This window comes from Pseudomonas sp. MYb118, from assembly GCF_040947875.1.
Lineage (GTDB): Bacteria > Pseudomonadota > Gammaproteobacteria > Pseudomonadales > Pseudomonadaceae > Aquipseudomonas.
The window spans coordinates 2,621,099-2,678,181 of record NZ_JBFRXN010000002.1 but is presented as its reverse complement, the minus strand read 5'-3'; the positions used below and the strand labels follow the sequence as shown (position 1 = coordinate 2,678,181).

Genomic DNA, 57,083 nt, shown 5'->3' with positions numbered 1-57,083 from the left:
GGTGACCGGCAACAAGGTGACCATGACCCGTGCTCCGAACGGCGACATCGACGTGGTGACCTCGGTGGGCAACCTCGCCTACTTCGAACAACTGCAGACGGCGGGCGACACCAAGCCGGTGCAGGGCTACGGCGTCACCATCCAGTACCACGCCCAGCAGGACCGCGTCGTCCTGATCGACCGCGCCAAAGTGATCGACAAGGACGGCAACGTGACCCAGGGCGAGAAAATCGTCTATGACACCAACAAGAAGCTTGCTACCGCCGGCCGCGCCACAGGCGCCAACGTGACCGAATCGCGTCCGCGTATCGACATGGTGATCCAGCCGAAAAAGAAAACCGATGAGCAAAAGGCCCCGTAAATGGCAACTCTGAAAGCTCAGCATCTGGCCAAGAGCTACAAGAGCCGCCAGGTCGTGCGCGACGTCAGCCTGTCCATCGACAGCGGTCAGATCGTCGGCCTGCTCGGCCCCAACGGCGCCGGCAAGACCACCTGCTTCTACATGATCGTCGGCCTGGTGCAGGCCGATCAGGGCCGCGTGCTGATCGACGACCTGGACGTCAGCCACCAGCCGATGCACGGTCGCGCCAAGGCCGGTATCGGCTACCTGCCGCAGGAAGCCTCGATTTTCCGCAAGCTCTCGGTCGCCGACAACATCATGGCGATCCTCGAGACCCGCAAGGAACTCGACAAGGCCGGTCGTCGCAAGGAACTGGAAAGCCTGCTGCAGGAATTCCACATCAGCCACATCCGCGACAACCTCGGCATGAGCCTGTCCGGTGGTGAACGCCGCCGCGTGGAAATCGCCCGCGCCCTGGCCACCAGCCCGAAATTCATCCTCCTCGACGAACCTTTCGCCGGCGTGGACCCGATTTCCGTCGGCGACATCAAGCAGATCATCCATCACCTCAAGGCCAAGGGCATTGGCGTGCTGATCACTGACCACAACGTCCGTGAGACCCTGGACATCTGCGAAACCGCCTATATCGTCAACGATGGCCAACTGATCGCCGAGGGCGACTCTGCCACCATCCTGGCCAACGATCTGGTCAAGGAAGTGTATCTGGGCCACGAGTTCCGCCTGTAAGCGTCGAGGTATCCGACAGGTCGGTCGAGCGCTGGTAACGATGAAAAATCAAGACTTTTTTATTGTTACAGCGCTCTAGGCAAACGCTGCTGTTTCGGGCATATAATTTGCTTATGTTTGGCGCTCCGGCGCCCTGTAGTGGATGGCGCATGTGCGCCGGAAAAAGGTGTTAAGCCCCTGCCATGAAACCATCGCTAGTCTTGAGAATGGGCCAGCAGCTGACGATGACACCGCAGCTGCAACAGGCCATCCGCCTGCTCCAATTGTCGACCCTGGACCTGCAACAGGAAATCCAGGAGGCCCTGGAGTCCAATCCGATGCTCGAACGCCAGGAGGAAGGCGACGACTTCGACAACTCCGACCCGATGGCCGACAACGTCGAACAAAAGCCGAACAGCGAGATTCAGGAACCCTCCTACCAGGAAAGCACACCGACGGTCGACAACCTCGAGGAAGGCGACTGGAACGAGCGCATTCCCAACGAACTGCCCGTCGACACCGCCTGGGAAGACGTTTACCAGACCAGCGCCAGCAGCCTGCCGAGCAACGATGACGACGAGTGGGACTTCACCACCCGCACATCGGCCGGCGAAAGCCTGCAAAGCCACCTGCTGTGGCAACTCAACCTGGCGCCGATGTCCGACACCGATCGCCTGATCGCCGTGACCCTGATCGACTGCATCAACAATCAGGGCTACCTGGACGAAACCCTCGAAGAAATCCTCGAAGCCTTCGATCCGGAACTGGATATCGAACTGGACGAAATCGAAGCCGTCCTGCACCGCATCCAGCAATTCGAACCGGCTGGCATCGCCGCCCGCAACCTTGGCGAATGCCTGCTGCTGCAATTGCGCCAGCTGCCCGCCAAGACGCCCTGGCTGGCCGAGGCCAAGCGCCTGGTCACCGACTACATCGACCTGCTCGGCAGCCGCGACTACAGCCAACTGATGCGCCGCATGAAGCTCAAGGAAGATGAACTGCGCCAGGTCATCGAGCTGGTCCAGAGCCTCAACCCGCGTCCGGGCTCGCAGATCGAGTCCACCGAAGCCGAGTACGTCGTGCCCGACGTGATCGTGCGCAAGGACAACGAGCGCTGGCTGGTGGAGCTCAACCAGGAGTCCGTGCCACGGCTGCGGGTCAACGCCCAGTACGCCGGTTTTGTCCGCCGCGCCGATACCAGCGCCGACAACACCTTCATGCGCAATCAGTTGCAGGAAGCCCGCTGGTTCATCAAGAGCCTGCAGAGCCGCAACGAAACCCTGATGAAAGTTGCCACCCAGATCGTCGAGCATCAGCGCGGTTTTCTGGAGTACGGCGACGAAGCGATGAAACCGCTGGTCCTGCACGACATCGCCGAGGCGGTGGGCATGCACGAATCGACGATTTCCCGGGTGACCACCCAGAAGTTCATGCACACCCCACGGGGCATTTATGAACTGAAATACTTTTTCTCCAGCCACGTCAGCACCTCCGAAGGCGGCGAATGCTCGTCCACGGCGATCCGCGCGATCATCAAAAAACTGGTTGCCGCGGAAAATCAGAAAAAGCCGTTGAGTGACAGCAAGATCGCTGGTTTACTGGAGGCACAAGGCATTCAGGTGGCTCGCCGCACCGTCGCCAAGTACCGCGAATCCCTCGGGATCGCGCCTTCGAGCGAACGCAAGCGGTTGATGTAGAGCCACGCCACAGCGTTCCAGTGGCAGGTAATCAGTGCCTGCCGCTTTATGCACTGGCAACGAAGGAGAAGCTGTATGCAAGTCAACATCAGTGGACACCAACTGGAAGTGACCGAACCTCTTCGCACCTACATCGGCGAAAAACTCGATCGGCTGGAGCGACACTTCGACAAGATCACCAATGTCCAGGTCACGATGACCGTCGAAAAGCTCAAACAGAAAATCGAAGCCACCCTGCATATTCCTGGCGGTGAAGTGGTCGCCAACGCGGAACATACCGACATGTACGCGGCCATCGACGCACTGACCGACAAGCTGGATAAACAACTCAAAAAGCATAAGGAAAAGACCCAGAGCCTCCTCCAGGGCGCAACCGGTCGTTAACACTCCCTACCCATGATCCGACTTGAAAGCATCCTGACCCCCGGCCGTTCCCTGGTGAACGTGCCGGGTGGCAGCAAAAAGAAAGCCCTCGAACAAATTGCCAACCTGATCGCCCGGGAAGTCCCCGATCTGGAGATGCAAGATGTCTTCGAGGCGCTGATCGCCCGTGAAAAACTCGGCTCGACCGGTTTTGGCAACGGTATCGCCATCCCGCACTGCCGACTCAAGGGTTGCACCTCGCCCATCAGTGCCCTGATGCACCTGGATGCTCCCATCGACTTCGACGCCATCGACGGCGCTCCGGTGGACCTGCTGTTCGTCCTGCTGGTCCCGGAAGCCGCTACCGATGCGCACCTTGAATTGCTCCGTCAGATCGCCAGCATGCTCGATCGCAAGGAAGTCCGTGATCGCCTGCGCAGCGCCGCGAGCAATGAAGCCTTGTATCAGGTTGTCCTGGACGAGCAAAACGGGCACTAATCATGCGCTTGATCATCGTCAGTGGTCGCTCCGGCTCAGGTAAAAGTACCGCGCTCGACGTGCTCGAGGACAACGGTTACTACTGCATCGACAACCTGCCCGCCGGGTTGCTGCCGGAACTGGCCGAACGCGCGCTGATCCATACCGAACTGTCGCAACCGCTGGTGGCCGTGTCCATCGACGCGCGCAACCTGCCAAGCCACCTGACCCGTTTTCCCGAACTGCTCGAGGAAGTCCGCAGCCGGCACATCCAGTGCGATGTCCTGTACCTGGATGCCGACGAAGAGACCTTGCTCAAGCGTTTTTCGGAAACCCGTCGCCGCCACCCGCTGAGCAGCGCCAATCGCTCGCTGGCCGAGGCGATCAACGACGAGACCAATCTGCTGGGGCCGATCGCCGACCTCGCCGACCTCAAGGTCAACACCACCAGTCTGAACCTGTACCAGTTGCGCGACACCATCAAGCTGCGCCTGCTGAACCAGCCGGAGCCCGGTACGGCGTTCCTGGTGGAGTCGTTCGGGTTCAAGCGTGGCATGCCGGTGGACGCCGACCTGGTGTTCGACGTGCGGTGCCTGCCCAACCCTTACTGGAAGCCGGAGCTACGCGAGCAATCCGGCCTCGATCAACCCGTTGCCGAATACCTGGCCGCCCAGCCGGATGTCGAGGAGATGTTCCAGGACATTTCCTCCTACCTGCTCAAATGGCTGCCCCGCTTCGCCGCCAGCAACCGCGCCTATGTCACCATTGCCATTGGCTGCACGGGCGGGCACCACCGCTCCGTCTACCTGACCGAGCGCCTGGGTCAGGTCCTGCAAAAATCCCTGAAGAATGTCCAGGTCCGCCACCGCGACCTCACCTAAAGGATTCACATCGCGATGCCTGCTCTGGAAATCGAAATCATCAACAAGCTGGGCCTGCATGCCCGTGCTTCCGCCAAATTCGTCGGCGTGGCCGGTCAGTTTCCTTGCCAGATCAGGGCCGGGCGCACCCCGGCGTCCATGGTCGACGGCAAAAGCATCATGGCCATGATGATGCTCGCCGCCGGCAAGGGCACCAAAATCCATCTGAGCACTGAAGGCGAACAGGAACAGGAAGCGCTCGATGCGCTGGTGGCGTTGATCAACAACTATTTTGACGAAGGCGAATAAGTCAGCAGCCTGCGGCAGCGGGCTTGCCCCACTGCCGCCCCTCCCCGGCTAAGCCAACGCGGTATCCATCACCATCATCAGACAGAACCCGATCAGCAGCCCGAGGCTGGCCAGCTTGTCGTGACCATGGCGGCGCGACTCCGGGATGACTTCATGGGTGACCACCAACAGCATCGCCCCGGCAGCCAACGCCAGGCCCAACGGCAGGATCAGTTCAGCCAGGCTGACCAGCCAGGCGCACAACAGGGCAAACACCGGCTCGACCAACCCGGACGCCGCACCGATCAGGAATGCCTTGATCCTCGACATGCCCGCGCCCGCCAGGACCAGCGCAATCACCAGCCCTTCCGGCACATCCTGCAAGGCAATGCCCATGGCCAGGCTATCGGCGTCGGGCATGCCGCCGCCTGCCGAAACGCCCACGGCCATGCCTTCCGGAATGTTGTGGGCAATGATGGCAAACACGAACAACCAGATCCGCGGCGGGATGACCGGGCGCTCCGGTGTGCCAACGAGCATTTCCGGTGAGGCACCGGAGACTTTCCGATCCACCAGGAACAGGCCGAACGCACCCAGCAGGATGCCGAAACTGATCAGCCCGCTGGCCGCCCACGGGGTCAGCCCGAGGTTTTCCGCCGCAGAGATGCCCGGGACGATCAGCGAAAACGCTGTCGCCGCGAGCATCACTCCGGCGCCGAAGCCGAGCAGGGTGTCACTGAGCGCCTGGGGCATGCGCCGGATCACCAGCACCGGCACGGCACCCAATGCCGTGCCCAGGGCGCAGATCGCACCGCCCTGTAACGCGCGCAACAGTTTCGGCTCGAGCCCCAACCACGTCAGGCCCTGGGCGACCAGCAGGCTCATGCCCGCCAGCAATAACAGCGATCCCAACGCGTAGCGAAACATCCGCCCACTTCCGATCGCCAGTGTTTCAGTGCCCATAGTCAGCCCTGGATTATTTTTATAGAAGCTTCAAACCAGTGCAGCCTGATAGCGTGCAGCGACTTCGGGCCAATTGATCACGTTGTAAAAAGCGTTGATGTATTCAGGGCGACGGTTCTGGTATTGCAGGTAATAGGCATGCTCCCAGACATCCAGACCGAGGATCGGCGTATTGCCGCTCATCAATGGGCTGTCCTGGTTGCCGCTGCTTTCAACCACCAGGGTCTTCTGCGGGGTCACGCTGAGCCAGGCCCAGCCACTGCCGAAACGGGTCAGCGCGGCCTTGGTGAAGGCTTCCTTGAAGCGCTCGAGACCGCCCAATTGTTCGTCGATGGCCTTGGCCAGCTCGCCGTCCGGCTGGCCACCGCCGTTGGGCACCATGACTTCCCAGAACAACGAATGGTTGGCATGACCGCCGCCCTGGTTGATCACGGCGGCGCGCAGGTTTTCCGGCAGTTGCTTCACGGCAGCTACCAGCTTTTCCACTGGCCACTCGGCAAACTCGGTGCCCTCGACCGCCGCATTGAGGTTGTTGATGTAGGTCTGGTGATGCTTGGTGTAATGGATTTCCATGGTCTTGGCATCAATGTGCGGTTCCAGGGCATCGTAGGCATACGGCAAGGCAGGCAAGGTAAAAGCCATTTCAATGGACTCCGTGATGGTGTGGCGCGGGCGGCGACGCGGCATCGGTGTGCAGCAGGCGATGGGTGCGCGGGTATTCGCCGTGTTCGCTGATGAAATTCAACAGTTCGACGTAGGTCTTGCTGCTCTGACGCAGCGCCGCTTCCCGCAGCGCGGGCGACAGGCGCACGTCCTGTATGGTCTTGAGCAACCGCTGGTGGATGGCGCACAGATACTCGGCGCTCTCCTCCGGCTGGTTCAGGCGCAGGTGCAGGTCCGCCAGGTTGTGATGGGAGATCACGCAGGCGGCTACCGCTTCGTCGGCGTCGGGCCAGCGCTCGAACAGCACCTGGGCCAGGGCCAGGGCTTGCAGGTAGGCCTCACGGGCATCCACCAGTTCGCCCTGCATGAAACAGCGGTTTGCCCGTTCGATTGTGCGTTTCCAGTGTTCCATGGTGAGCCTCCAAAGCGGTTGCGCTGGTTACACGCCGCCAGCGGTGAGTTTTTCCGGATTGAGCAGTTCTTCCAGCTGGCTGCGGGTCAGGTCGGTGTGCTCCAGTGCCACATCAATCACCGGCCGGCCCTGCTGGTAAGCCTTCTTGGCAATCTCGGCGGCCTTCTGGTAACCGATGATCGGGTTGAGCGCCGTCACCAGGATCGGGTTGCGCGACAGCGCTTCCTTGAGCCGTGCGTCATTGACCTTGAAGCTGGCGATGGCCTTTTCACCCAGCAGGTGACTGGCATTGGCCAGCAGCTCGATGCTGCTCAACAGGTTCTGGGCGATGATCGGCAGCATCACGTTCAGTTCGAAATTGCCCGACTGGCCGGCAATGGCGATCACCGTGTCATTGCCGATCACCTGGGCGGCGACCATGGCGGTCGCCTCGGGGATGACCGGGTTGACCTTGCCCGGCATGATCGACGAGCCCGGCTGCAGGGCTTCGAGTTCGATTTCACCGAGACCGGCCAGGGGGCCCGAGTTCATCCAGCGCAGGTCGTTGGCGATTTTCATCAACGACACCGCAGTGGTTTTCAACTGCCCGGAGACCGCGACGGCGGTGTCCTGCGAGCCAATCAGGGCAAACAGGTTGGTGCCCGGCTGGAACGACACCTGGGTCAACGTGCTCAGCTCCTGGCTGAAACGCGCGGCGAATTGCGGATGCGCATTGATCCCGGTGCCCACTGCCGTGCCGCCCTGGGCCAGGGATTGCAGGCTCGGCAACAGATCTTCAAGGTGCGCGATGTTGGCCTTCAATTGCTGGGCCCAGCCGTTGAGTACCTGGCTCATGCGCACCGGCATCGCATCCATCAGGTGGGTGCGGCCGGTTTTGACATGGTGATGAACGTCTTCAGCCTTGCGCTCGATCACCTGCACCAGGCGCGTCAGTGCCGGCAGCAGTTGCTCGTGCAGCGCCAGCGCCGCGCTGACATGGATGGTGGTCGGGATGATGTCGTTGCTGCTCTGCCCGCAGTTGACGTGATCGTTGGGGTTCACCGGCTCGCCGAGTTGGCGGCTGGCAAGGGTCGCGATCACTTCGTTGGCGTTCATGTTGGAACTGGTGCCAGAACCGGTCTGGAAAATATCCACCGGGAAGTGCTGCATGAAATCGCCCTTGAGCAACTCCAGCGCGACTTCGACGATGGCATTGCCCTGGGCGGCGGTGATCTGCTCGAGATCAATGTTGGCGCGGGCGGCAGCAGCCTTGGCCAGGATCAGCGCACGAATGAACTGCACCGGCATCGGCTTGCCGCTGATCGGGAAGTTGTCCACCGCACGTTGGGTCTGTGCGCCGTAGAGCGCATCCACCGGGACCTGCAGCTCGCCCATGCTGTCGCGCTCAATACGAGTCTTGTTCATCAGAAAATCCTTGCACCAGTTCAATGAGGGGAATCGAGGGTTGCAACTCGCAGGTCGCCAGTTGCCAGGTGTAGCTCTGCCAGCGTTTGAGACGGCATTTGCACAGGGACAGGCGTTCGAGATCACGCAGCGGGCGCCACGCCTGATCCAGGCAGAAGGTCCGCCAGTGCCAGGGCAGCGCGACATCGGCGGCGGTGTCGAGCAGCAGACGGAAAGTGGTTTCGGCGATGGTCCAGGGTGAGGTCGCCGTGCAACACGCCAGATAGCGGCCTTCGGCCAGATAGTGTTCGATCAGGCGAGGCTCGTCGGGGTCCAGCGCGCAGCGGATCTGGCGACTCATCCAGCGCCAGCTATCGAGGTACGGCTGATCGTGCAAGGCAGAACTCATGATCCGGGCTCATTCGGTAATGAGATTTATTATTAGATGATAATGAGAACCAAAACAAGCCTACCAAGGTTTATGCTTTCTACTGTAGGAGCGAGCTTGCTCGCGATAGCGGTGTATCAGGCACTCGTGTGTTGACTGTCTTGCCGCCATCGCGAGCAAGCTCGCTCCTACAGGGGGAGGTTGTAAGGATAAAAAAAGGCGCGCCACCCGATGGGTGGCGCGCCTTTGTCATGCAGCGAACGGTTTAGCTACCCGCCACCGTCATGCGCTCGATCAGCACCGACCCCGTGCGGATGTTGCTGCGCACTTCCAGGTCGTTACCCACCGCGACGATCTGCTTGAACATGTCGCGCATGTTGCCGGCAATGGTCACTTCCTGGACGGCGAACTGGATTTCACCGTTTTCCACCCAGTAGCCCGCCGCACCGCGCGAGTAGTCGCCGGTAACCATGTTCAGGCCCTGCCCCATCAGCTCGGTGACCAGCAGGCCACGGCCCATGCGGCGCAGCAACGCGGCCTGGTCTTCGTCGCCATGGGTGACGAACAGGTTGTGCACGCCACCGGCGTTGGCGGTGCTCGGCATGCCCAGTTTGCGCCCGGAATAGGTGCCGAGGATGTAGGACACCAACTCGCCCTTTTCGACGAACGGCTTGGCATAAGTGGCCAGGCCGTCGCCGTCGAACGCCGCGCTGCCCAAGGCACGGGCCAGGTGTGGACGTTCATCAATCGTCAGCCATTCGGGAAACAGCTTCTGCCCGAGGGTGCCTTCCAGGAACGAGGATTTGCGATACAGGCTGCCGCCGGAAATCGCCGAAAGGAAACTGCCGAACAGACCACCGGCCAGCTCGGCGGAAAACAGCACTGGCACTTCACAGGTTGGCACCGGACGCGCACCCAGGCGGCTCGCGGCCCGCTGTGCGGCACGCTGGCCGATGCTCACCGGGTCGGCGAGCAAGGTGCCAATGCGATTGACGTCATACCAGTAATCGCGCTGCATCTGGCCATCGGCCTCGGCGATCATCACGCAGCTCAAGCTATGGCGCGTCGAGGCATAGCCACCAATGAAGCCATGACTGTTGCCGTAGACCCGGCAACCCTGATGGGTGCTCAAGGTGGTGCCGTCGGCGTTCTTGATCCGCGCGTCGGCGTCGAAAGCCGCGGCTTCGCAGAGCAGGGCTTTCTCGATGGCCTGCTCGGGGGTGATGTCCCACTGGTGGAACAGGTCGAAATCCTGCAGGTCCCTGGCCATCAGCGCGGCATCCGCCAGGCCGGCGGCTTCGTCCTCAGACGTATGTTTGGCAATCGCCAGTGCCGCGGCGACGGTTTCGCGAATCGCGTCCGGGCCACTGGCCGAGGTGCTGGCCGAGCCCTTGCGCTGGCCCACGTACAAGGTGATGCCAAAACCCTGGTCGCGATTGAACTCGACCGTTTCGACTTCGCGCTGGCGCACCGAGGTCGACAGGCCCTGCTCCAGCGACACCGCCACCTCACAGGCACTGGCGCCCTGACGCTTGGCTTCAGCAATGATCTGCTCGACTTGTTCCTGCAGTGCCGGCAATGCTTGTGGGCCGACGCTTTCAACTGCACTCATGCTGTTCTCCACTCAAATTCTGCTATCGGGATAGGCCTTCGAGCGACCGGGCCGGACAAGCGGCCCCCGACTGGTTATCATGGCGGCGTTTTCTTGCGGACGGCCACCATGGTTGATTCTTACGACGACTCCCTCGATACGGGAGAAAAAAGCAAATCCCAGGTCAAACGCGAGCTGCATGCTCTGGTTGACCTCGGCGAGCGCCTCACGACGCTCAAGCCTGACCTGCTGGCAAAACTGCCGCTGACCGACGCCCTGCGCCGGGCCCTGGCGGATGCGCCCAAGCACGTTGCGCACATCGCGCGTAAACGGCATTTGCAGTTCATCGGCAAACTGATGCGCGATCAGGACACTGACGCGATTCTGGTTCTGCTCGATCAACTCGATGCCTCCACTCGCCAATACAACGAACGTTTCCATAACCTGGAACGCTGGCGCGATCGCCTGATTGGCGGTGACGACGCCGTGCTGGAGAAATTCGTCTCCGAGTACCCGGAGGCTGATCGCCAGCAGTTACGCTCCCTGGTCCGTCAGGCCCAGCACGAGGTGGCGCACAACAAGCCTCCTGCCTCGAGCCGTAAAATCTTCAAATACATCCGTGAGCTGGACGAAACCCAACGCGGCCTGCGCTGAGTTTCCAAACGGGTGGGTCGCCAGGCGCCCCACCCGCAGCTTCACAGCTTACGCGCCCGTGCCACCCACGGTGATCGCGTCGATCTTCAGCGTTGGCTGGCCGACACCCACCGGCACCGACTGCCCATCCTTGCCGCACGTACCCACGCCGCTGTCCAGCGACAGGTCGTTGCCGACCATCGACACCTTGCTCATGGCTTCCGGACCGTTACCGATCAGCGTTGCGCCCTTGACCGGCGCGGTGATCTTGCCGTCCTCGATCAGGTACGCCTCGCTGGTGGAGAACACGAACTTGCCGCTGGTGATATCGACCTGGCCGCCGCCGAGGTTGGCGCAGTAGATACCGCGTTTCACCGAAGCGATGATTTCCGCCGGATCGCTCTCGCCCGCCAGCATGTAGGTGTTGGTCATGCGCGGCATCGGCAGGTGCGCATAGGACTCGCGACGGCCGTTGCCGGTACGGGCCACGCCCATCAGGCGAGCGTTGAGCTTGTCCTGCATGTAGCCCTTGAGGACGCCGTTCTCGATCAGCGTGGTGCACTCGGTTGGAGTGCCTTCGTCATCGACACTCAGCGAGCCGCGACGACCGGCCAGCGTGCCGTCATCGACGATGGTGCACAGCTTGGACGCAACCATTTCGCCCATGCGGCCGCTGTAGGCCGAACTGCCCTTGCGGTTGAAGTCGCCTTCCAGGCCATGACCGACCGCTTCGTGCAGCAGCACACCGGACCAACCCGAACCCAATACCACCGGCAGCGTACCGGCCGGCGCCGGGATGGCTTCGAGGTTGACCAGCGCCTGACGCAGCGCCTCACGGGCATAGCCCATGGCGCGGTCTTCGGCGAGGAAATAACGGTAGTCGGTACGCCCGCCACCACCATGGCCACCGCGCTCGCGGCGGCCGTTCTGTTCAACGATCACGCTGACGTTGAAGCGCACCAGCGGACGCACATCCGCCGCCAGGCTGCCGTCGGTCGCGGCGACCAGGATGCGCTCCCAGACCCCGGCCATGCTCACAGTCACTTGCTGGATACGCGGGTCGAGGGCGCGAGTGGCAACGTCGATACGCTTGAGCAGGTCGACCTTTTCCGCACGGGTCAGCACTTCCAGGGGGTTATCCGGCGCGTACAGTTGCGCGACGTCCTGGGCGGTGAAGGCCTGCACCGTGCCATTCTGCCCGGCACGGGAGATCGAGCGGGCGGCACGGGCCGCGGCACCGAGGGCTTCGAGGGTGATGGCATTGCTGTAGGCAAAACCGGTCTTTTCACCCGATTGCGCCCGCACGCCAACGCCCTGGTCGAGGTTGAAACTGCCTTCCTTGACGATCCCGTCTTCCAGCGCCCACGACTCGGAAATCTGTCCCTGGAAATACAGGTCGGCGGCATCAATGCCCGGGCCGGCCAGATCGCCGAGCACACCTTGCAGGCTTTCGAGGGTGACGCCGCCAGGCGCCAGGAGGTGTTCACTGACTGAGGACAACAACTCGCTCATATGCTTTACGCCTTAATTCAACGTTCTGAGGCAGGTCGCCGGGCGCCCTGCGAGAAAAAGCGCCGGTGACTGGACACCGGCATCCGCGCCCGGATGGACGCCTGTTCGCTGCTATCGCGTTCGGCCAGCAGCACGGCCTCGCCTTGATCCTGTTGCGCCAGGACCCGGCCCCAGGGGTCGACAATCGCCGCATGCCCCCAGGTTTCCCTCGGCCCCGGATGCGTTCCACCCTGGGCAGCCGCGAGCACGTAACACTGTGTCTCGATGGCCCGTGCGCGAATCAGCACCTCCCAGTGCGCAGCGCCGGTCACCGCCGTGAACGCCGATGGCGCGGTGATCAACTCGGCGCCCGCAGCGCGCAATTCACTGTACAGCTCGGGGAAGCGCAGGTCATAACACACCGTCAGGCCCAATCGGCCCACCGGCGTGTCGGCTACCACCACTCCACTTCCGAAAGCATAGTCATCGGATTCACGATAGCGCCCACGGCTGTCAGCCACATCCACATCGAACAGGTGCAACTTGTCGTAGCGCGCCACCGTTTCGCCCTGATCGTTGACCAGCAACGAACAGGCGTGAGACTTGGCCATCGGCTGATCCACCGGCGGCAACGGCAACGTGCCCGCCACTATCCATAACTTGAGGTCACGGGCGGTCTGTTTCAACCATGGCAGGATCGGCCCTTCACCCAGCGCCTCGGCGCGACCGATGTCGACGACATCGCGACGACCCATGGCGGCGAAGTTTTCCGGCAGCACCGCCAGCTTCGCGCCTTGCGCAGCGGCCTGTTCGAGCAGGCGACGGGCCTGGGCCAGATTGGCCAGCACATCGCTCTGGCTGACCATTTGAATCACCGCTAGGGACATGGGCTATTCCTTGGGACCTGTAGGAGCGAGCTTGCTCGCGATGGAATCACAGTCACCGCAGTGTGTCAGGTGGCCAGCGTTATCGTTGACGACCAATCGCGAGCAAGCTCGCTCCTACAGAGGGCGGGGTGGATCAAAACGGCTTGTCGAAGGTGATTTTCGGCTCTTTGTAGGGGCCTTTGACCGTGTATTTTACACTGGCGAAACGCGCCACGCGGTCACCGATCAATTTGTCGATCAGGAACAGCGCGCCACCGACCGCCGGCGCGCCGACGATCAACGCGGCAATCGGCAGGTTGTTGGTCACCGGCAGAGTCACCAGCAGCTTGGCGTCGATCTGCTCGTCCACCAGGCTGAGTGTGCCATCCAGCTCCACGTTACTCGACGGCCCCGTCATCACGATCGGCTTGCTGGTTACATAGACGCCGTTCGTCGCGGTCAGCAGGCCCTTGACCCGGTCATAGCTCAAGCCCTTGCCGAACAGGTCGGAGAAGTCCAGGCGCAAGCGCCGGCCGATGGAGTTGAAGTTGAGCAGACCGAATACCCGCAGCGCCTGGGCACCGCCCTCGACCTCGACGAACTGACCTTTGTTCAGCGAAGCATCCAGCGTACCGGAGAAACGCTTGGTGGCCAGCCACGCCGGCGAGCCGGGCCAGCGCCCGTCGATATCCATGTGGAACTCTTCACTGGTCACGGTTGGGGCAAAGCCCCAGCCCTTGAGCACATCGGCCAGATTCTTGCCGCTGGCGCGCCCCTTGAACCAACTGGCAGAAGCCACTGGCGTGCCTTCCCAGCCGCCATCACCCTGCAACAGGATGCCCTTGAGCCCCATGTCCATGGTGTTGAGGGCAATGCCCTTGCCGGTCGGGCGTATTTTCAGCGACCAGCCCCCGACCAGATCCTGGCCCTGGAACAACTGGTTGATGGTGATATCCAGCGCCGGGATCTTCGTCGGGTCGACGCTGGCCAGCGGGTCCGGCGCGTTCTCGTCAGCCTGCACGGTCGGGTCCGGTGCGGGCAAGCGCACGTATTGCAGGTTGACCGCGATGGGCGCACCTTTCGTATCGGGGATGTTGGCGTTGCCCTTGACCTGCTGACTGTCGAGCTGCAAGGCCCACGCGCTCGGCTTGCGGTTGAGCTGCACCGCCGCCTGATCCAGTGTGGTGCCGACACCGCTGAGCTTGCCGACCTTGACGTCGACGCTGCTGAGCAACTGCTTGGCGCTGCCGCCCGGATCCTGTCCGGCGTACTTGTCCACCAGCGTTTTCCAGGGACCGACATCCAGCTCGGACAGCGCTCCGCGTACCCGCAGGCCCTTGGCCCCCGGCAGGACCGCATCGCCATTGCCGAGGAACAACTCGCCGCGACCGTCGGCAAAGCTGGCAGGCGGCGCCTCGAACGTGAAGCTCGCCAGATCTCCATACTTAACCCAGTAACGACGATCCTGCCCTTGCAGGGTCATGCGAAACATCGTGTCGCGCCCGACATCGGCGGCCATGCCGAACGGCGCAGGCAGATCGACGGCCACCCCCTTGAGGCTGGAACTGACCATCAACTGACTGTCATCGCCGCCCAGGTTCAGTTGCAGCTGATAAGGAATCAGCCCCGACACGGGCAGCGGTTGGCTCACGCTGAGCCAATCGGTGAGTTTCTTGACCTCGACCTGGCCGGAGGCACTGACCCGCGTCTTGATCTTGCCCGGGCTGCCGTCGGCGAAGATCTGCGCCGTAACCGGCCTGTCGAACGCGCGAGCGCTGATGTTCTGCCCGCTCAGGCCCTTGGCGCTGTCGAAGCGGAAATCGCCCTTGAGCTGAGTCAGTTCGAGGGCCGGTTCGGCGAGTTTCAAGCGGGCCTTGGCCGTCTTGAAGTCGACCAGGATCTTCGGTTCCTCACCCTTGACCAGCGGAATATCCAGCTTCAGCTTGCCGGTAAGGTCGCCCTCGCCCTGCCATCCGGCAAAGGTGTCAGCGGTGCCGATCGGTGCTTCCTGGAGAATTTTCAGGCCATCACCCAGGCCGCCGTCGAAGGCGCCATCGAGTAACAGGTGGACACTTTGCCCGGCGGGCGCGTGCGGAATATTGACGTAGATGTCACTGACCTGGGTGTCGAGCAACTGGCCTTTGCTCGCCAGAATCCGCACGCCACTGTCTTCGATGAACACATCGCCACTGACCTTGCTGACATGCGGCCAGCCCGGCTGGAAGGCCAGCTCGGCATCGTGCACCTTGAAGAACAGGCTGATGCTGCGGTCAGCGTCGGCCGCCCCATGGTTCAGCGAGCCCTGATACTGGAAGAAACCCTGATCGACCGCGCCCTTGAGAATGGCGGTACGCAGCCATTCGTCGAGCTCCGGGCTGAGCACTTCCGGCAGGTACTTGGCGGTGTATTTGCCATCCCCCTCCACCAGGCCGACCCGCAGATCCATGTAGTCTTCCTGGGAGTGGTCGAAATGCAGGCGGATGAGGAAGTCGCCGGCAATCTTGCCTTCCTCGCCCAGCACCTTCAGGTACGGCGCGATCAGGGTGAAACCTTCCTTGTCGAGCTTCCAGGTCAGCCGGGCGTTCGCCTGGATGTATTGCCATGGCTTGGCGAAGATCGGGTCCAGGTGCAGGACGAAGTCCTTGCTGTCCATCCGCAGTTCGCCATGGCCAAGGTCACCGCTGATACTGCCGCTGACATTTCTCGCCGCCGGCGCGCCGTGGTAGGCATCGAAGCCGACCTGATCGAGGTTGGCGGCAAAGCTGACCTTGCTGTCGTCAGTGGCACCGGGGCGGAAATCGAGCAGCACGTTGCGCAAACCACCGGTGACCTTGAGTCGTTCGACCGCCGTGGCAAGCCCCTGCGGGAAAGGCGCCAGGGCATTGAGCAAGGGTGTCAGTGGCGTCAGGTCGAGGCGGTCGGCTTGCAGATGCCAGAGTTCCTCGGCCTTGTCGGTGGCATGGCTCTGGCGCAGTTGCAGGCGTGACTCCCAGCGGGTCTCGCCCAGGTTCATCGCCAGGGAATCGAGGGTCACGAGGAAACCTTCGGCGTTACGCTGGAAGTAACCGTTGAGCGCGAGGTTGTTGATCTGGATCGGTTTGCGCTCGGCGTAGGCACCCTTGAGCTGCGGCGCGTTCAAGCGGATCGCGCCACTCTGCAACGCGCCCTTGTTCCAGTTGAACCAAAGCTCGCCACCGGCCTTGATCCGGGAAAAATTCCATTGTTGGGTCAGGCGTTCAGGCAGCCACTTCGACCAGTCGCTTTGCGGCAGGCTCAGATAGCCATCGGCTTCGCCGTCCTGCCACTGGCTGGCCCGGATGCGTGTGCGCAGGCTCATTGCCACCGGCTGGCCGTCGGGCAGGTTCAGTCGTGCATCGAGCCGTTGCCGGTAGGCCCCGGTTTTCAGGTTCAGGCCTACGTAGGTGAAGGTCAGCGGCGGCTGATCCAGCGGCTGCAACGTCACCTGGCTGTCGAGCACCGACAGTTGCTGCACCATTTGCATCCGGTTGAGCAGTTGCTCCGGATCGAGCGGCTGATCCTCCTGCACCGGCAGGCCTTGCAGCGCCCAATGCCCGTCCTCGCCTTCCTTGAGGTTGATCTTCAGACCGTTGAGTTCAAGGTGGGCGATGCGCACTTCGCGCGCCAGCAGACTGGCCCAGACGTCCGGGACCACGCGTACCTGGTCCAGGTGCAGGGCATGGCTGCCCTCGCCGACCGTGACATCGTGGGCGAACAGAATCGGTGCGAAACCGCGCCAGTTGCCTTCCAGCGCGCCGATGTTCAACGGCATGCCAAGGGCGGCACTGCCCTTGGCTTCGACTTCGGCCTGATACTCGGCCACCAGCGGCGTCAGCTCGCGCCCCAGGCTGACGTAAAGCGCCATCAACACCAAAACCAACGCGCACAGGCCCAGACCCCAACGGGTCAGTGCGGCCATCAGGCGTGTCAGACGGTCCATGTCAGTTGGCTCCCATGGCAAAAAAACTGCAACAAGCTGAGGCCAGCCGTTCTAGTGAGGAAAAAGCACAGGGATTCAGAGCAGCACCACGTCGTATTGTTCCTGGGAATACATGGTTTCCACCTGGAACCGGATGGTGCGTCCGATAAAACCTTCCAGTTCGGCAACGTTGCCTGACTCTTCGTCGAGCAAGCGGTCAACGACTTTCTGGTTCGCCAATACACGATAGCCCTCTGCCTGATAAGCGCGAGCTTCGCGGAGGATTTCACGGAAGATTTCGTAGCAAACGGTTTCCGGCGTCTTCAGCTTGCCGCGCCCCTGGCAACTCGTGCACGGCTCGCACAGCACTTGTTCGAGGCTTTCGCGGGTACGCTTGCGCGTCATCTGCACCAGGCCCAGTTCGGTGATGCCGATGATGTTGGTCTTGGCGTGGTCGCGCTCCAGCTGTTTTTCCAGCGTGCGCAGCACCTGACGCTGGTGCTCCTCATCTTCCATGTCGATGAAGTCGATGATGATGATCCCGCCCAGGTTACGCAGGCGCAGTTGGCGAGCGATGGCGGTGGCCGCCTCCAGGTTGGTCTTGAAGATGGTTTCTTCTAGGTTGCGATGACCGACGAACGCCCCGGTGTTGACGTCGATGGTGGTCATGGCTTCCGCCGGGTCCACCACCAGGTAACCGCCGGACTTCAGCGGGACTTTGCGTTCGAGGGCTTTCTGGATTTCGTCCTCGACGCCGTACAGGTCGAAGATCGGCCGCTCGCCGGGGTAGTGTTCCAGGCGATCGGCGATTTCCGGCATGAGTTCGGCGACGAACTGCGTGGTTTTCTGGAAGGTCTCCCGCGAGTCGATACGGATCTTCTCGATCTTCGGGCTCACCAGATCGCGCAGGGTCCGCAAGGCCAGGCCGAGGTCCTCGTAGATCACGCTCGGTGCGCTGATGGTCTTGATCTGCTCACTGATCTGATCCCAGAGCCTGCGCAGGTAGCGGATGTCCATGAGGATTTCATCGGCGCCCGCGCCTTCGGCGGCGGTGCGCAGGATGAAGCCGCCCGCTTCCTTGATCCCTTCCTTGGCCACGCAGTCGGTGACCACCTGCTTGAGGCGTTCGCGCTCGGCTTCGTCTTCGATCTTCAGGGAAATGCCAACATGCGCGGTACGCGGCATGTACACCAGATAACGCGAAGGGATCGACAGTTGAGTGGTCAGGCGCGCGCCCTTGGAACCGATCGGATCCTTGGTCACCTGCACCACCAGGCTCTGGCCTTCATGCACCAGCGCGCTGATGCTCTCGACGGCCGGCCCTTCGCGCAGGGAAATTTCCGAGGCATGGATGAAGGCCGCGCGGTCCAGGCCGATGTCGACGAACGCCGCCTGCATGCCCGGCAGTACGCGAACCACCTTGCCCTTGTAGATATTGCCGACGATTCCTCGCCGTTGAGTGCGCTCGACGTGGACCTCTTGCAGAACACCGTTTTCAACCACCGCCACGCGCGATTCCATCGGCGTGATGTTGATCAGGATCTCTTCACTCATGGCAGGGTCTCGTTCAGGCGTGTTCACGATAATGGCCGCATCTTGTCAGTACGACGCTCATTGCGCGTTAAGGTTTTGCCAACAGGGTATGTCGAAATCGCCCAGCAACTGCGCGGTTTCACACAGCGGCAAGCCAACCACCGCCGAATAACTGCCATCGAGCCCGGCGACGAACACCGCGCCCAACCCCTGGATGCCGTAGCCGCCGGCCTTGTCCCGTGGTTCGCCGCTGGCCCAGTAGGCCGCGGCCTCCTGGGGACTGATCGGGCGAAAACGCACCAGGCTGCGCACGACCCGCGACTCGCAGCGTTCACCGTCCAGCACGGCAATGGCGGTCAGTACTTCATGTTCCCCGCCGGCCAACATCATAAGCATGGCGCACGCGTCGGCTTCGTCCACCGGTTTACCGAGAATTTTGCCGTCGCAGACCACGGCGGTGTCGGCACCGAGCACGCAAAACGCTTGGTCGGACACCACCGCGCGGCGTCCGGCCTCAGCCTTGCCGCGCGCCAGGCGCTCGACATAGGCCGACGGCGATTCGTGATTCAAAGGGGTTTCATCAATGTCCGCAGCGATGGCGGAGAACGGCACGCCGATCTGCGTGAGCAATTCACGCCGGCGCGGCGAACCTGAGGCGAGGTACAACTGTTTCATCAAGACATCTCCCTGTTTAGTGCCCCCGTGTCACCAAGTGCGGGCCATGTCTGAGCGAATCAGTTGATTTTGTAGCGTCGACGCAACCCGCGCAAACCGAAGCTGATCCAGGGCCAGAGCAATGCGCTGACCAGTGCGGGTAAAACCAGCGCCAGCGTGGGCTGACGGTTGCCGGTCAGGGCGCTGAGCCACAGTTGCACCAGCTGCGCGAGCCCGAAGATCACCAGGATCACCAGGCTTTGCTGCCACATCGGGAACATCCGCAGCCGCTGTTGCAACGACAGCACCAGGAACGTGATGAGCGTCAGGATCAAGGCATTCTGGCCCAGCAAGGTGCCGTAGAGCACGTCTTCGGCCAACCCAAGGCAAAACGCGGTAACCATGCCGACTTTCTGCGGCATCGCCAGCGCCCAGAAGGCCAGCAGCAGGGCGAGCCACAAGGGACGCAGGATTTCCATGAACTGCGGCAGTGGCGAAACGCTGAGCAACATGCCGATGGCGAATGTCATCCACACCATCCAGCCATTTCGGGAAGCGGTAGCACCGGGCATTTATTCTCTCCCCCCTGTAGTGGCTGGCGCGGAGACAGGCGGTTTGGCGGCCGGTTTCACCGCAGCCGGTGGTTTGGCAGCCGGGGTCGTCGCAGGCGGCTTGGTGGCAGCGGGATGCGCGGCAGGCGGTTTGGCCGGGGTCGCAGCGGCCGGCGCAGGCGTCGCGGGTGCAGCCGGGGCAGCGGCGGCCGGGGCAATCACACCGACCGGTTTGGCCACGGTCGGCGGAATGATCGGGCCACCGCCCAGCGCATCCAGGTGTTCCTGGGCCTGAGCCGCGTCATTGGCGCGCTCTTCAGCGGTGCGGTTGTCGCTGAACACCAGCAGCAGGTAGCGGCTGCGGTTCAAGGCAGCAGTTGGCACTGCGCGGACAATGGCGAACGGCTGACCGGAGTCGTGGATCACTTCCTTGACCGTCGCCACCGGGTAACCGGCGGGGAAACGCTGGCCCAGACCGGAACTGACCAGCAGGTCGCCTTCCTTGATGTCCGCGGTGTCGGCGACGTGGCGCAGTTCCAGGCGCTCGGGGTTGCCGGTGCCACTGGCAATCGCCCGCAAGCCGTTGCGGTTCACCTGCACGGGAATGCTGTGGGTGGTGTCGGTCAGCAGCAGTACACGGGAGGTGTACGGCATCAACTCGACCACCTGGCCCATCAGGCCACGGGCATCGAGCACCGGCTGGCCGAGGACTACACCGTCGCGCTCACCTTTGTTGATGATGATGCGATGGGTGAAGGGGTTGGGGTCCATGCCGATCAACTCGGCCACTTCGACCTTTTCGTTGACCAGCGCGGAAGAATTGAGCAACTCGCGCAACCGTACGTTCTGCTCGGTGAGGGCGGCAAGCTTTTGCATGCGACCCTGCAACAGCAGGTTTTCGGTTTTGAGTTTTTCGTTTTCGGCGACGAGTTCGGTACGGCTGCCAAACTGGCTGGCCACACCCTGCCATAGCCGCTGCGGCAGGTCGGTGATCCAGTAGGACTGCATCAGCACCAGCGACATCTGGCTGCGCACGGGCTTGAGCAGCGCAAAACGCGCATCGACCACCATCAGCGCGACCGATAGCACGGCCAGCACCAAAAGGCGCACGCCCAGTGAAGGCCCTTTGGTGAAAAGCGGTTTAATAAGCCGCTCCTCCGGGGCAAGTGTTCCGTTTAGTCATACGCAATCAAACCGGCCTGGATAGGACTGACAGAAGATAAACGCGAACAGGCGGCACCGCAAAGTGCCGCCTGCGCGCAACAGCATAGAGGCTAACCGGCGACTTATTCGCTGGAGAGCAGGTCCATGGTGTGTTTATCCATCATTTCCAGTGCACGACCACCGCCGCGAGCCACGCAGGTCAGCGGGTCTTCGGCAACGATCACCGGCAGACCGGTTTCCTGGGCCAGCAGCTTGTCGAGGTCACGCAGCAAGGCGCCACCACCGGTCAGCACCAGGCCACGCTCGGCGATGTCGGAAGCCAGTTCCGGAGGCGATTGCTCCAGGGCACTTTTCACTGCCTGAACGATAGTGGCCAGGGACTCTTGCAGAGCTTCCAGCACTTCGTTGGAGTTCAGGGTGAACGCACGCGGAACGCCTTCGGCCAGGTTACGGCCACGAACGTCGACTTCGCGAACTTCACCGCCCGGGTAGGCGGTGCCGATTTCCTGCTTGATGCGCTCGGCGGTGGACTCGCCGATCAGGCTGCCGTAGTTGCGACGCACGTAGGTGATGATCGCTTCGTCGAAGCGGTCGCCGCCAACCCGTACGGATTCGGCATAAACCACACCGTTCAGGGAGATCAGCGCGATTTCAGTAGTACCACCACCGATATCGACGACCATCGAACCGCGTGCTTCCTCGACCGGCAGGCCGGCACCGATCGCGGCAGCCATTGGCTCCTCGATCAGGAACACTTCACGTGCACCGGCACCGAGGGCCGATTCACGGATGGCACGACGCTCGACCTGGGTGGATTTGCACGGAACGCAGATCAGCACACGTGGGCTTGGCTGCAGGAAGCTGTTTTCGTGAACCTTGTTGATGAAGTATTGCAGCATCTTTTCGCAGACGCTGAAGTCGGCGATCACGCCGTCCTTCATCGGACGAATGGCAGCAATATTGCCCGGTGTACGACCGAGCATGCGCTTGGCTTCGGTGCCGACAGCGACGACACTTTTCTGGTTACCGTGCGTCCGAATGGCCACAACCGATGGTTCATTCAGGACGATACCGCGCTCGCGCACGTAAATAAGGGTGTTGGCAGTGCCCAGGTCAATGGAGAGATCGCTGGAAAACATGCCACGCAGTTTCTTGAACATGGGAAAGGGACCCTAGGCAACGCGTGGGTAAAAAAGTGCGGCAAACTCTAACAACGACAGGGATTTTGAGCAAGGCGCCAATATGTTAAATTGGCCGCTTTTCTGTGCACCAAGCCCCACAATCGCGGCCTTATTGACCGTAGAAGTGCGGTAGTGTTCCGACAATCCAACGCACGGACACCGTCCGTCCTGTTTTCCACTGGAGATTCCCATGGCGCTTGAACGCTCCGACGTGGAAAAAATCGCTCATCTGGCCTGCCTTGGCCTCAATGATGGCGATCTTCCACATATTACTTCGGCCCTGAACAGCATTCTGGGTCTGGTCGACGAAATGCAGGCGGTCAATACCGACGGTATCGAGCCGCTGGCCCACCCACTGGAAGCCAGCCAGCGCCTGCGTGCAGACGTCGTGACCGAGTCCAATCATCGCGAAGCCTATCAGTCCATCGCACCAGCGGTCGAAAACGGCCTGTACCTGGTTCCGAAAGTCATCGACTAAAGGGAAAGAGCCTGCAATGCACGAATTGACCCTGGCCGAGATCGCCCGCGGACTCGCCGATAAAAAGTTTTCCTCCGAAGAGCTGACCAAGACCCTGCTGGCGCGTATCACCCAGCTCGATCCTCAGCTCAACAGTTTCATCAGCCTCACCGAAGAGCTGGCGCTGGCCCAGGCCAAGGCCGCTGACGCCCGTCGGGCCAACGGTGAGAGCGGCGCCCTGCTCGGCGCGCCGATCGCCCACAAGGACCTGTTCTGCACCCAGGGCATCCGTACCAGCTGCGGCTCGAAGATGCTCGACAACTTCAAGGCTCCGTACGACGCCACCGTGGTCGCCAAGCTGGCCGCCGCCGGCGCCGTGACCCTGGGCAAGACCAACATGGACGAATTCGCCATGGGTTCGGCCAACGAGTCGAGCTACTACGACGCGGTAAAAAACCCGTGGAACCTGGAACACGTTCCGGGCGGTTCCTCCGGTGGTTCGGCGGCGGCAGTCGCCGCGCGCCTGCTGCCGGCTGCCACCGGCACCGACACCGGCGGCTCGATTCGCCAGCCCGCTGCACTGACCAACCTCACCGGCCTGAAACCGACCTACGGTCGCGTTTCGCGCTGGGGCATGATCGCCTACGCGTCCAGCCTCGACCAGGGCGGCCCGCTGGCGCGCACCGCCGAAGACTGCGCGATCCTGCTGCAAGGCATGGCCGGCTTCGACCCGAACGACTCCACCAGCATCGACGAGCCGGTGCCTGACTACAGCGCCGGCCTCAACGGCTCGCTGCAGGGCCTGCGCATCGGCGTGCCGAAGGAATACTTCAGCGCCGGCCTCGACCCGCGCATCGCCGAGCTGATCCATAACAGCGTCAAGGAGCTGCAGAAGCTCGGCGCCGTGGTCAAGGAAATCAGCCTGCCGAACATGCAGCACGCCATTCCGGCGTACTACGTGATCGCCCCGGCGGAAGCGTCCTCCAACCTGTCGCGTTTCGACGGCGTGCGCTTCGGCTACCGCTGCGAAGACCCGAAGAACCTCAGCGACCTGTACAAACGTTCCCGTGGCGAAGGTTTCGGTGCGGAAGTGCAGCGCCGGATCATGGTCGGTGCCTACGCGCTGTCGGCCGGCTACTACGACGCCTACTACCTGAAGGCGCAGAAGATCCGTCGCCTGATCAAGAACGATTTCATGGCCGCCTTCAACGAGGTCGACATCATCCTCGGCCCAACCACGCCGAACCCGGCCTGGAAGCTCGGCGCCAAGAACAGCGACCCGGTCGCTGCGTACCTGGAAGACGTCTACACCATCACCGCCAACCTCGCGGGCCTGCCGGGCCTGTCGATGCCGGCCGGTTTTGTCGACGGTCTGCCGGTTGGCGTGCAACTGCTCGCCCCGTATTTCCAGGAAGGTCGCCTGTTGAACGTTGCCCACCAGTATCAGTTGAACACTGACTGGCACACCCGCACCCCAACCGGCTTCTGAGGAGACACACATGCAATGGGAAGTCGTGATCGGGCTGGAGATTCACACCCAGCTCACCACCCGGTCGAAAATCTTTTCCGGTAGTTCCACCACTTTCGGCTCCGAGCCGAACACCCAGGCCAGCCTGGTTGACCTGGGCATGCCTGGCGTACTGCCGGTGCTGAACCAGGAAGCGGTGCGCATGGCGGTCATGTTCGGCCTGGCCATTGATGCCGAAATCGGTCAGCACAACGTGTTCGCCCGCAAAAACTACTTCTACCCGGACCTGCCCAAGGGCTACCAGATCAGCCAGATGGAATTGCCGATCGTCGGCAAGGGCCACCTGGACATCGCCCTGGAAGACGGCACGGTCAAACGCGTCGGCATCACCCGCGCGCACCTTGAAGAAGACGCCGGCAAGAGCCTGCACGAAGAGTTCAACGGTGCCAGCGGCATCGACCTGAACCGTGCCGGCACGCCGCTGCTGGAAATCGTTTCCGAGCCGGACATGCGCAGCGCCAAGGAAGCCGTGGCCTACGTCAAGGCGATCCACGCGCTGGTGCGCTACCTGGGGATCTGCGACGGCAACATGGCCGAAGGTTCGCTGCGTTGCGACTGCAACGTGTCGATCCGCCCGAAAGGCCAGGCCGAGTTCGGCACCCGCTGCGAGATCAAGAACGTCAACTCGTTCCGCTTCATCGAGAAGGCGATCAACAGCGAAATCCAGCGCCAGATCGAACTGATCGAAGACGGTGGCAAGGTCATCCAGCAGACCCGCCTGTACGATCCGAACAAGGACGAAACCCGTCCGATGCGCAGCAAGGAAGAAGCCAACGACTACCGTTACTTCCCCGATCCGGACCTGCTGCCGGTAGTGATCGAAAACGCCTACCTCGAAGACGTGCGCGCCACCCTGCCGGAATTGCCTCCGCAGAAACGCGAGCGCTTCCAGGAACAGTTCGGCCTGTCGGTCTATGACGCCAGCGTCCTGGCCACCAGCCGCGAGCAGGCCGATTACTTCGAAAAAGTCGTGGGCATCTGCGGCGACGCCAAGCTGGCGGCGAACTGGGTCATGGTCGAGCTGGGCAGCCTGCTCAACAAGCAAGGCGTGGACATCGACGAGTCGCCGGTGTCGGCCGAGCAACTGGGCGGCATGCTGCAGCGCATCAAGGACAACACCATCTCCGGCAAGATCGCCAAGGTGGTGTTCGAAGCCATGGCCAACGGCGAAGGCAGCGCGGACGAGATCATCGACCAGCGTGGGCTCAAGCAGGTCACCGACAGCGGCGCGATCTCGGCGGTGCTGGACGAAATGCTCGCGGCCAACGCCGAGCAGGTCGAGCAATACCGCGCGGCAGACGAAGCCAAACGCGGCAAGATGTTCGGCTTCTTCGTCGGCCAGGCCATGAAAGCCTCCAAGGGCAAGGCCAACCCGCAACAGGTCAACGAACTGCTGAAAAGCAAGCTCGAGGGCTGATGACAGATGGGGCCAATCTCGATGTCCGGCCCCTACCCCTGTGGGAGCGAGCCTGCTCGCGATTGGGCAATGACAGACACTGATAAGTTGAATGTCAGACCGCAATCGCGAGCAGGCTCGCTCCCACATTTTTATCTGGTGTATTTGGGAAACCGTTTATGAAGCGTCTCCTCGGCGCCTGCGCCCTGCTCTCGCTCCTGGCCGGTTGCGCCAGCACCGACACCGTCGACCCGCACGGCTACGACCAGACCGGCGTCGCCTCCTATTACGGTGCCAAGCACCAGGGCAAGCGCACCGCCAGTGGTGAGCGCTTCGACAAGAATTCCATGACCGCCGCCCACCGGCAGTTGCCTTTCGGCACCCGGGTGAAGGTCACCAACCTGAAAAACGACAGATCCTGCATCGTGCGCATCAATGACCGCGGACCGCACACCCGTGGGCGCCTGATCGACCTGTCCCATGAAGCCGCCGAGCAACTGGGCATGATCCGCAGCGGCACCGCGCGGGTTCGCGTGCAAGCCCTCGACGACTGACCACCGGAGCCGCGACCATTTTCGGACTTGCCGATCTGCCCCTGATCATCGTGCTGGAACTGCTCAGCGGTCTGGTGCTGCTGATCGCCGGTGCCGAACTGATGGTGCGTGGCGCCGTGCGCGTAGCCGCGCGTCTGCATGTACGCCCGCTGATCATCGGCCTGACCATCGTCGCCCTCGGCAGCAGCGCGCCGCAGATGGCGGTCAGCCTGCAAGCCACCCTGGCGCAGAACGTCGACATCGCCGTCAGCAGCGTGATCGGCAGCAGCATCTTCAACATCCTCGTCACCCTCGGCCTGTCGGCCCTGATCATCCCGCTGCGGGTGTCGCGGCAACTGGTACGCCTGGACATCCCGCTGATGATCGGCGCCAGCCTGCTGGTGTTCGTACTGGCGTGGAACGAGGACCTGACCCGCCTCGACGGCTTTATCCTGCTGGGCGCGCTGGCGGTGTACCTGGGCTTGCTGCTGCGCCAGTCGCGGCACTCCGCCCGCCCGCACTCCATCGCCAGCGAAGGCCATGAGGCGCCCTGGCTCGGCAGCCTGCTGATGATCACCGCGGGGCTCGCCCTGCTGGTGTATGCCGGGCACCTGCTGCTCGGCGCAGCCGTATCGGTGGCCACCGACCTCGGCCTGTCGGAACGGATCATCGGCCTGACCATCGTCGCCGTCAGCACCTCCCTGCCGGAACTGGCGACCTCGTTGATCGCCGCCCTGCGCGGCCAGCGCGACATCGCCGTGGGCAACGTGATCGGCAGCAATCTGTTCAACCTGCTGGGAGTGCTGGGCGTGACGGCACTGATTGCCCCGGCGCCGCTGTCGGTCTCGCCCAATGCGCTGGATTTCGACCTGCCGGTGATGCTCGGCGTCGCCGCGCTGTGCCTGCCGGTGTTCTATTCCGGTTATCGCGTGACCCGCGCCGAAGGTCTGCTGTTTCTGGGCTTGTACCTGGCTTATGGTCTGCACGTGGTGTCGTTCACCACCGGCATGCCGCTGGCCGGCAAGCTTGAGCACCTGATGCTGTTTTTCGTCCTGCCGGCGCTGTTGGCGTTTTTGCTGTTCACCTCGCTCCGCGCCTGGCGCCGCCAACATCACAAGAAGGAGTTGCCATGACCGACAATAATAAAACCGGCGTTGAAGTGCGCCGCCAGGTGATGGGCGATGCGTTCGTCGACCGCGCCCTGGGCAATGCCACAGAATTCACCCAGCCGCTGCAGGACTTCGTCAACGAACACGCCTGGGGCAGCGTCTGGAGCCGCGAAGGCCTGCCACTCAAGACCCGCAGCCTGATCACCCTAGCCGCCCTGACCGCCCTCAAATGCCCACAGGAATTGAAGGGCCACGTACGCGGCGCGCTGAACAATGGTTGCACGGTGGAGGAGATTCGCGAGGCGCTGCTGCATTGTGCGGTGTATGCGGGGGTGCCGGCGGCGATTGATGCGTTTCGTGCGGCGCAGGAAGTGATTGATACCTATCAGAAGCCTGAGTGACTGAACTGACGCCATCGCGAGCAAGCTCGCTCCTACAGTGGACTTATGAACAACACGCCCCCCTGTAGGAGCGAGCTTGCTCGCGATGAGGCCCTAAAAAACACCGAAAATGCTGGACCTAGATCCACCCACCCCACTGCAACAAGAAAATCCCGATATTGGTGGTCACCGCCGCCATCAGGGTGGTAATCACAATGATCGCCGCCGCCAGCTCATGATTGCCTTCAGCCTGGCGAGCCATGACAAAACTGGCTGCCGCCGTCGGGCTGCCGAAGTACAGGAACAGAATCCCCAACTCGGCCCCACGAAAACCCCACAACCAGGCACCCAGCGTCGCCAGCACCGGCAGGCCGACCATCTTCACCAGGCTCGAACTCATCGCCATCGAACCACTCTTGCGCATCGCCGCCAGCGACAGCGTGCCGCCAATGCAGATCAACGCCAGCGGCAAGGTGGTTTGCGCCAGATACTGGCCGGAAGTCTCCAGCCAGCCCGGCAACGGGATCTTGAAATAGGCGAAGGGCGCGGCGGCAACCACGCTGATGATCAGCGGGTTGTTCATCACGCTCTTGCAGATGCTCCACGGGTCGGACTTGATCACCGGGCTGTAGACCGCCAGCACGATGGTCGACAGGGTGTTGTAGAACAGGATCACCAGCGCCGCGAGGATCGCCCCCAGGGAAATCCCGTAGTCGCCGTACATGCTCGCCGCCAGTGCGAGGCCGATCACCCCGTTATTGCCGCGAAAGGCGCCCTGGGTGTAGATGCCGCGGTCTTCCCTCGGGCATTTGAAGATCGCCCAGCCCCAGGCCACGGCGAAGCTCACCAGCGTGGCAATGGCGAAATAGATCAGCAACGCCGGTTGCAGCGCGGCGTGCAGGTCGGCATGCAGGATGCCCAGAAACAGCAACGCCGGCATGGTGACGTTGAACACCAGGGCCGACGCGGTATGAATGAAGTTGTCGTTGATCCAGTTGACGCGCTTGAGCAACACCCCAAGAAACAGCATGGCGAACACCGGTGCGGTGATGTTCAGGGTTTCGAGGAAAATTGCCAGCATGCCGGGGAGGACCTTTGCGGTGGGTGTCGTTAGGGGGCTAATGATAAGCCACTAATGGCACCGGCGTCTGGTGGAAAGTCTTCGCGAGCAAGCCCGCTCCCACATTGGATCTATGGTGAACACAACATATGTGAACACCTCAAATCCCCTGTGGGAGCGGGCTTGCTCGCGAAGCAGGCGACTCGGTCTCAGGTAATCGGCGCAGGGTTGAACAACGTAATGTCGTTATGCAGCTTGTGCTGCTCCGACCACGTCTGCTTCTTGCCGCTGGCCACGTCCAGGTAGTAGTGGAACAACTCCCAGCCGAGGTCTTCGATCGAAGCACGCCCCGTAGCGATCCGACCGGCGTCGATGTCGATCAGGTCCGGCCAGCGCTGGGCCAGTTCGGTGCGGGTCGAAACCTTTACCACAGGCGCCATGGCCAGGCCGTACGGCGTACCACGGCCGGTGGTGAACACGTGCAGGTTCATGCCCGCCGCCAACTGCAAGGTGCCGCAGACAAAATCGCTGGCCGGGGTGGCGCAGAAGATCAGGCCCTTGCCCTTGAAGCGTTCGCCAGGGCCGAGCACGCCGTTGATCGCGCTGCTGCCGGACTTGACGATCGAGCCCAACGACTTCTCGACAATGTTCGACAACCCGCCCTTCTTGTTGCCCGGCGTGGTGTTGGCACTGCGATCCGCTTCGCCCTTGGCCAGGTAACGGTCGTACCAGTCCATTTCCCGTACCAGTTCCTGGGCAACCTGCTCGGTTTCGGCGCGGGAGGTCAGCAGGTAGATGGCGTCGCGCACTTCGGTGACTTCGGAAAACATCACCGTCGCACCGGCACGCAGCAACAGGTCCGAGGCATAACCCAGCGCCGGGTTGGCGGTGATGCCGGAAAACGCATCACTGCCGCCGCACTGCATGCCCAGGATCAGCTCGGACGCCGGCACGGTCTCCCGGCGGCGTTTATCGAGCTTCTTCAAGCGCACTTCGGCCAGCGCCATGATCTGCTCGATCATCTCGGTGAAGCCGTGCCCCGAATCCTGCAGGCGATACAACCACTCATCGCTCAGGTCCACCGAACTGTCGTTCTCGTGCATGACCTGCCCGGCCTGCAATTTCTCGCAGCCGAGGCTGATCACCAGGGCTTCGCCACCCAGGTTCGGGTTGCGCGCCAGGTTGCGCACGGTACGGATCGGGATGTACGCGTCGGTCGCCGTGATCGCCACGCCACAGCCGTAGCTGTGGGTCAGGGCCACCACGTCATCGACGTGCGGGTATTTGGGCAGCAGTTCGTCCTTGATGCGCTTGACTGCATGATCCAGCACGCCGGTCACGCACTGCACGGTGGTAGTGATGCCCAGGATGTTGCGCGTGCCAACGGTGCCGTCGGCATTGCGATAACCCTCGAAGGTGTAGCCTTCCAGCGGTGCTTGCGCGGCCGGCACTTCGGTGGACAGCGGCAGGCTGTCCAGCGGCGGCGCGGTCGGCATGCGCAGTTGATCTTCCTTGACCCAGCTGCCGCGTGGAATCGGCTGTAAGGCGTAGCCAATGGTCTGGCCGTAGCGAATCACCTGGCCACCCTCGGGAATGTCTTCCAGGGTGACCTTGTGACTCTGTGGCACGAAGTCCACGGTAACCAGGCCATCGGCGAACTCGGTGCCGGCTGGCACGCCCTGATCGTTGACCACGATCACTACGTTGTCACGCTCGTGCAGGCGGATGTAGCGCGGCGAGTCGGAATGTTCAATCAACTGCATGACGCCGCTCCTCAGGATTGCGCTTGAGACAATTTGTTGTTGGTTTCAGGACCTGCGACCGGCGGCTCCTTGAGCACCACGCGCTTGATCGGACCAACGATGACCAGATAGCTGAGCACCGCAACCAGTGCGTTGCAACCGACGAACACCAGCGCCCACTTGAACGAGCCGGTAGAGCTGATGATGTAGCCGATGACGATCGGAGTGGTGATCGACGCCAGGTTACCGAAGGTGTTGAACAGGCCACCGCTCAGACCGGCGATCTGCTTCGGCGAAGTATCGGAAACCACTGCCCAGCCCAATGCGCCCACGCCTTTGCCGAAGAACGCCAGGGCCATGAAGCCGACAACCATCCATTCAACTTCAACATAGTTGCACGCCACGATGCTGCTGGACACCAGCAGGCCAGCGATGATCGGCGCCTTGCGGGCGAAGGTCAGCGAATGGCCCTTGCGCAGCAGGTAGTCGGAGATCACCCCGCCCAGCACACCACCGATGAAACCGCAGATGGCCGGCAACGACGCGATGAAACCCGCCTTTAGGATGGTCATGCCGCGTTCCTGTACCAGGTACACCGGGAACCAGGTCAGGAAGAAGTAGGTGATGCCGTTGATGCAGTATTGGCCCAGGTACACGCCGAGCATCATGCGGTTGGTCAGCAACTGACGGATGTAATCCCACTTCGGACCGTCGGACTTCTTGCCCTTCTGGTCCATGTCGACCATGCCGCCGTTCTCGGAGATGTGCTTGAACTCGGCATCGTTGATACGTGGGTGTTCACGCGGGCTGTAGATCACTTTCAGCCAGACCAGCGAGAAGATGATGCCCAGGATACCCATGACGATGAACACGTGCTCCCAACCGAAGGAGTACACGATCCAGCCCATCAGCGGGGCGAACAGCACGGTGGCGAAGTATTGCGCCGAGTTGAAGATCGCCGAGGCGGTACCACGCTCGGCGGTAGGGAACCACGCCGCCACGATGCGGGCGTTGCCAGGGAAGGATGGCGCTTCGGCCAGGCCCACCAGAAAGCGCAGCATGAACAGCGCAACCACGGCCGTGGACATGCCGAATTCACCGACGAAGCCTTGCAGCACGGTGAACAGCGACCAGGTGAAGATGCTCAGTGCGTAGATTTTTTTCGAACCGAAACGGTCCAGCAACCAGCCGCCGGGAATTTGCCCGGCCACGTAGGCCCAACCGAAAGCGGAAAAGATGTAACCGAGGGTGACCGCGTCAATGCCGAGGTCTTTTTGCAGGCTGGAGCCGGCAATGGCGATGGTAGCCCGGTCGGCGTAGTTGATCGTGGTCACCAGGAACAGCATGAGCAGGATCAAATAGCGGACGTGAGTCGGCTTTTGGGTGGCTTGTTGCATGTAGATGTACTCCCACTGATTATTTTTATGCGGGTAATAACGATGTAGTTGTACCTGTAGGAGCGAGCTTGCTCGCGATGGCATCAAGGGCGCCGCCGGGTGTCAGACATCCAGCGTCTTCCTTGACGACCATCGCGAGCAAGCTCGCTCCTACAGGGATTGCGGTATCAATGTCGATATCGCGGGGTTTGCGGTATCCATGACAATACCGCGGGTATTGCCTTACGAACCGATGTAGCTGGTCTTCACCACGGTGTAGAACTCTTGCGCATAGCGACCCTGCTCGCGCGAACCGTAGGACGAACCTTTACGCCCACCGAACGGCACGTGGTAATCCACGCCGGCGGTTGGCAGGTTGACCATCACCATCCCGGCCTGGGAGTGGCGCTTGAAGTGGTTGGCGTACTTCAGGGACGTGGTGGCGATGCCCGCCGACAGACCGAATTCGGTGTCGTTGGACATGGCCAGCGCGGCCTCGTAGTCAGCCACGCGAACGACGTTGGCCACCGGGCCAAAGATCTCTTCGCGGCTGATGCGCATCGACGCTTCGCTGTCGGCAAACAGCGTTGGCGCGAGGAAGTAACCTTCGGTGTCGCAGGTCACCAGGCCACCGCCACTCACCAGGCGTGCGCCTTCGGACTGGCCGATGTCGATGTACTTCATGTCCTGCTCGAGCTGCGCCTGGGAAACCACTGGACCGATGTCGGTGCCGGCTTTCAACGCGTGGCCGACCTTGATCGACTTCATGCGCTCGGCCATGGCTTCGACGAACTTGTCGTGGATGCCAGCGGTGACGATCAGGCGGCTCGACGCGGTGCAACGCTGGCCGGTGGAGTAGAACGCGCTCTGTACCGACAGCTCGACCGCTTGTTTGAGGTCGGCGTCGTCGAGAATGATCTGCGGGTTCTTGCCACCCATTTCCAGCTGGACCTTGGCCTGGCGCGAAACGCAGCTGACCGCGATCTGACGACCCACACCCACGGAACCGGTGAAGCTGATACCGTCGATTTTAGGGCTGTTGACCAGCGCATCACCCACGACCCGACCACTGCCCATCACCAGGTTGAACACGCCGGCCGGGAAGCCTGCGCGGGAGATGATTTCGGCCAGAGCCCAGGCGCAGCCCGGAACCAGGTCGGCCGGCTTGAGCACGACGCAGTTGCCGTAGGCCAGGGCCGGGGCGATTTTCCACGACGGAATGGCAATCGGGAAGTTCCACGGAGTGATCAGGCCAACCACACCGAGGGCTTCGCGGGTGACTTCAACGTTGACGCCCGGGCGGACCGACGGCACGTAGTCGCCGGACAGACGCAGGCATTCACCGGCGAAGAACTTGAAGATGTTACCGGCGCGGGTCACTTCGCCGATGGCTTCAGGCAGGGTCTTGCCTTCTTCACGGGCCAGCAGGGTGCCGAGCTCTTCGCGACGGGCGAGGATTTCGGTACCGACTTTGTCCAGGGAATCGTGACGGGCCTGGATGCCGGAAGTCGACCACGCCGGGAACGCGGCACGGGCGGCGTCGATGGCGGCGTTGACCTGGGCCAGGTCAGCCTTGGCGTAATCGCCGATGGTATCGGTCAGCTCGGACGGGTTGATGTTGGCCGAGTAATCGGCACCGGCAACCCATTCGCCGTTGATGTAGTTGTCGTAACGCTTTGCTGTTGTCACGGGACTGCCCTCAAAACAAAGAGATCTCACGCAAAAGGCCGCTGATCACTCAGCGGCCTTGTTCAATCGGTTGTGTTACTGCGCACCTTGCTTGTCGATCAGCGCGGCGAGCATTTCGTACTCTTCGCCGGTCAGGTCGGTCAGTGGCGCACGTACAGGACCTGCGTCATAGCCGGCAATTTTTGCCCCGGCCTTGACGATGCTCACTGCGTAGCCAGCCTTGCGGTTACGGATGTCCAGGTATGGCAGGAAGAAGTCGTCGATGATCTTGGCCACGGTGTCGTGATCGTCGCGAGCAATGGCGTGGTAGAAGTCCATCGCGGTTTTCGGGATGAAGTTGAACACCGCCGAGGAGTAGACCGGTACGCCCAGTGCCTTGTAGGCAGCGGCGTAGACTTCGGCGGTCGGCAGGCCACCCAGGTAGCTGAAGCGATCGCCCAGACGGCGACGGATCGAGACCATCAGTTCGATGTCGCCCAGGCCGTCCTTGTAACCGATCAGGTTCGGGCAACGCTCGGCCAGACGCTCCAGCAGAGGCGCGGTCAGGCGGCAAACGTTACGGTTGTAGACCACGACGCCGATGTTGACCGATTTGCACACGGCTTCAACGTGGGCGGCAACGCCGTCCTGGCTGGCTTCGGTCAGGTAGTGCGGCAGCAGCAGCAGGCCCTTGGCGCCCAGACGCTCGGCTTCCTGAGCGTATTCGATGGCCTGGCGGGTCGAACCACCGACACCGGCGAGGATTGGCACGCTTTTGGCGCAGGTGTCGACGGCAGTCTTGATGATTTCCGAGTATTCGCTGGCCGCCAGGGAGAAGAACTCACCGGTGCCGCCTGCGGCGAACAGAGCCGAAGCGCCGTATGGGGCCAGCCACTCCAGACGTTTGATGTAGCCAGCGCGGTTGAAATCGCCCTGGGCATTGAAATCGGTAACCGGGAAGGACAGCAGACCGGCGGAGAGGATGGACTTCAGTTCTTGTGGATTCATTATTCGAACACCCTGGGGTAGCAACGTTTTTGTGTGAGGAAATCGTTCAGCCTGCGCTGAAGTTGTAGGTCATCGTACAACTTAAAAAACAACCGTCAACTGCATTTCATCGTCGGCCGCTAAATTTTTGCCTCAAACAGGGTCATCGGAATTGATTTGCACCACCTTGGAGCCTTGTATGCCGCGCCCTAGAGGCCTTCATCGAGATGAAGGCAACCCGGCGAAATTTTGTGAAAAACATCGTGAACGGTAAACCCGCGGACCATCACGTAGAGTCATCCGACGTCATGAATGGATCGTGACGACTCAGAGATGGAGTACTCGAAGATGTGTTTTCCTGCCCCACTGCTGCCCCAGTTCCCGACTGATCCGCGCGAAAAGAAGGCCACCGTCACGCTGTCGGACCTGGGGGATGGACTGATCGTCCGAATACCCGACCCACACGATATTCCGCCCAACTGGGAGGTGTATCCGATCCTCGGTGCGGACCCGGACGAACCGGAATGGCGCGGCGAGGAACAGCCGGCCGGCGCCTGGGACGAGGCGACCGATGAGATGGTGGAGTTGACGGGGATCGAACTGGAAATCCCCAAGGCCGATCTGGAGCCGTATCTCGGCAGTCAGGTCGCGTTGCGCTACAAGTTCCTGGATGAGTCGAGCCTGGAGCTGTCCTCGGAAATCCTGCTGGTGCGTATCGAGCCCTGAGACCGGGCTGCAGGATCGTTCCCGGCCAACGGGAACGGTCCTGTGTGGATGTTGCGATCAGCCGCGCTGCGCTTCCGCCTCTTCATGGGCATGACGCAACCGCTCGCGGCTGTTGGTGAGGTGCAAACGCATGGCCGCCCGCGCGGCATCGGAATCCTGACGCGCGATCGCATCGTAGATTTCCTCGTGCTCACGGCTCAGCCGGCTCATGTAGTGCTGTTGGTCATCATGGGCCAGGCGTGCCGAGTTCAGCCGCGTACGCGGAATGATGCTGGCGCCCAGGTGGGTCATGATGTCGGTGAAATAGCGGTTGCCGGTCGACAGCGCAATTTGCAGGTGGAACTGGAAGTCCGAGGCCACCGCGTCGCTGGCATGCGCCGCACTTTCGTTCAGGGCATCCAGCGCCGCGCGCATCAACGCCAGCTGCTCGGCATTACGCCGTTGCGCGGCGAGGCCGGCGGACTCCACTTCGAGGCTGATGCGCAGCTCCAGGATCGCCAGCACGTCACGCAGCGTCACCACGGTTGCCGGGTCGATACGGAAACCGCTCGGGCTCGGGGTATCGAGCACGAAGGTGCCGATCCCGTGGCGGGTTTCCACCTGCCCTGCGGCCTGCAAGCGGGAAATCGCTTCACGCACCACGGTGCGGCTGACGCCATGGGCATCCATGATCGCCGACTCGGTGGGCAATTTATCACCCCGCTTGAGGTGGCCATCGCGGATCTGCTCGGTCAGCACCGTTACCAGCTCCTGGGCGAGGCTGCGGCGCTTGCGAGGGAGGCGTGGAGCGTCGATCGGGTTTTCCATGGTGAACGTCGGTCTCGAAAGTTCGGCTGAAACTGCATCATAGCGCAACGCGGTTGTACGATCACCCTGCGCCCGTTTTCATACCCGTGATCCTGATTACAAACACACCCCTGCCCCCTGTAGGAGCGAGCTTGTCGAGGCGTCGAACCGTCGCGATGGACTCATGACCACCGCTGGGTGTCAGGTACCCAGCGTTATCGTTAACGACCATCGCGAGCAAGCTCGCTCCTACAGGCGGGGGTAGGTTCAGGCAGTCGCGGTCTGATCCACGAGGTGGCCATTATCAATTCGAACATGCCGCGGATGAAAGTGTTTCAAGCTGCTGCGATGCCCGACACTGACGATGCTCAAGCCCGGAATCTCGTCGATCAATGCCTGGTACAGCGTCGCCTCATCTTCTTCATCCATCGCCGATGTCGCTTCATCCATGTACAGCCACTGTGGCGCATACAGAAGCGCGCGGGCGAAGGCCAGGCGCTGCTGCTCACCCGGCGAGAGCATGCGCTGCCAGTGATTGGCTTCATCCAGGCGTGAAACCAGGTGCGCCAAGCGGCAGGTTTGCAGGACGTGGGCGTAGCGCTCTTGCGGATAAACGTCACCGGTCTGTGGATAACTCAACGCCTCGCGCAATGTGCCGATCGGCAGATAGGGTTTTTGCGGCAGGAACAGGTAACGCGCCGCCGGCAGGCGAATGCTGCCGTGGCCGGCGGGCCACAAATGCCCCATGGCCCGCAGCAATGTCGACTTGCCGCTGCCGGAGCGACCGCTGAGCATGACGCGCTCGCCCTGCTCCACGGTCATGTCGGCGCTGGTGAGCAAATGGCGGCCATCGGCGAGGTCCAGGCCCAGGTCGTGCACTTTCAACGCCGAGCCGGACTGTTGCACGTCAATGGCCGGTGCGCGCTCTTCATTGTCGGTCATTGCCTGGCGGAAACTCAGCAGACGATCACAGGTGGCGCGCCACGAGGCGAGGCTCTGGTAGGCGCTGATAAACCAGCTGAAGCTCTCCTGCACATTGCCGAACGCCGAGCTGATCTGCATCAGTTCGCCCAGTTCGATCTTGCCGGCGAAGTAGCGCGGTGCTGCAACCATGAACGGGAAAATGATAGCGGCCTGGCTGTAACCGGCGGTGAAGAACGTCAGGCGCTTGGACACTTTCATGATGTCCCAGAAGTTGTGCCAGACCATCGAGAACCGGCTGCTCAGACGGCGGTTTTCGTTCGGCTCGCCGTTGTACAGCGCAATGCTTTCAGCGTTTTCGCGAATCCGCACCATGGAGAAACGCAGGTCGGCTTCGAAGCGTTGTTGCTGGTTGTTCAGACCGATCAAGCGACGGCCGATCAAGTGGGTCAGCCAACTGCCCACCACGGCATAGATCAGCACGCACCAGAACATGTAGCCGGGAATGGTCAGCCCGAACACTTCGATGCTGCCCGACACACCCCAGAGGATGATCGAAAAGGACACCAGGCTGACGATGTTGCGCAGCAGGCCAATGCCCAGCTCCAGGGTGTTCGAGGTGAAGTTGTTGAGGTCCTCGGAAATCCGCTGGTCCGGGTTGTCGGTGTAACCGCCCTGCTCCATCTGATAGTAGTTTTTGTTGCCGAGCCAGCGGGAGAAATGCTGCTCGGTGAGCCAGGCCCGCCAGCGGATGGTCAGCATCTGGGTCAGGTAGAGGCGGTACACCGCGCCGACAATCGCCACGGCGGCAATCCCGCCGAAATACAGGATCAGCCGCCAGAACGCCGCCTCGTCCTTTTGCTGCAGGGCATTGTAGAAATCCTTGTACCAGGTGTTGAACCACACCGAGATGCCTACGCTGAGCAGCGACAAGGCAATCACCGCAATCAGCAGGGTCCAGGCCTTGCCCTTCTCTTCACTGTGCCAGTAAGGCGTGATCATCGCCCAGACTTTGCGAAAAAACTGCCCGCGCACAGCATCGTTGACCGCGGAATACTCAGCGTTCTGACTCATGGAAAAGGCTCGATAGAAAAAAGAACACGCACGAACCGATCATAGATGATCGGTTCGATTTGTCGCGAGGTGTGACAATGCTTCGTTCAGCGCAGGTTCAGCGACGAACCGGGCGTTTCTGCAATTTGCGCTGCAAGGTGCGGCGGTGCATGCCCAGGGCTCGGGCAGTGGCGGAGATGTTGCCTTCGTGCTCGGTCAGCACGCGCTGGATGTGCTCCCATTGCAGGCGGTCCACCGACATCGGGTTTTCCGGCACCAGGGAGTCGAGGTCGGCGTGTTCGGACAGCAACGCTGCCAGCACGTCGTCGGCATCGGCCGGTTTGCACAGGTAGTTGCAGGCACCGCGCTTGATCGCCTCGACGGCGGTGGCGATGCTCGAGTAACCGGTGAGGATCACCACGCGCATTTCCGGGTCGAGTTCGAGCAGTTTGGGCAACAGCACCAGGCCCGAATCGCCATCCATTTTCAGGTCCAGCGCGGCGTAGTCCGGCAGGTCGGACTGGGCGATGGTCAGGCCTTCCTCGGCGGAACCGGCGGTGGTGACGCGAAAACCACGGCGAGCCATGGCGCGGGCCATCACGCGGGTGAACGTGGCGTCGTCATCTACCAGCAACAAATGCGGCAGTTCTTCGCCTTCGACTTGGATCTCGTCACTCATGCTCTTCTCCTCGGGCAACACGGGGCAGGCGCAACTCGGTGAGTGTGCCGCCTTCCTCATGACTGTAGAGTTTCACCGAGCCGCCGGCGCGTGTCACGCTGGCCTTGCTCAAAAACAGGCCCAGGCCGAAACCTTTGCCCTTGGTGGTAAAAAATGGTTTACCGATCTGCTCGGCAATGGCCAACGGCACACCCGCACCGTGGTCGCGAATGCTGATGGTCAGGTCTTCGTCGTTCCAGTCCAGCGTCACCTGCAAGCCATCAGGGCAGGCATCGGCGGCGTTGTTGAGCAGATTCAGCAAGGCCTGGGTCAAGTCCGGTGGTGGTGCGACACGCGGCACCAGGCCCTGGCCCAGACGCTGGAAGCGATAGCTGGCCTCGGGACGCATCAGGTGCCAGCGGTTCAGCGCCTCATCCAGCCAGTCGGTGACGTACTGCATCTCCACCGCCATCCGGCGATTGGCCTCGGCGGCGCGTACCAGCTGCTGCAAGGTCTGCTTGCACAGCATGACCTGGTCCTGCAGCACACTCAGGTCCTCCTGCAACATCGGGTCATGATGGTCGCGACGCATTTCCTTGAGCAGCACGCTCATGGTCGCCAGCGGCGTACCCAGTTCGTGAGCGGCACCGGCGGCCTGGGTCGCCACAGCCAGCAGTTGCTGGTCGCGCAGACCTTCTTCGCGGCGGATAGCCCGCAATTCTTCCTGACGACGCAGCTCTTCGGCCATCCGCGCGGCGAAGAACGTGATCACCGCCGCCGCCAGGGCGAAGCTCAGCCACATGCCATAGACCTGCAGGTTTTCCCGGGCAATCGGGAACGTCTGCAATGGATAGAAACGCGCCAGCAGCAGGGTGTACATCGCCAGCGCGATACCCGACAGGATCAGCGAGTAACGCCAGGGCAGCGTGACCGCGGCGATGGTCAGCGGCACCAGGTAATAGGACACGAACGGGTTGGTCGAACCGCCGGAGAAATACAGCAAGGCGCTGTGGATAAACAGGTCGCACGCCAGTTGCACGGCGTATTCGAGCTCGGTGACCGGCCAGGTGGTGCGCAGGCGAATCGCCGTGAACGCACACAACAGCATCGAGCAACCGAGGGTCGCGGCCAGTTGGAACCAGGGCAGCGGCAACAACTCGAGCCAGTAGGCCAGGCCCACGGAACCGGCTTGGGCAACCAGCACCAGGATGCGGATGAAGGTCAACCGCCAGAGGTTCTGACGAGTCGCGGAGGTGATTTGAAAAGGGGCGAGCATGAGCTCTCCTGATGAGCGCTCCAGGCGAATCGCACGGAGTATAACCAACCGCGGGGGCTGACAGGCAAAAGTGCGGCAAACGGCCACATGGCAGGATTTCTGGTGGCGTCTATAAGCCCCGCCCCTGTAGGAGCGAGCTTGCTCGCGATGGTGGACCAGACACCGCGGGGTATCCGTTGACGACCATCGCGAGCAGGCTCGCTCCCACATTGGAATGCGACGACCTGTAGGAGCGAGCTTGCTCGCGATGGTGGACCAGACACCGCAGGGCATCAGGCAGCCGGTGCCATCTATCTGTATAGAAGTTGTAACTGGGCGAACCGGATTACAAAAGCTAGAGTCTGATGGTTTCACGCAGGACCAGACTCAAACCCTGCGCATCATCCAAGGAGCTTTCATGTACACATTGCGCCGCAGCGTCGCCCTTCTCGCCCTCAGCGCTGGCACCGTCGCCAGCCTCCCGGCCATGGCGGCCGACGAACTTCACTACAACCAGATCTCCCTGCGCGCCGAAGTCAGCCAGGAAGTGGCTCGCGACCTGATGATCGTGACCCTCTACACCGAAGAACAAAACACCGACCCGGCCAAACTCGCCGCCACCGTCAGCACCACCATGAACAAGGCGCTGGCCCAGGCCAAGCAGGTCAAGGACATCACCCTGCGCCAGGGCAGCCGCAACAGCTATCCGATCTACGACGCCAAGGGCCAGAAGATCACTGGCTGGCGTGAACGCGCCGAACTGCGCCTGGAGAGCACCGACTTCGCCGCGCTGTCCAAGCTGACCGGTGAGCTGCTGACCGACCTGAAGATGGGCGGCATGGACTTCGCCATCGCCACGCCAACCCGCAAGACCAGCGAAGACGCACTGCTCAAGGAAGCCGTGTCGGCCTTCAAGGCTCGCGCCCAACTGGCCACCGAGGCCCTGGGTGGCAAGGGTTACAAAATCGTCAACATGAACCTCAACAGCAACGGCTACCCGCAACCCTACATGCGCGCGCCGATGATGATGAAAGCCGCCAGCATGGATGGCGCGCCAGTGACTCCGGAAGTCGAGGCCGGTACCAGCCAGGTCAGCATGACCGCCGACGGCTCGATCGAAGTATTGATGCCCTGAGTCGGTAATCCGCAAAAAAGGCGATCAGGGTGATCGCCTTTTTTTGTGGGTCAAACCTCCAAAAACGACATCAGTTGCGCTTGGTACAACCCGCAGCCGAAGTGCTAATTCAGTGCAACAAGAATCACTCCTATTCAACCGCACAGGATGGGGTCTAAATAGGTAACACCCATGCCCCGATCGTGGGCAACCGCACGCTTTCAGAGCACCAAAACAGTGCACGACATAGCCTCTGAAAACGCCTCGCAAACGTTAAAATGCATCGAAATTATACAAATGCGACATTAAGGTACGTTCGTGCCACCGTTTAATGCCTGTAGACTCTTCGGAACTTGCATTGGGTATAGCCCCTGCATAAGTATCCGCAGGCACGACTCACAAGGTCGTCCTCAAATTCAAAAAATGACAACAAATCATGAGGCCACCATGCTCAAACACGCGGTCATTCCGTTTTTAGTCGGCGCCAGTCTGTTGGCTAGCGCACCGTTCGCTCAAGCTGCGACTAACCTGGTGTTCTGCTCCGAAGGGAGCCCGGCCGGTTTCGATCCAGGTCAATACACCACCGGAACCGACTTCGACGCCTCGGCTGAAACCATGTTCAACCGCCTGACTCAGTTCGAGCGCGGTGGCACCGCCGTTATTCCTGGTCTGGCAACCAGCTGGGACGTTTCCGATGACGGCCTGACCTACACCTTCCACCTGCGTGAAGGCGTCAAGTTCCACACCACCCCGTACTTCAAGCCGACTCGCGAATTCAACGCCGACGACGTGCTGTTCACCTTCAATCGCATGATTAACAAGGATGACCCGTTCCGTAAGGCGTACCCGACCGAATTCCCGTACTTCACCGACATGGGGATGGACACCAACATCACCAAGATCGAGAAAGTCGACGACCACACCGTCAAGTTCACCCTCAAAGACGTGGACGCCGCGTTCATCCAGAACATGGCCATGAGCTTCGCTTCGGTACAGTCCGCCGAGTACGCTGCCCAGCTGCTCAAGGACGGCAAGGCTGCCGACATCAACCAGAAGCCGGTCGGCACTGGTCCATTCGTGTTCAAGAGCTACCAGAAAGACTCCAACATCCGCTACACCGGGAACAAGGACTACTGGAAGCCTGAAGACGTGAAGATCGACAACCTGATCTTCGCCATCACCACCGACCCGTCGGTGCGTATCCAGAAGCTGAAAAAGAACGAGTGCCAGGTCACTCTGTTCCCACGTCCGGCCGACCTGAAGGCGCTCAAGGAAGACAAGGACCTGAAGATGCCTGAACAGGCTGGCTTCAACCTTGGCTACATCGCCTATAACGTGATGGACAAGATCAAGGGCGACGACAAGCCGAACCCGATGTCGCAGCTCAAGGTTCGCCAGGCCATGGACATGGCGGTGAACAAGCAGCAGATCATCGACTCCGTGTACCAGGGCGCAGGCCAACTGGCGGTCAACGCCATGCCACCGACCCAGTGGTCCTACGACACCACCATCAAGGATGCCAAGTACGACCCTGAGAAAGCCAAGGAGCTGCTCAAGGAAGCTGGCGTCAAGGAAGGTACCGAGATCGTCCTGTGGGCCATGCCGGTACAGCGTCCGTACAACCCGAACGCCAAGCTGATGGCAGAAATGCTGCAGTCCGACTGGGCCAAGATCGGCCTGAAGGTCAAGATCCAGAGCTACGAGTGGGGCGAGTACATCAAGCGCTCCAAAGGTGGTGAGAACGGCGCGATGCTGATCGGCTGGAGCGGTGACAACGGTGACCCGGACAACTGGCTGAACGTGCTGTTCGGTTGCGACTCGCTGGAAGGCAACAACTTCTCCAAGTGGTGCGACAAGAAGTTTGACGACATCGTCAAGCAAGCCAAGCGTACTTCGGACCAGGCCAAGCGCACCGAGCTGTACAAGCAGGCACAACACGTCCTCAAGGACGCTGTTCCAATGACACCTATCGCTCACTCGACGGTGTTCCAACCCATGCGCGCCAACGTGCAGGACTTCAAGATCAGCCCATTCGGCTTGAACTCCTTCTACGGCGTCAGCGTCAGCAAGTAAGCCTGAACGGCGGCGACGTTACAGACGTCGCCGCCGTTTTATTTGCCGATAACGTGGGAAATCACCTACATCCCCTTCCGCTGAGTATTACGGCAGCGGCGCCGGGTGCGTTGACCTTTCCTACAAGTCTTTAGGACTTTACGCATTTACTCTCAAGCCTTCGGCTCTTACCGTCGGCATCTGAATAGTGTATGTGCGGGCTATCGGCCGGTTGCTGCTCGTCATGGTTTGAACTCAAAGAAGCTGCCAGCCCCCGGATGGGTCTGCGGCTCGTTGGACACTTAGCGAAAGAGAAAGAGGGAGCGTCATGCGCCATACCTTGGTTTTATCCGCATTGCTGGGCACCGGCCTGTTGGCCGCCACTTCCATCAGCCAGGCCGCCAACAACAGCCTGGTGTTCTGCTCCGAAGGCAGCCCGGCGGGTTTCGACACCGCGCAGTACACCACCGCCACCGATAACGATGCCGCCGAGCCGTTGTACAACCGCCTGGTAGAGTTCGAAAAAGGCGCCACCAATGTGGTACCGGGGCTGGCGAAGAGCTGGGATATTTCCGAAGACGGCCTGACCTACACCTTCCACCTACGCGAAGGGGTGAAATTTCACACCACCAAGTACTTCACGCCAACCCGTGACTTCAATGCCGATGACGTGCTGTTCACCTTCAACCGCATGCTCGATCCGCAACAACCTTTCCGTAAGGCTTACCCGACCGAATTCCCGTATTTCAACGGGATGAGCCTGAACAAGAACATCGCCAAGGTCGAAAAGACCGGGCCAATGACCGTGGTCATGACGCTCAACAGCGTGGACGCCGCGTTCATCCAGAACATCGCCATGAGCTTCGCCGCCATCCTGTCCGCCGAATACGCCGACCAGTTGCTGGCCGCCGGCAAACCCAGCGACATCAACCAGAAGCCGATCGGCACCGGGCCGTTCGTATTCAAGAGCTACCAGAAAGACTCCAACATCCGTTACACCGGCAACAAGCAGTACTGGGACCCGAGCCGGGTCAAACTCGACAACCTGATTTTCGCCATCAACACCGACGCCTCGGTACGTGTGCAGAAGCTCAAGGCCAACGAGTGCCAGGTCACCCTGCACCCGCGCCCGGCCGATGTCGATGCGCTGAAGAACGACCCGAAACTCACGCTCCTCGAGAAGCCTGGTTTCAACCTCGGCTACATCTCCTACAACGTGCGCCACAAACCCTTCGACCAGCTCGAAGTGCGCCAGGCGCTGGACATGGCGGTTAACAAGCAAGGCATTCTCAACGCCGTGTACCAGGGCGCCGGGCAACTGGCGGTCAACGCCATGCCGCCGACCCAGTGGTCCTATGACGAAACCATCAAGGACGCCGCCTACAACCCGGAGAAAGCCAAGGAGCTGCTCAAGGCGGCCGGCGTCAAGGAAGGCACCGAGATCACCCTGTGGGCGATGCCGGTCCAGCGCCCGTACAACCCCAACGCCAAGTTGATGGCCGAGATGCTCCAGGCCGACTGGGCGAAGATCGGCCTCAAGGTCAAAATCGTCAGCTACGAGTGGGGCGAGTACATCAAGCGCACCAAGAATGGCGAGCACGACATCAGCCTGATCGGCTGGACCGGCGACAATGGGGACCCGGACAACTGGATGGGCACGCTGTACAGCTGCGATGCCATCGGCGGCAACAACTATTCCCAATGGTGTGATCCGGCTTACGACAAGCTGATCAAGCAGGCCAAGATCGTCACCGATCGCGACCAGCGCACCGAGCTCTACAAGCAGGCGCAGCAACTGCTCAAGCAGCAGGTGCCGATCACGCCTATCGCCCATTCGACGGTCAACCAGCCGTTGAGCGCCAAAGTCGAAGGCTTCAAGGTAAGCCCGTTCGGCCGCAACGTGTTCTCGGGTGTCAGCATCGATAAATAACCAAACCGTGTAGCTAATCGCTTGGGGGCGCAGTGCGCCCTCACGCAGGCGTATTGCCGTAAATCGCCGATTTGGCATTTGGCAAACGTTTGCTTTGCGTGAATGAGTTCCAACCAAAGTAGCCGGACCACCACAAAAAGCCGGCATAAAAAAAGAAAGTTAAGGAGCTTCACCCATGAAACTGAGCAGCACCGCGATACTGGCCCTCGCCATCAGCAGCATCACCGCCACGGCTTATGCGGAATCGCAAAGCCAGGCAGTTGCCCCGGTCAGCGTGAAAGAAAAAAGTGCACAGAGCGAAGCCACCGGCTTCATCGACGGCCAGTCCCTGAGCGGCACCACCCGCAACTGGTACTCCAACGAAGACAAGCAGCGCGGCGGCGTCTACAAATACGAACGCCACGGTGAAACGCTGGAAGGTTCGCGCCGTATCAACTGGGTACAGGGCACCATCCTCAACTACACCTCGGGTTTCACCCAGGGCACCGTAGGTTTCAGCACCGAAGTGGCGGCATACAACGCCATCGCGCTGGATCGCAGCCGTGAAGACATCAAGGGTGGCTCCAACCGTACCCTCGCCCACTCCAACGGCGACGCCGTGGATCAGTGGAGCAAACTGGGCCTGGCCAACGTCAAGGCGCGCATTTCCAACAGCACCCTGACCGTCGGTCGCCAGAGCTACAGCAGCCCGCAAGTCGACACCATCGGCAACCGTGCGCTGCCGTCGAGCTTCCAGGGTGCAAGCCTGAAAATCGGCGAGCTGGAAAACCTGACCTTCGATCTCGCGACCTTTGACCGCGTGTCGCCACGTATGGAACAGAGCCTGCAAGGCTTCCGCTCCGAATACGGCGACCGCAGCGTCGAGGCCGATCACATCTATACCGGCGGCATTTCCTACAACCCGCTGGAAAGCCTGACCACCAGCCTCTGGGCGACCCAGGCCGAAGACTTCTGGAACCAGTACTACTTCGGCGCCAGCCACGTGCTGGGTGATAGCCAGGTGCTGAGCCTGACCACCGGCCTGAACTACTACAAGACCGTGGACGAAGGCAAAAAGCTGCTGGGCGAAATCGACAACGACACCTACTCGCTGTCGTTCGGCCTGACCCACCAGGCCCACAGCCTGACGTTCTCGTACCAGCAAGTGAACGGTAACGAGTACTTCGACTACCTGCACGAAACCAACGGCATCTACCTGGCCAACTCCCTGCTGTCGGACTTCAACGGCCCGAACGAGAAGTCGTTCCAGATCGCCTACGGCCTGAACATGGCTGAGTACGGCGTACCGGGCCTGAAGTTCAACATCTACCAGGCTCGTGGCTGGGGTATCGACGGTACCCACTACAACAGCACCGGCTACAGCGACGTGAAGGCAATGGACGGCGAACACCATTACGAATACGGCATCGGTGCTTCCTACGCCGTACAAAGCGGCCCGCTCAAGGCCACCGCTATCCGCGCGACCTACACTACCCACCGCGCCAGTGAGAACCAGTCCGATGGCAGCATCAACGAGTTCCGTCTCGTGACCACCATCCCGTTCAACATTCTGTAATGCACTTGCCGTACGGCTGGCTTCACGACGAGTCAGCCGTACGGCTTTTGTCCTTTAACCGATTGCAGAGGGTTCTTGATGAAAATGCTTCCCCTACGTGCGGCCATCGCAGCCGCCTTGCTGAGTGTTGCGGTAGGCGCATCGGCCAAACCCCTGGTGGTTTGCACCGAGGCCAGCCCGGAAGGCTTCGACATGGTTCAGTACACGACTGCAGTCACAGCCGACGCGGTGGCTGAAACCATCTTCAACCGCCTGGCGGACTTCAAGCCCGGCACCACCGATGTGATTCCGGCATTGGCCGATTCCTGGGACATCAGCGAGGATGGCCTGACCTACACGTTCCACCTGCGCAAAGGCGTCAAGTTTCACACCACCGAATACTTCAAGCCGACCCGCGACATGAATGCCGACGACGTGGTCTGGAGTTTCCAGCGCCAGCTGGACCCGAAACACCCGTGGCATGACAAATCGAGCGTGGGCTTCCCCTACTTTGAAAGCATGGGCTTCAAAGAGCTGCTCAAAAGCGTCGAGAAAGTCGACGACAACACGGTCAAATTCACCCTGACCCGCCGCGAAGCGCCGTTCCTGGCCGACATCGCCATGGCGTTTTCCTCGATCTACCCGGCCGAATACGCCGACCAGTTGCTCAAGGCCGGCAAGACCGGCGACCTGAACAGCAAGCCGATCGGCACCGGGCCGTTCATTTTCCAGCGTTACAACAAGGACGCTCAGGTGCGTTTCAAGGCCAACCCGGAGTACTTCCGTGGCAAGGCGCCGGCTGAATCGCTGATCCTGGCGATCGCCACCGACAACAACGTGCGCCTGCAGAAGCTCAAGGCCAACGAGTGCCAGATCGCCCTGTATCCGAAGCCGGATGACATTCCGAGCATCAAGAACGACGCCAAGCTCAAGGTCGATGAACTCAACGCGATGACCGTGGCCTACATCGCCATGAACACCCAGCACAAATACCTGAGCGATGTGCGCGTGCGCAAAGCCATCGACATCGCCTTCGACAAGGAAGCGGCCGTCAACGCGCTGTTCGGCAAGGGCAATGCCACCGTCGCGGTCAACCCGTATCCGGACACCCTGCTAGGCTACAACCACAGCCTGAAAAACCCCGCCCGTGACCTGGACAAGGCCCGCGCCCTGCTCAAGGAAGCCGGCGTACCGGAAGGCACCACCTTCACCCTGTTCACCCGTAACGGTGGCGGCCCGACCAACCCCAATCCGATGCTCGGCGCGCAGATGATGCAGTCTGACCTGGCCAAGGTCGGGATCAAGATCGACATCCGCGTGATGGAATGGGGCGAAATGCTCAAACGCGCGAAAAACGGCGAGCACGACCTGGTTTCTGCCGGTTGGGCGGGCGATAACGGCGACCCGGATAACTTCCTCACGCCAATGCTGAGTTGCGAGGCGGCGAAAAACGGCGAAAACTACGCGCGCTGGTGTAACGACAAGTTTCAGGCCCTGCTCGACCAGGCCCGGGAAAAAACCGACCCGGCCGAACGCGCAGCCCTGTATGAGCAGGCCCAGGTGCTTTTCAACCAGGACCAGCCATGGATCAGCATCGCACACACTAGAATGTTCACCGCAATGCGTAACAACGTAGAGGGCTATCACATTAGCCCCCTGACCACGAATAACTTCGCCACTACCCAGGTGAAGTAAATAAGAAAACTCCCGGTGTCCCTGACCCCAGGGACACCGGGCACGCCTAACCGGCTGATGAGGTACACCGCACAATGTTAAGTTTTATTGCCCGCCGACTGGGGTTGTTGATCCCCACGTTCTTCGGCATCACGTTGCTGACTTTTGCGTTGATTCGCATGATCCCGGGCGACCCGGTCGAAGTCATGATGGGAGAACGTCGGGTCGACCCCGAAATGCACGCTCAGGCAATGGAACGCCTTGGTCTGAACAAACCGCTCTACGCCCAGTATCTGGACTACATCGGCAAACTGGCCCACGGCGACCTGGGGGAATCCCTGCGTACCCGTGAAAGCGTCTGGACCGAGTTCACGCAGTTGTTCCCGGCCACCTTCGAGCTGTCGATGGCGGCCCTGCTCTTCGCCGGCATATTCGGACTGCTGGCCGGCGTCATCGCCGCCCTCAAGCGGGGTTCATTGTTCGACCACGGGGTAATGGGTATCTCCCTGACGGGCTACTCGATGCCGATCTTCTGGTGGGGCCTGATTCTCATCATGTTTTTCTCGGTCAGCCTGGGCTGGACCCCGGTTTCAGGGCAGAACGACCTGCTGATCGACGTGGAACGCAAAACCAACTTCATGCTGATCGACACCTGGCTCAGCGATGAACCGGGTGCATTGCTCGACTATCTGCATCACCTGATCCTGCCGGCCATCGTGCTGGGCACCATTCCGCTGGCGGTCATCGCCCGGATGACCCGCTCCTCGATGCTTGAAGTGCTGCGTGAAGACTACATCCGTACGGCCCGGGCCAAAGGCCTGTCGCCGGCACGCGTGGTGTTCGTTCACGGTCTGCGCAACGCGCTGATTCCGGTTCTGACCGTCGTCGGCCTGCAAGTCGGCACCCTGCTGGCCGGTGCGGTACTGACCGAAACCATCTTTTCGTGGCCCGGCATCGGCAAATGGCTGATCGAAGCCATTGGCGCCCGGGATTATCCGGTGGTGCAAAACGGCATCTTGCTGATTGCCTGCATTGTGATTCTGGTCAACTTCGTGGTGGACGTCCTCTACGGCTTTGCCAACCCACGCATCCGTCATCAGCGCTGAGGTCAATACCATGAGCACTCCAACTTCCTCAGTAGCGACCACCTCCAACGTGGATCAGAGCCTGCTGTACCCATCGCCCTACAAAGAGTTCTGGCAAGCCTTCGCCAAGAACAAAGGCGCCGTTGCCGGCCTGATGTTCTTCAGCCTGATCGTGTTCTGCGCCATCTTTGCGCCCTGGGTGGCTCCGCACAATCCCAGCGAGCAGTACCGCGACTTCCTGCTGACCCCGCCCGTGTGGCTCGAAGGCGGGCAATGGCAGTTTCTCCTTGGCACCGACGAACTGGGCCGCGATCTGCTGTCGCGCCTGATCCAGGGCTCTCGGCTGTCGCTGCTGATCGGCCTGTCCTCGGTGGTCATGTCGCTGATCCCGGGCATCCTGATGGGCCTGCTGGCCGGTTTCTTCCCGAAACTGCTCGGCCCGACCATCATGCGTCTGATGGACATCATGCTGGCCCTGCCGTCCCTGCTGCTGGCCGTGGCGATCGTCGCCATCCTCGGCCCAGGCCTGATCAACACCGTGATCGCCATCGCCGTGGTATCGCTGCCGTCCTACGTGCGCCTGACCCGCGCCGCCGTGATGGGCGAGCTGAACCGCGACTACGTGACCGCTGCCCGCCTGGCCGGTGCCGGCCTGCCGCGCCTGATGTTCATCACCGTGCTGCCCAACTGCATGGCGCCGCTGATCGTGCAGGCCACCTTGAGCTTCTCCTCGGCGATCCTCGATGCCGCCGCCCTGGGCTTCCTCGGCCTTGGCGTACAACCGCCAACCCCTGAGTGGGGCACCATGCTGGCTTCGGCCCGCGACTACATCGAACGCGCCTGGTGGGTGGTGAGCCTGCCTGGTTTGACCATTTTGCTCAGCGTGCTGGCAATCAACCTGATGGGCGACGGCCTGCGCGACGCGCTGGACCCGAAACTCAAGAACGCCGCCTGAGGAGATTCCCATGTCACTGCTAGAAATCAAGAATCTCAATGTTCGCTTTGGCGACAAGAACGCCACGCCCGTGGTCGACGGCCTCGACCTCAAGGTAGACAAGGGCGAAGTACTGGCCATCGTTGGCGAGTCCGGTTCCGGCAAGTCCGTGACCATGATGGCGCTGATGGGCCTGATCGAGCACCCGGGCATCGTCACCGCCGACGCCCTGAGCTTCGACGGCCAGAACATGCTCAAGCTCAGCAGCCGCCAGCGTCGGCAGATCGTCGGCAAGGACCTGGCGATGGTGTTCCAGGACCCGATGACCGCGCTGAACCCAAGCTACACCGTGGGTTTCCAGATCGAGGAAGTGCTGCGCCTGCATCTGAAGATGTCCGGCAAGGCCGCCCGCAAGCGCGCCATCGAACTGCTGCAAAAAGTTGAAATCCCGGGCGCGGCCAGCCGTATGGACGCCTACCCGCACCAACTGTCCGGCGGCATGAGCCAGCGGGTCGCGATCGCCATGGCGATTGCCGGCGAGCCGAAACTGCTGATCGCCGACGAACCGACCACCGCGTTGGACGTAACCATCCAGGCGCAGATCATGGAACTGCTGCTGGCCCTGCAGAAAGAGCAGAACATGGGCCTGGTGCTGATCACCCACGACCTCGCCGTCGTGGCCGAAACCGCCCAGCGCGTGTGCGTGATGTACGCCGGCCAGGCCGTGGAAGTCGGCCAGGTGCCGCAACTGTTCGACATCCCCGCGCACCCGTACAGCGAAGCGCTGCTCAAAGCGATTCCGGAACACAGCCTGGGCGCCTCGCGCCTGTCGACCCTGCCGGGCATCGTCCCCGGTCGCTACGACCGTCCGCAGGGCTGCCTGCTGTCCCCACGCTGCCCGTACGTGCAGGACAACTGCCGCGCGCAACGTCCGGCCCTTGACCCGAAAAGCAACAGCCTCGCCCGCTGCTTCTACCCGCTGAACCAGGAGGTGGCGTAATGGCCGTCGTACTTACCGCCCGCGACCTCACCCGTCACTACGAAGTGTCTCGTGGCCTGTTCAAGGGCCACGCCACCGTGCGCGCCCTGAACGGCGTGTCGTTCGAACTGGAAGCCGGCAAGACCCTGGCGGTCGTCGGTGAATCGGGCTGCGGCAAATCCACCCTGGCCCGCGCCCTGACGCTGATCGAGGAGCCGTCCTCGGGCTCGCTGAAAATCGCCGGCCAGGAAGTCGCCGGCGCCGACAAGGCCCAGCGCAAGCAACTGCGCAAAGACGTGCAGATGGTGTTCCAGAGCCCGTACGCCTCGCTCAACCCGCGGCAGAAGATCGGTGATCAACTGGCCGAGCCGCTGCTGATCAACACCAACCTGAGCGCCACCGAACGTCGCGAGAAGGTCCAGGCGATGATGAAGCAGGTCGGCCTGCGCCCCGAGCACTACCAGCGCTACCCGCACATGTTCTCCGGCGGCCAGCGCCAGCGCATCGCCCTGGCGCGCGCCATGATGCTGCAACCGAAAGTGCTGGTGGCGGACGAACCGACCTCGGCGCTGGACGTGTCGATCCAGGCCCAGGTGCTGAACCTGTTCATGGACATGCAGCAGGAGTTCAACACCGGTTACGTGTTCATCTCCCACAACCTGGCCGTGGTGCAACACGTGGCCGATGACGTGATGGTGATGTACCTCGGTCGCCCGGTGGAAATCGGCCCGAAAGAGGACATCTACGCCCGTCCACTGCACCCGTACACCCAGGCCTTGCTCTCGGCGACACCGACCATCCACCCGGATCCGTCCAAGCCGAAAATCAAGATCGTCGGCGAACTGCCCAACCCACTCAACCCGCCACCAGGCTGCGCCTTCCACAAGCGCTGCCCGTACGCGACCGAGCGTTGCAGCAGCGAAGTCCCGGAACTGCGCCCACTCGATAGCCGGCAGGTGGCTTGCCACTATGCGGAGCAGTTTTTGTAAAAACAGCCTGAAATAAACCACGCCCTGTGGGAGCGAGCCTGCTCGCGATTGCGGTCTGCCAGTGACAACCATGTCGACTGACAGGACGCTATCGCGAGCAGGCTCGCTCCCACAGTTTTTATGTGTGTGTGCAGCTGGATCAGCTACGCCGAACCATCATCCTCATCTCCACTGTCCGGATCATCGGTGGTCGAGTCATCATCCCCCGCGCTGCCACCCTGCCCCTGATCGCCCGGCTCGGACTCCGACTTGGCAATCATCAACCCCGCATGCCCCACCTGCCCGCTCGACGCCTGCGTGTCATGGTCCTCACACTCGGCCCACGCCATTGACGTCCCGAAGGACAGCATCACCAACACCTTCAACATCAGCAAAACGCGAAACAACCGGTTCATGGCCGATTCCCTCCTTTGAGCGCTGAATAAAATCTAGTTTCGTTTGGGGTGTTTCTCCAGATAGGACGCTGGTGGGGATGGGATATTGCCGGCAATTGGCAGAATGGTTTTGCATAACGCTTATTTCGAATTGTCGAAAATCCCCTGTAGGAGCAGCCGGTCGACGCTCGATTGCTCGCGATGGCGGCCTGTCAGACGAAATATCTGTTGTCTGATACACCGTCATCGCGAGCAATCGAGCGTCGACCGGCTGCTCCTACAGGTCTGGCCCCAACAAAAAGCCCCGAGGCTTTCGCGACGGGGCTTTGGGTGTAGCCGTTCAGCGCTTAGTGATGCTCACGCGTCGCGCGGAATTTCACGTCGGGCCAGCGCTCTTCCATCAGGGCCAGGTTGACGCGGGTCGGGGCGAGGTAGGTCAGGTGACCGCCGCCGTCGAGTGCCAGGTTTTCCACGGCCTTGTTGGAGAATTCCTCGAGCTTCTTCTTGTCGCTGCATTCGATCCAGCGCGCGGAGTACACGGTGATCGGCTCGTAGGAGCACTCGACCTTGTATTCCTCTTTCAGGCGGCTGGCCACCACATCGAACTGCAGCACACCGACGGCGCCGAGGATGATGTCGTTGCTGCGCTCGGGGAAGAACACCTGGGTGGCGCCCTCTTCCGCCAGCTGCTGCAGGCCCTGGCGCAGTTGCTTGGATTTCAGCGGGTCACGCAGGCGTACGCGGCGGAACAGTTCCGGGGCGAAGTGCGGGATGCCGGTGAAGCCCAGGCTTTCGCCTTCGCTAAAGGTGTCGCCGATCTGGATGGTGCCGTGGTTGTGCAGGCCGATGATGTCGCCGGCGTAGGCCTCTTCCAGTTGCTCACGTTCGGAGGAGAAGAAGGTCAGGGCGTCGCCGATGCGCACGTCCTTGCCGGTGCGCACGTGGCGCATCTTCATGCCTTTTTCGTACTTGCCCGAACAAATGCGCATGAACGCGATGCGGTCGCGGTGCTTGGGGTCCATGTTCGCCTGGATCTTGAAGATGAAGCCCGAGAACTTCTCTTCCACCGGCTCCACGGTGCGCTCGTTGGCCACCCGCGGCAGTGGGCGCGGCGCCCAGTCCACCACGGCGTCGAGCACGTGATCGACCCCGAAGTTGCCAAGTGCAGTACCGAAGAACACCGGGGTCATCTGGCCGTCGATGAACTCCTGCTGGTTGAACTCGTGGCAGGCCCCCTGCACCAGCTCCAGCTGTTCGAGGAAACGCTCGTACTCGTCGCCCAGGTGCGCACGCGCCTCATCGGAATCGAGCTTCTCGATGATCTTGGTTTCGGTGCGTTCGTGACCGTGACCGGCGGTGTAGACAATGATGTAGTCGCCCGCCAGGTGGTACACACCCTTGAAATCGCGGTAGCAACCAATCGGCCAGGTGATCGGCGCGGCCTTGATCTTGAGGACGGCTTCGATCTCGTCGAGCAGTTCGATCGGATCGCGGATGTCACGGTCGAGTTTGTTGATGAAGCTGACAATCGGCGTGTCACGCAGACGGCAGACGTCCATCAGGGCGATGGTCCGCGGCTCTACACCTTTACCGCCGTCGAGCACCATCAACGCCGAGTCCACCGCGGTCAGGGTGCGGTAGGTATCTTCGGAGAAGTCTTCGTGGCCCGGGGTGTCGAGCAGGTTGATCATGTGTTCGCGATACGGGAACTGCATGACCGACGTGGTGATCGAGATGCCCCGCTGCTTTTCCATTTCCATCCAGTCGGACGTGGCATGGCGGTCCGATTTACGCGACTTCACGGTACCGGCGACCGCAATCGCCTTGCCCATCAGCAGCAGCTTCTCGGTGATGGTGGTCTTACCGGCGTCGGGGTGGGAAATAATGGCAAAAGTGCGGCGCTTCGCGACTTCGGCGGCCTGTCTGGTCATGGGAAATCGCCTGGCGGTGATTAAAAAAAAGGGCGGCGAGTATAGCGCAAACCGATAGCCCCGGACCACCGCTCGCCCGGCCCTTTGCCACCCGCAAAAGGACGAACGGGAAGATCAAGGGTGGCCAAATGCTGCTAATTATGGAACCTTTTAAAAGGTGGAGGCGTCCACTCCCCTGTTACGCAACTCGTATCAGGGGCTGAAAAATCAGCAAGTTAGCCTGACGAGGCTGCGCTCATGGCTCAATGCCGTACGCCTACCCCTGTAGGAGCGAGCTTGCTCGCGATGGGGTGTCAGACAGACCGTGTCGTCTGATCCTTCATCGCGAGCAAGCTCGCTCCTACAGGGAGCATGCTCGGTATGAGCCGCTTCTCGCGAACGCCCTGCCCGGCAGCCAATGACGGCCTGCCACACGGGACTGCGTTCGCCGACAAAGAAAACAGGAGTCCGCCTGTGGCTATTCGCTATGGCAAAGGGCTGATGGGAGGTGCGGTTGCGGTCGCCCTTCTGGCCCTGCTGGTCCACTGGATTGGCATCAACACGATCGAACAGTACCGCGACGATTTATTGTTTTACCTGCAAGCTCATTTGATTCTCGTCCTGGCCTCCATGGTGGCCGCCCTTGTCGTGGGAATTCCCGCTGGCATCTTTCTCAGTCGCCCGTCGATGGTGGGTCGCGCTGAACGCTTCATGCAAGTCTTCAACATCGGCAACACCGTGCCGCCGCTCGCCGTACTCGCCATCGCCCTGGGCATTCTGGGCATCGGCAGCGGCCCCGCCATCTTCGCCCTGTTCCTCGCCTCGCTGCTGCCCATTGTGCGCAACACCTATGAAGGCCTGAAAAACGTGCAGGGCTCGCTCAAGGAAGCCGCCACCGGCATCGGCATGACCCCGCGCCAGGTGCTGTGGAAAGTCGAGTTGCCCAACGCCGTGCCGATCATCGTCGGCGGCGTGCGCGTGGCCCTGGCGATCAACGTCGGCACCGCACCGCTGGCGTTCCTGATCGGCGCCAACAGCCTGGGCAGCCTGATCTTCCCCGGCATCGCCCTGAACAACCAGCCGCAACTGCTGCTCGGCGCGGCCTGCACCGCCCTGCTGGCACTGCTGCTCGACGGCCTGGTGACACTCGCCAGCCGACTCTGGCTCGAACGCGGCCTGCGCCCGTCTTAAGCCTCGGAAGGAATAGTCATGAAAAAATTATGCTTGATTCTAGGCGGCGTCCTGCTGCTCGCAGGTTTTGCCCAAGCCGCCGAAAAGCCGCTGCTGCGCATCGGCGCCCGGGTGTTCACCGAACAGACCCTGCTGGCGGAAATCACCTCGCAGTACCTGCGCACCAAGGGTTATGACGTGCAGGTCACCGGCGGCCTGGGCAGCAACCTGGCCCGCAGCGCCCACGAAAGCGGACAGCTGGACATGCTCTGGGAATATACCGGCGTGTCGCTGGTGGCCTACAACCACGTCACGGAAAAGCTCAACAGCGCGCAGTCCTACGCCCGGGTGAAAGAACTCGACGCGAAAAAAGGCCTGGTCTGGCTGGCTCCGTCGAAATTCAGCAACACCTACGCCCTCGCCCTGCCGGAAAAGGTCGCCCAGGAGTACCCGCAGATCAACAGCATCAGTGATCTGAACAAGGTGCTGCGCGACGAGGCGAAGACCAACAACCTGGTGGCCCTGGACACCGAGTTCGCCAACCGTTCCGACGGTTTGGCCGGCATGGTCGAACTGTACGACATGAACCTGTCGCGCAAGAACATCCGCCAGATGGACGCCGGCCTGGTCTACACCGCGCTGCGCAACAGCCAGGTGTTCGCCGGGCTGGTGTACACCACCGACGGGCGTCTGAACGCGTTCAAGCTCAAGTTGCTGGAAGACGACAAGCACTACTTCCCGGACTACACCGCCGCGCCGGTGGTGCGTCAGGCGTACCTCGACGCCCATCCGCAACTGGCCGAACAGCTCAAGCCGCTGGCTGAACTGTTCGACGACAACACCATGCGCGAGCTCAACGCGCGGGTCGATGTCGATCACCAGAGCCCTTCCACCGTGGCCGCAGACTTCCTGCGCCAGCACCCGATTCAATAAGGAGGAAGCGCCATGGAATTCTTCAACGCCTTTTCCCACCTCGACTGGCCACAGGTCCTGCACCTGACCTGGCAGCACATCACCCTGGTCGGCATCGCCGTGACCCTGGCGATTGTGGTCGGCGTGCCCCTGGGCATTCTGATGACACGCTTCCCCACCCTCGCCGGCCCCCTGCAAGCCAGCGCCACGGTGCTGCTGACCGTGCCGTCGATTGCCCTGTTCGGCCTGCTGCTGCCGTTCTACTCCAAGTTCGGCCAGGGCCTGGGGCCGATGCCGGCGATCACCGCCGTGTTCCTTTATTCACTGCTGCCGATCATGCGCAACACCTACCTGGCCCTGACCGGCGTCGAGCCGGGCATCCGTGAAGCCGCACGCGGCATCGGCATGACCTTCGGCCAGCGTCTGCGCATGGTCGAACTGCCCATCGCGGTGCCGGTGATCCTCGCCGGCGTGCGCACCGCCGTGGTCATGAACATCGGTGTCATGACCATCGCCGCCACCATCGGTGCCGGTGGCCTCGGCGTCCTCATCCTCGCTTCCATCAGCCGCAGCGACATGTCGATGCTGATCGTCGGCGCCGTGCTGGTCAGCCTGCTGGCCATCTTCGCC

General features: G+C 61.5%; 52 protein-coding genes (2 of these 52 running past the window's edge). 27 read left to right on the top strand and 25 right to left on the bottom strand.

The annotated features are described in order from the left end of the window. The 7 genes from lptA to ABVN20_RS17975 form a co-directional block, all read left to right on the top strand. Positions 1–361, top strand: the 3' portion of a protein-coding gene (lptA, locus tag ABVN20_RS18005; protein WP_368557052.1) for a lipopolysaccharide transport periplasmic protein LptA. The gene continues 188 nt to the left of window position 1, outside the view; 361 of the gene's 549 nt are visible here — the last part of the coding sequence; its start codon lies off the left edge, out of view; its stop codon occupies positions 359–361. Then, on the top strand, positions 362–1,087 hold the full coding sequence (gene lptB, locus ABVN20_RS18000) for an LPS export ABC transporter ATP-binding protein (protein WP_192309675.1): 726 nt from the start codon (positions 362–364) through the stop codon (positions 1,085–1,087). It abuts the gene before it with no gap. Between the two features lie 182 nt (positions 1,088–1,269). Then, positions 1,270–2,763, top strand: coding sequence for an RNA polymerase factor sigma-54 (locus tag ABVN20_RS17995; RefSeq protein WP_368557051.1), 1,494 nt, complete (start codon positions 1,270–1,272; stop codon positions 2,761–2,763). A gap of 75 nt (positions 2,764–2,838) precedes the next feature. Further along, a complete protein-coding gene (raiA, locus tag ABVN20_RS17990; RefSeq protein ID WP_368557050.1) occupies positions 2,839–3,147 on the top strand; it encodes a ribosome-associated translation inhibitor RaiA in 309 nt (102 codons plus the stop codon). A gap of 12 nt (positions 3,148–3,159) precedes the next feature. Further along, on the top strand, positions 3,160–3,624 hold the full coding sequence (ptsN, locus tag ABVN20_RS17985; protein WP_368557049.1) for a PTS IIA-like nitrogen regulatory protein PtsN: 465 nt from the start codon (positions 3,160–3,162) through the stop codon (positions 3,622–3,624). A 2-nt stretch (positions 3,625–3,626) separates the two neighbouring features. After that, positions 3,627–4,484 (top strand): RNase adapter RapZ, encoded by an 858-nt coding sequence (rapZ, locus tag ABVN20_RS17980; RefSeq protein WP_368557048.1) that lies wholly within the window; start codon positions 3,627–3,629, stop codon positions 4,482–4,484. A gap of 15 nt (positions 4,485–4,499) precedes the next feature. Next, on the top strand, positions 4,500–4,772 hold the full coding sequence (locus ABVN20_RS17975; RefSeq protein WP_368557047.1) for an HPr family phosphocarrier protein: 273 nt from the start codon (positions 4,500–4,502) through the stop codon (positions 4,770–4,772). A gap of 48 nt (positions 4,773–4,820) precedes the next feature. Here ABVN20_RS17975 and ABVN20_RS17970 read toward each other — a convergent pair whose 3' ends face one another. The 6 genes from ABVN20_RS17970 to pmbA all read right to left on the bottom strand — a co-directional run bounded on the left by ABVN20_RS17970 (position 4,821) and on the right by pmbA (position 10,172). After that, positions 4,821–5,714, bottom strand: coding sequence for a ZIP family metal transporter (locus ABVN20_RS17970; protein WP_368557046.1), 894 nt, complete (start codon positions 5,712–5,714; stop codon positions 4,821–4,823). Positions 5,715–5,744: 30 nt separating this feature from the next. Continuing rightward, a complete protein-coding gene (locus ABVN20_RS17965; RefSeq protein WP_368557045.1) occupies positions 5,745–6,356 on the bottom strand; it encodes a superoxide dismutase in 612 nt (203 codons plus the stop codon). A gap of 1 nt (position 6,357) precedes the next feature. Continuing rightward, on the bottom strand, positions 6,358–6,789 hold the full coding sequence (locus tag ABVN20_RS17960) for a hypothetical protein (RefSeq protein ID WP_368557044.1): 432 nt from the start codon (positions 6,787–6,789) through the stop codon (positions 6,358–6,360). Between the two features lie 27 nt (positions 6,790–6,816). Further along, on the bottom strand, positions 6,817–8,193 hold the full coding sequence (locus ABVN20_RS17955; protein WP_368557043.1) for a class II fumarate hydratase: 1,377 nt from the start codon (positions 8,191–8,193) through the stop codon (positions 6,817–6,819). Further along, positions 8,174–8,581, bottom strand: a complete 408-nt coding sequence (locus tag ABVN20_RS17950; protein WP_368557042.1) for a FagA protein — start codon at positions 8,579–8,581, stop codon at positions 8,174–8,176. The genes ABVN20_RS17955 and ABVN20_RS17950 overlap by 20 nt, the downstream gene beginning before the upstream one ends. 244 nt (positions 8,582–8,825) lie before the next feature. Next, positions 8,826–10,172: a metalloprotease PmbA gene (pmbA, locus tag ABVN20_RS17945; RefSeq protein WP_368557041.1), complete on the bottom strand. Its 1,347-nt coding sequence runs from the start codon at positions 10,170–10,172 to the stop codon at positions 8,826–8,828. Between the two features lie 108 nt (positions 10,173–10,280). Here pmbA and yjgA point away from each other — a divergent pair, with 108 nt between their 5' ends. Next, positions 10,281–10,805: a ribosome biogenesis factor YjgA gene (gene yjgA, locus ABVN20_RS17940; protein ID WP_368557040.1), complete on the top strand. Its 525-nt coding sequence runs from the start codon at positions 10,281–10,283 to the stop codon at positions 10,803–10,805. A gap of 48 nt (positions 10,806–10,853) precedes the next feature. Here the strand turns inward: yjgA and tldD are convergent, their stop codons facing one another. From tldD to mreB, 8 genes are all read right to left on the bottom strand, one after another. Continuing rightward, positions 10,854–12,296, bottom strand: coding sequence for a metalloprotease TldD (gene tldD, locus ABVN20_RS17935; protein ID WP_368557039.1), 1,443 nt, complete (start codon positions 12,294–12,296; stop codon positions 10,854–10,856). Between the two features lie 17 nt (positions 12,297–12,313). Beyond that, on the bottom strand, positions 12,314–13,162 hold the full coding sequence (locus tag ABVN20_RS17930; RefSeq protein ID WP_368557038.1) for a carbon-nitrogen hydrolase family protein: 849 nt from the start codon (positions 13,160–13,162) through the stop codon (positions 12,314–12,316). Positions 13,163–13,295: 133 nt separating this feature from the next. Then, complete coding sequence (locus ABVN20_RS17925; RefSeq protein WP_368557037.1) at positions 13,296–17,099, bottom strand: YhdP family protein; 3,804 nt, start codon at positions 17,097–17,099, stop codon at positions 13,296–13,298. 75 nt (positions 17,100–17,174) lie between these two features. After that, positions 17,175–18,632, bottom strand: a complete 1,458-nt coding sequence (gene rng / locus ABVN20_RS17920) for a ribonuclease G (RefSeq protein WP_368557036.1) — start codon at positions 18,630–18,632, stop codon at positions 17,175–17,177. A 57-nt stretch (positions 18,633–18,689) separates the two neighbouring features. Beyond that, positions 18,690–19,286 carry a nucleoside triphosphate pyrophosphatase gene (locus tag ABVN20_RS17915; protein ID WP_368557035.1) on the bottom strand — a complete coding sequence of 199 codons (597 nt, stop codon included), beginning with the start codon at positions 19,284–19,286 and terminating at the stop codon, positions 18,690–18,692. A 59-nt stretch (positions 19,287–19,345) separates the two neighbouring features. Further along, a complete protein-coding gene (gene mreD / locus ABVN20_RS17910; protein ID WP_368557034.1) occupies positions 19,346–19,837 on the bottom strand; it encodes a rod shape-determining protein MreD in 492 nt (163 codons plus the stop codon). Then, positions 19,838–20,962, bottom strand: a complete 1,125-nt coding sequence (gene mreC / locus ABVN20_RS17905) for a rod shape-determining protein MreC (protein WP_368557724.1) — start codon at positions 20,960–20,962, stop codon at positions 19,838–19,840. 140 nt (positions 20,963–21,102) lie between these two features. Then, positions 21,103–22,140, bottom strand: a complete 1,038-nt coding sequence (mreB, locus tag ABVN20_RS17900) for a rod shape-determining protein MreB (protein ID WP_002555108.1) — start codon at positions 22,138–22,140, stop codon at positions 21,103–21,105. 211 nt (positions 22,141–22,351) lie between these two features. Between mreB and gatC the strand changes: the two genes are divergently transcribed. The 6 genes from gatC (at position 22,352) to ABVN20_RS17870 (ending at position 27,585) form a co-directional block, all read left to right on the top strand. Further along, positions 22,352–22,639: an Asp-tRNA(Asn)/Glu-tRNA(Gln) amidotransferase subunit GatC gene (gene gatC / locus ABVN20_RS17895; protein ID WP_368557033.1), complete on the top strand. Its 288-nt coding sequence runs from the start codon at positions 22,352–22,354 to the stop codon at positions 22,637–22,639. A 16-nt stretch (positions 22,640–22,655) separates the two neighbouring features. Then, positions 22,656–24,107, top strand: a complete 1,452-nt coding sequence (gene gatA / locus ABVN20_RS17890) for an Asp-tRNA(Asn)/Glu-tRNA(Gln) amidotransferase subunit GatA (RefSeq protein ID WP_368557032.1) — start codon at positions 22,656–22,658, stop codon at positions 24,105–24,107. A 10-nt stretch (positions 24,108–24,117) separates the two neighbouring features. After that, on the top strand, positions 24,118–25,563 hold the full coding sequence (gene gatB, locus ABVN20_RS17885) for an Asp-tRNA(Asn)/Glu-tRNA(Gln) amidotransferase subunit GatB (protein WP_368557031.1): 1,446 nt from the start codon (positions 24,118–24,120) through the stop codon (positions 25,561–25,563). Positions 25,564–25,721: 158 nt separating this feature from the next. Further along, the gene (locus tag ABVN20_RS17880) at positions 25,722–26,096 is read left to right on the top strand and encodes a septal ring lytic transglycosylase RlpA family protein (RefSeq protein ID WP_368557030.1); all 375 of its coding nucleotides are present in this window, start codon (positions 25,722–25,724) and stop codon (positions 26,094–26,096) included. A 50-nt stretch (positions 26,097–26,146) separates the two neighbouring features. After that, complete coding sequence (locus ABVN20_RS17875; protein ID WP_368557029.1) at positions 26,147–27,208, top strand: calcium/sodium antiporter; 1,062 nt, start codon at positions 26,147–26,149, stop codon at positions 27,206–27,208. Beyond that, positions 27,205–27,585, top strand: a complete 381-nt coding sequence (locus ABVN20_RS17870) for a carboxymuconolactone decarboxylase family protein (protein WP_368557028.1) — start codon at positions 27,205–27,207, stop codon at positions 27,583–27,585. Before ABVN20_RS17875 ends, ABVN20_RS17870 begins: the two co-directional genes overlap by 4 nt. Before the next feature lie 118 nt (positions 27,586–27,703). Here the strand turns inward: ABVN20_RS17870 and ABVN20_RS17865 are convergent, their stop codons facing one another. The 5 genes from ABVN20_RS17865 to kdgD form a co-directional block, all read right to left on the bottom strand. Continuing rightward, positions 27,704–28,645 carry an AEC family transporter gene (locus tag ABVN20_RS17865; protein WP_368557027.1) on the bottom strand — a complete coding sequence of 314 codons (942 nt, stop codon included), beginning with the start codon at positions 28,643–28,645 and terminating at the stop codon, positions 27,704–27,706. A 188-nt stretch (positions 28,646–28,833) separates the two neighbouring features. Next, positions 28,834–30,387 carry a galactarate dehydratase gene (gene garD / locus ABVN20_RS17860; protein ID WP_368557026.1) on the bottom strand — a complete coding sequence of 518 codons (1,554 nt, stop codon included), beginning with the start codon at positions 30,385–30,387 and terminating at the stop codon, positions 28,834–28,836. Positions 30,388–30,398: 11 nt separating this feature from the next. Next, entirely contained in the window at positions 30,399–31,763 is a 1,365-nt protein-coding gene (locus tag ABVN20_RS17855; protein WP_368557025.1) for an MFS transporter, read from the bottom strand. 222 nt (positions 31,764–31,985) lie between these two features. Continuing rightward, positions 31,986–33,431, bottom strand: a complete 1,446-nt coding sequence (locus tag ABVN20_RS17850; RefSeq protein ID WP_368557024.1) for an aldehyde dehydrogenase family protein — start codon at positions 33,429–33,431, stop codon at positions 31,986–31,988. A gap of 75 nt (positions 33,432–33,506) precedes the next feature. After that, complete coding sequence (gene kdgD / locus ABVN20_RS17845) at positions 33,507–34,418, bottom strand: 5-dehydro-4-deoxyglucarate dehydratase (RefSeq protein ID WP_368557023.1); 912 nt, start codon at positions 34,416–34,418, stop codon at positions 33,507–33,509. A 327-nt stretch (positions 34,419–34,745) separates the two neighbouring features. Between kdgD and ABVN20_RS17840 the strand changes: the two genes are divergently transcribed. Beyond that, positions 34,746–35,123, top strand: a complete 378-nt coding sequence (locus tag ABVN20_RS17840; RefSeq protein WP_368557022.1) for a hypothetical protein — start codon at positions 34,746–34,748, stop codon at positions 35,121–35,123. A 57-nt stretch (positions 35,124–35,180) separates the two neighbouring features. Here ABVN20_RS17840 and ABVN20_RS17835 read toward each other — a convergent pair whose 3' ends face one another. From ABVN20_RS17835 to ABVN20_RS17820, 4 genes are all read right to left on the bottom strand, one after another. Next, positions 35,181–35,930, bottom strand: coding sequence for a FadR/GntR family transcriptional regulator (locus tag ABVN20_RS17835; RefSeq protein ID WP_368557021.1), 750 nt, complete (start codon positions 35,928–35,930; stop codon positions 35,181–35,183). A gap of 246 nt (positions 35,931–36,176) precedes the next feature. Then, positions 36,177–37,904, bottom strand: coding sequence for an ABC transporter ATP-binding protein/permease (locus ABVN20_RS17830; RefSeq protein ID WP_368557020.1), 1,728 nt, complete (start codon positions 37,902–37,904; stop codon positions 36,177–36,179). A gap of 97 nt (positions 37,905–38,001) precedes the next feature. Then, positions 38,002–38,562, bottom strand: coding sequence for a response regulator transcription factor (locus ABVN20_RS17825; RefSeq protein WP_368557019.1), 561 nt, complete (start codon positions 38,560–38,562; stop codon positions 38,002–38,004). Beyond that, complete coding sequence (locus ABVN20_RS17820) at positions 38,555–39,817, bottom strand: ATP-binding protein (RefSeq protein WP_368557018.1); 1,263 nt, start codon at positions 39,815–39,817, stop codon at positions 38,555–38,557. The genes ABVN20_RS17825 and ABVN20_RS17820 overlap by 8 nt, the downstream gene beginning before the upstream one ends. A 397-nt stretch (positions 39,818–40,214) precedes the next feature. Between ABVN20_RS17820 and ABVN20_RS17815 the strand changes: the two genes are divergently transcribed. The 9 genes from ABVN20_RS17815 (at position 40,215) to ABVN20_RS17775 (ending at position 52,087) form a co-directional block, all read left to right on the top strand. Next, positions 40,215–40,931 (top strand): SIMPL domain-containing protein, encoded by a 717-nt coding sequence (locus ABVN20_RS17815; RefSeq protein ID WP_368557017.1) that lies wholly within the window; start codon positions 40,215–40,217, stop codon positions 40,929–40,931. 426 nt (positions 40,932–41,357) lie between these two features. Next, positions 41,358–42,983, top strand: coding sequence for an ABC transporter substrate-binding protein (locus ABVN20_RS17810; protein ID WP_368557016.1), 1,626 nt, complete (start codon positions 41,358–41,360; stop codon positions 42,981–42,983). Positions 42,984–43,290: 307 nt separating this feature from the next. Continuing rightward, positions 43,291–44,892, top strand: a complete 1,602-nt coding sequence (locus tag ABVN20_RS17805) for an ABC transporter substrate-binding protein (RefSeq protein WP_368557015.1) — start codon at positions 43,291–43,293, stop codon at positions 44,890–44,892. A gap of 175 nt (positions 44,893–45,067) precedes the next feature. Beyond that, positions 45,068–46,447 (top strand): OprD family porin, encoded by a 1,380-nt coding sequence (locus tag ABVN20_RS17800; protein WP_368557014.1) that lies wholly within the window; start codon positions 45,068–45,070, stop codon positions 46,445–46,447. A 78-nt stretch (positions 46,448–46,525) separates the two neighbouring features. Beyond that, positions 46,526–48,121 (top strand): ABC transporter substrate-binding protein, encoded by a 1,596-nt coding sequence (locus ABVN20_RS17795; RefSeq protein WP_368557013.1) that lies wholly within the window; start codon positions 46,526–46,528, stop codon positions 48,119–48,121. Positions 48,122–48,195: 74 nt separating this feature from the next. Beyond that, positions 48,196–49,206 carry an ABC transporter permease subunit gene (locus tag ABVN20_RS17790; protein WP_368557012.1) on the top strand — a complete coding sequence of 337 codons (1,011 nt, stop codon included), beginning with the start codon at positions 48,196–48,198 and terminating at the stop codon, positions 49,204–49,206. A gap of 10 nt (positions 49,207–49,216) precedes the next feature. Then, a complete protein-coding gene (locus ABVN20_RS17785) occupies positions 49,217–50,140 on the top strand; it encodes an ABC transporter permease subunit (protein WP_368557011.1) in 924 nt (307 codons plus the stop codon). 10 nt (positions 50,141–50,150) lie between these two features. Further along, positions 50,151–51,119 (top strand): ABC transporter ATP-binding protein, encoded by a 969-nt coding sequence (locus tag ABVN20_RS17780; RefSeq protein WP_368557010.1) that lies wholly within the window; start codon positions 50,151–50,153, stop codon positions 51,117–51,119. Continuing rightward, positions 51,119–52,087: a peptide ABC transporter ATP-binding protein gene (locus ABVN20_RS17775; RefSeq protein ID WP_368557009.1), complete on the top strand. Its 969-nt coding sequence runs from the start codon at positions 51,119–51,121 to the stop codon at positions 52,085–52,087. The genes ABVN20_RS17780 and ABVN20_RS17775 overlap by 1 nt, the downstream gene beginning before the upstream one ends. Before the next feature lie 143 nt (positions 52,088–52,230). On the opposite strand, the gene ABVN20_RS17770 is transcribed toward ABVN20_RS17775, so the two are convergent. Beyond that, positions 52,231–52,482 carry a hypothetical protein gene (locus ABVN20_RS17770; RefSeq protein ID WP_368557008.1) on the bottom strand — a complete coding sequence of 84 codons (252 nt, stop codon included), beginning with the start codon at positions 52,480–52,482 and terminating at the stop codon, positions 52,231–52,233. Between the two features lie 326 nt (positions 52,483–52,808). Further along, positions 52,809–54,392, bottom strand: coding sequence for a peptide chain release factor 3 (locus ABVN20_RS17765; RefSeq protein WP_368557007.1), 1,584 nt, complete (start codon positions 54,390–54,392; stop codon positions 52,809–52,811). A 480-nt stretch (positions 54,393–54,872) separates the two neighbouring features. On the opposite strand from ABVN20_RS17765, the gene ABVN20_RS17760 reads away from it, so the two are divergent. The 3 genes in view from ABVN20_RS17760 to ABVN20_RS17750 are tightly spaced (at most 18 nt apart) and all read left to right on the top strand, a layout consistent with a single transcriptional unit that may run on beyond the window. Then, positions 54,873–55,562: an ABC transporter permease gene (locus ABVN20_RS17760; RefSeq protein WP_368557723.1), complete on the top strand. Its 690-nt coding sequence runs from the start codon at positions 54,873–54,875 to the stop codon at positions 55,560–55,562. A gap of 18 nt (positions 55,563–55,580) precedes the next feature. Beyond that, complete coding sequence (locus tag ABVN20_RS17755; RefSeq protein ID WP_368557006.1) at positions 55,581–56,474, top strand: glycine betaine ABC transporter substrate-binding protein; 894 nt, start codon at positions 55,581–55,583, stop codon at positions 56,472–56,474. Positions 56,475–56,486: 12 nt separating this feature from the next. Beyond that, a protein-coding gene (locus ABVN20_RS17750) for an ABC transporter permease (RefSeq protein ID WP_368557005.1) crosses the window boundary here: on the top strand, positions 56,487–57,083 show its 5' portion. The gene runs 57 nt beyond the window's last position; only the first 597 of its 654 coding nucleotides appear in the window; its start codon is at positions 56,487–56,489; the stop codon falls past the right edge of the window.

Excerpts from the sequence above, each read along its gene's own strand:
- ABVN20_RS17830 (WP_368557020.1), bottom strand. The coding sequence starts at position 37,904 with ATGAGTCAGAACGCTGAGTATTCCGCGGTCAACGATGCTGTGCGCGGG.
- ABVN20_RS17765 (WP_368557007.1), bottom strand. The coding sequence starts at position 54,392 with ATGACCAGACAGGCCGCCGAAGTCGCGAAGCGCCGCACTTTTGCCATT.
- tldD (WP_368557039.1), bottom strand. The coding sequence starts at position 12,296 with ATGAGCGAGTTGTTGTCCTCAGTCAGTGAACACCTCCTGGCGCCTGGC.
- ABVN20_RS17870 (WP_368557028.1), top strand. The coding sequence starts at position 27,205 with ATGACCGACAATAATAAAACCGGCGTTGAAGTGCGCCGCCAGGTGATG.
- ABVN20_RS17960 (WP_368557044.1), bottom strand. The coding sequence starts at position 6,789 with ATGGAACACTGGAAACGCACAATCGAACGGGCAAACCGCTGTTTCATG.
- ABVN20_RS17770 (WP_368557008.1), bottom strand. The coding sequence starts at position 52,482 with ATGAACCGGTTGTTTCGCGTTTTGCTGATGTTGAAGGTGTTGGTGATG.
- mreD (WP_368557034.1), bottom strand. The coding sequence starts at position 19,837 with ATGCCCGGTGCTACCGCTTCCCGAAATGGCTGGATGGTGTGGATGACA.
- rng (WP_368557036.1), bottom strand. The coding sequence starts at position 18,632 with ATGAGTGAAGAGATCCTGATCAACATCACGCCGATGGAATCGCGCGTG.
- ABVN20_RS17965 (WP_368557045.1), bottom strand. The coding sequence starts at position 6,356 with ATGGCTTTTACCTTGCCTGCCTTGCCGTATGCCTACGATGCCCTGGAA.
- ABVN20_RS17820 (WP_368557018.1), bottom strand. The coding sequence starts at position 39,817 with ATGCTCGCCCCTTTTCAAATCACCTCCGCGACTCGTCAGAACCTCTGG.
- ABVN20_RS17810 (WP_368557016.1), top strand. The coding sequence starts at position 41,358 with ATGCTCAAACACGCGGTCATTCCGTTTTTAGTCGGCGCCAGTCTGTTG.
- gatB (WP_368557031.1), top strand. The coding sequence starts at position 24,118 with ATGCAATGGGAAGTCGTGATCGGGCTGGAGATTCACACCCAGCTCACC.
- gatC (WP_368557033.1), top strand. The coding sequence starts at position 22,352 with ATGGCGCTTGAACGCTCCGACGTGGAAAAAATCGCTCATCTGGCCTGC.
- lptB (WP_192309675.1), top strand. The coding sequence starts at position 362 with ATGGCAACTCTGAAAGCTCAGCATCTGGCCAAGAGCTACAAGAGCCGC.
- ABVN20_RS17995 (WP_368557051.1), top strand. The coding sequence starts at position 1,270 with ATGAAACCATCGCTAGTCTTGAGAATGGGCCAGCAGCTGACGATGACA.
- ABVN20_RS17790 (WP_368557012.1), top strand. The coding sequence starts at position 48,196 with ATGTTAAGTTTTATTGCCCGCCGACTGGGGTTGTTGATCCCCACGTTC.
- ABVN20_RS17855 (WP_368557025.1), bottom strand. The coding sequence starts at position 31,763 with ATGCAACAAGCCACCCAAAAGCCGACTCACGTCCGCTATTTGATCCTG.
- ABVN20_RS17950 (WP_368557042.1), bottom strand. The coding sequence starts at position 8,581 with ATGAGTTCTGCCTTGCACGATCAGCCGTACCTCGATAGCTGGCGCTGG.
- ABVN20_RS17930 (WP_368557038.1), bottom strand. The coding sequence starts at position 13,162 with ATGTCCCTAGCGGTGATTCAAATGGTCAGCCAGAGCGATGTGCTGGCC.
- ABVN20_RS17880 (WP_368557030.1), top strand. The coding sequence starts at position 25,722 with ATGAAGCGTCTCCTCGGCGCCTGCGCCCTGCTCTCGCTCCTGGCCGGT.
- ABVN20_RS17970 (WP_368557046.1), bottom strand. The coding sequence starts at position 5,714 with ATGGGCACTGAAACACTGGCGATCGGAAGTGGGCGGATGTTTCGCTAC.
- ABVN20_RS17865 (WP_368557027.1), bottom strand. The coding sequence starts at position 28,645 with ATGCTGGCAATTTTCCTCGAAACCCTGAACATCACCGCACCGGTGTTC.
- raiA (WP_368557050.1), top strand. The coding sequence starts at position 2,839 with ATGCAAGTCAACATCAGTGGACACCAACTGGAAGTGACCGAACCTCTT.
- ABVN20_RS17815 (WP_368557017.1), top strand. The coding sequence starts at position 40,215 with ATGTACACATTGCGCCGCAGCGTCGCCCTTCTCGCCCTCAGCGCTGGC.
- pmbA (WP_368557041.1), bottom strand. The coding sequence starts at position 10,172 with ATGAGTGCAGTTGAAAGCGTCGGCCCACAAGCATTGCCGGCACTGCAG.
- ABVN20_RS17835 (WP_368557021.1), bottom strand. The coding sequence starts at position 35,930 with ATGGAAAACCCGATCGACGCTCCACGCCTCCCTCGCAAGCGCCGCAGC.
- ABVN20_RS17775 (WP_368557009.1), top strand. The coding sequence starts at position 51,119 with ATGGCCGTCGTACTTACCGCCCGCGACCTCACCCGTCACTACGAAGTG.
- ABVN20_RS17795 (WP_368557013.1), top strand. The coding sequence starts at position 46,526 with ATGAAAATGCTTCCCCTACGTGCGGCCATCGCAGCCGCCTTGCTGAGT.
- ptsN (WP_368557049.1), top strand. The coding sequence starts at position 3,160 with ATGATCCGACTTGAAAGCATCCTGACCCCCGGCCGTTCCCTGGTGAAC.
- ABVN20_RS17925 (WP_368557037.1), bottom strand. The coding sequence starts at position 17,099 with ATGGACCGTCTGACACGCCTGATGGCCGCACTGACCCGTTGGGGTCTG.
- garD (WP_368557026.1), bottom strand. The coding sequence starts at position 30,387 with ATGCAGTTGATTGAACATTCCGACTCGCCGCGCTACATCCGCCTGCAC.
- gatA (WP_368557032.1), top strand. The coding sequence starts at position 22,656 with ATGCACGAATTGACCCTGGCCGAGATCGCCCGCGGACTCGCCGATAAA.
- ABVN20_RS17840 (WP_368557022.1), top strand. The coding sequence starts at position 34,746 with ATGTGTTTTCCTGCCCCACTGCTGCCCCAGTTCCCGACTGATCCGCGC.
- kdgD (WP_368557023.1), bottom strand. The coding sequence starts at position 34,418 with ATGAATCCACAAGAACTGAAGTCCATCCTCTCCGCCGGTCTGCTGTCC.
- ABVN20_RS17825 (WP_368557019.1), bottom strand. The coding sequence starts at position 38,562 with ATGAGTGACGAGATCCAAGTCGAAGGCGAAGAACTGCCGCATTTGTTG.
- ABVN20_RS17755 (WP_368557006.1), top strand. The coding sequence starts at position 55,581 with ATGAAAAAATTATGCTTGATTCTAGGCGGCGTCCTGCTGCTCGCAGGT.
- ABVN20_RS17955 (WP_368557043.1), bottom strand. The coding sequence starts at position 8,193 with ATGAACAAGACTCGTATTGAGCGCGACAGCATGGGCGAGCTGCAGGTC.
- ABVN20_RS17975 (WP_368557047.1), top strand. The coding sequence starts at position 4,500 with ATGCCTGCTCTGGAAATCGAAATCATCAACAAGCTGGGCCTGCATGCC.
- ABVN20_RS17805 (WP_368557015.1), top strand. The coding sequence starts at position 43,291 with ATGCGCCATACCTTGGTTTTATCCGCATTGCTGGGCACCGGCCTGTTG.
- ABVN20_RS17915 (WP_368557035.1), bottom strand. The coding sequence starts at position 19,286 with ATGAAACAGTTGTACCTCGCCTCAGGTTCGCCGCGCCGGCGTGAATTG.
- yjgA (WP_368557040.1), top strand. The coding sequence starts at position 10,281 with ATGGTTGATTCTTACGACGACTCCCTCGATACGGGAGAAAAAAGCAAA.
- mreB (WP_002555108.1), bottom strand. The coding sequence starts at position 22,140 with ATGTTCAAGAAACTGCGTGGCATGTTTTCCAGCGATCTCTCCATTGAC.
- ABVN20_RS17800 (WP_368557014.1), top strand. The coding sequence starts at position 45,068 with ATGAAACTGAGCAGCACCGCGATACTGGCCCTCGCCATCAGCAGCATC.
- ABVN20_RS17785 (WP_368557011.1), top strand. The coding sequence starts at position 49,217 with ATGAGCACTCCAACTTCCTCAGTAGCGACCACCTCCAACGTGGATCAG.
- rapZ (WP_368557048.1), top strand. The coding sequence starts at position 3,627 with ATGCGCTTGATCATCGTCAGTGGTCGCTCCGGCTCAGGTAAAAGTACC.
- ABVN20_RS17780 (WP_368557010.1), top strand. The coding sequence starts at position 50,151 with ATGTCACTGCTAGAAATCAAGAATCTCAATGTTCGCTTTGGCGACAAG.
- ABVN20_RS17760 (WP_368557723.1), top strand. The coding sequence starts at position 54,873 with ATGGGAGGTGCGGTTGCGGTCGCCCTTCTGGCCCTGCTGGTCCACTGG.